The sequence below is a fragment of the Runella aurantiaca genome, from assembly GCF_003339505.1.
GTDB classification, from domain to species: domain Bacteria; phylum Bacteroidota; class Bacteroidia; order Cytophagales; family Spirosomataceae; genus Runella; species Runella aurantiaca.
In genome coordinates this window covers 1-57,671 of record NZ_QPIW01000003.1, presented here as the reverse complement: position 1 = coordinate 57,671, position 57,671 = coordinate 1, and the positions used below count along the sequence as shown (strand labels likewise).

At 45.1% G+C, this 57,671-nt stretch carries 53 protein-coding genes (1 of these 53 running past the window's edge); 23 read left to right on the top strand and 30 right to left on the bottom strand.

Annotation, left to right across the window (positions count from 1 at the left end; translation table 11 throughout):
• Positions 1-405: the 3' portion of a GLPGLI family protein gene (locus DVG78_RS05685; protein WP_114460103.1), read on the top strand. The gene continues 390 nt to the left of window position 1, outside the view; 405 of the gene's 795 nt are visible here — the last part of the coding sequence; its start codon lies off the left edge, out of view; its stop codon occupies positions 403-405.
• Positions 406-421: 16 nt separating this feature from the next.
• A complete protein-coding gene (locus DVG78_RS05680) occupies positions 422-1,516 on the top strand; it encodes a hypothetical protein (RefSeq protein WP_114460102.1) in 1,095 nt (364 codons plus the stop codon).
• A 10-nt stretch (positions 1,517-1,526) separates the two neighbouring features.
• Here the strand turns inward: DVG78_RS05680 and DVG78_RS05675 are convergent, their stop codons facing one another.
• From DVG78_RS05675 to DVG78_RS05655, 5 genes are all read right to left on the bottom strand, one after another.
• Positions 1,527-3,041, bottom strand: coding sequence for a DUF1593 domain-containing protein (locus DVG78_RS05675; RefSeq protein ID WP_229598144.1), 1,515 nt, complete (start codon positions 3,039-3,041; stop codon positions 1,527-1,529).
• Between the two features lie 332 nt (positions 3,042-3,373).
• Positions 3,374-4,150, bottom strand: a complete 777-nt coding sequence (locus tag DVG78_RS05670; RefSeq protein ID WP_114460100.1) for a 3-keto-disaccharide hydrolase — start codon at positions 4,148-4,150, stop codon at positions 3,374-3,376.
• Positions 4,151-4,242: 92 nt separating this feature from the next.
• Positions 4,243-4,833 carry a hypothetical protein gene (locus tag DVG78_RS05665; RefSeq protein WP_147277002.1) on the bottom strand — a complete coding sequence of 197 codons (591 nt, stop codon included), beginning with the start codon at positions 4,831-4,833 and terminating at the stop codon, positions 4,243-4,245.
• A gap of 19 nt (positions 4,834-4,852) precedes the next feature.
• Positions 4,853-5,575, bottom strand: coding sequence for a glutamine amidotransferase-related protein (locus DVG78_RS05660; RefSeq protein ID WP_229598143.1), 723 nt, complete (start codon positions 5,573-5,575; stop codon positions 4,853-4,855).
• Positions 5,576-5,706: 131 nt separating this feature from the next.
• Complete coding sequence (locus DVG78_RS05655; protein WP_114460098.1) at positions 5,707-7,101, bottom strand: aldehyde dehydrogenase family protein; 1,395 nt, start codon at positions 7,099-7,101, stop codon at positions 5,707-5,709.
• Between the two features lie 415 nt (positions 7,102-7,516).
• Between DVG78_RS05655 and DVG78_RS05650 the strand changes: the two genes are divergently transcribed.
• Positions 7,517-9,622, top strand: coding sequence for a S9 family peptidase (locus DVG78_RS05650; protein WP_114460097.1), 2,106 nt, complete (start codon positions 7,517-7,519; stop codon positions 9,620-9,622).
• A gap of 96 nt (positions 9,623-9,718) precedes the next feature.
• Here the strand turns inward: DVG78_RS05650 and DVG78_RS05645 are convergent, their stop codons facing one another.
• Together DVG78_RS05645 and DVG78_RS05640 are read right to left on the bottom strand one after the other, a co-directional pair.
• The gene (locus tag DVG78_RS05645) at positions 9,719-10,588 is read right to left on the bottom strand and encodes an SdiA-regulated domain-containing protein (protein ID WP_229598141.1); all 870 of its coding nucleotides are present in this window, start codon (positions 10,586-10,588) and stop codon (positions 9,719-9,721) included.
• A gap of 207 nt (positions 10,589-10,795) precedes the next feature.
• Complete coding sequence (locus DVG78_RS05640; protein WP_114460096.1) at positions 10,796-11,395, bottom strand: FMN-dependent NADH-azoreductase; 600 nt, start codon at positions 11,393-11,395, stop codon at positions 10,796-10,798.
• Between the two features lie 748 nt (positions 11,396-12,143).
• On the opposite strand from DVG78_RS05640, the gene DVG78_RS05635 reads away from it, so the two are divergent.
• The 4 genes from DVG78_RS05635 (at position 12,144) to DVG78_RS05620 (ending at position 16,379) form a co-directional block, all read left to right on the top strand.
• Entirely contained in the window at positions 12,144-13,079 is a 936-nt protein-coding gene (locus tag DVG78_RS05635) for an ABC transporter ATP-binding protein (RefSeq protein WP_114460095.1), read from the top strand.
• Positions 13,080-13,187: 108 nt separating this feature from the next.
• Positions 13,188-14,531 carry an ABC transporter permease gene (locus DVG78_RS05630; protein WP_114460094.1) on the top strand — a complete coding sequence of 448 codons (1,344 nt, stop codon included), beginning with the start codon at positions 13,188-13,190 and terminating at the stop codon, positions 14,529-14,531.
• Between the two features lie 45 nt (positions 14,532-14,576).
• A complete protein-coding gene (gene lepB / locus DVG78_RS05625) occupies positions 14,577-15,740 on the top strand; it encodes a signal peptidase I (RefSeq protein WP_114460093.1) in 1,164 nt (387 codons plus the stop codon).
• 63 nt (positions 15,741-15,803) lie between these two features.
• A complete protein-coding gene (locus DVG78_RS05620; RefSeq protein WP_114460092.1) occupies positions 15,804-16,379 on the top strand; it encodes a Uma2 family endonuclease in 576 nt (191 codons plus the stop codon).
• 11 nt (positions 16,380-16,390) lie between these two features.
• On the opposite strand, the gene DVG78_RS05615 is transcribed toward DVG78_RS05620, so the two are convergent.
• A complete protein-coding gene (locus tag DVG78_RS05615; RefSeq protein ID WP_114460091.1) occupies positions 16,391-16,945 on the bottom strand; it encodes an acyltransferase in 555 nt (184 codons plus the stop codon).
• Positions 16,946-17,010: 65 nt separating this feature from the next.
• On the opposite strand from DVG78_RS05615, the gene lhgD reads away from it, so the two are divergent.
• Positions 17,011-18,207 (top strand): L-2-hydroxyglutarate dehydrogenase, encoded by a 1,197-nt coding sequence (gene lhgD, locus DVG78_RS05610; protein WP_114460357.1) that lies wholly within the window; start codon positions 17,011-17,013, stop codon positions 18,205-18,207.
• A 61-nt stretch (positions 18,208-18,268) separates the two neighbouring features.
• On the opposite strand, the gene DVG78_RS05605 is transcribed toward lhgD, so the two are convergent.
• The gene (locus tag DVG78_RS05605; RefSeq protein WP_147277001.1) at positions 18,269-19,120 is read right to left on the bottom strand and encodes an FKBP-type peptidyl-prolyl cis-trans isomerase; all 852 of its coding nucleotides are present in this window, start codon (positions 19,118-19,120) and stop codon (positions 18,269-18,271) included.
• A 57-nt stretch (positions 19,121-19,177) separates the two neighbouring features.
• On the bottom strand, positions 19,178-20,518 hold the full coding sequence (locus tag DVG78_RS05600) for a M16 family metallopeptidase (RefSeq protein ID WP_310589115.1): 1,341 nt from the start codon (positions 20,516-20,518) through the stop codon (positions 19,178-19,180).
• 108 nt (positions 20,519-20,626) lie between these two features.
• On the opposite strand from DVG78_RS05600, the gene DVG78_RS05595 reads away from it, so the two are divergent.
• From DVG78_RS05595 to DVG78_RS05570, 6 genes are all read left to right on the top strand, one after another.
• A complete protein-coding gene (locus tag DVG78_RS05595) occupies positions 20,627-21,478 on the top strand; it encodes a hypothetical protein (RefSeq protein WP_229598140.1) in 852 nt (283 codons plus the stop codon).
• A 90-nt stretch (positions 21,479-21,568) separates the two neighbouring features.
• Positions 21,569-22,150: a glutathione peroxidase gene (locus DVG78_RS05590; RefSeq protein WP_114460088.1), complete on the top strand. Its 582-nt coding sequence runs from the start codon at positions 21,569-21,571 to the stop codon at positions 22,148-22,150.
• A gap of 166 nt (positions 22,151-22,316) precedes the next feature.
• Positions 22,317-23,267, top strand: coding sequence for an N-acetylornithine carbamoyltransferase (locus tag DVG78_RS05585; RefSeq protein WP_114460087.1), 951 nt, complete (start codon positions 22,317-22,319; stop codon positions 23,265-23,267).
• 248 nt (positions 23,268-23,515) lie between these two features.
• Positions 23,516-24,034: an RNA polymerase sigma factor gene (locus DVG78_RS05580; RefSeq protein WP_114068771.1), complete on the top strand. Its 519-nt coding sequence runs from the start codon at positions 23,516-23,518 to the stop codon at positions 24,032-24,034.
• A 69-nt stretch (positions 24,035-24,103) separates the two neighbouring features.
• Positions 24,104-25,012, top strand: a complete 909-nt coding sequence (locus DVG78_RS05575) for a HEAT repeat domain-containing protein (protein ID WP_114460086.1) — start codon at positions 24,104-24,106, stop codon at positions 25,010-25,012.
• A 72-nt stretch (positions 25,013-25,084) separates the two neighbouring features.
• Positions 25,085-26,149: a hypothetical protein gene (locus tag DVG78_RS05570; protein ID WP_147277000.1), complete on the top strand. Its 1,065-nt coding sequence runs from the start codon at positions 25,085-25,087 to the stop codon at positions 26,147-26,149.
• 78 nt (positions 26,150-26,227) lie between these two features.
• On the opposite strand, the gene DVG78_RS05565 is transcribed toward DVG78_RS05570, so the two are convergent.
• Positions 26,228-27,694: a Gfo/Idh/MocA family protein gene (locus DVG78_RS05565; RefSeq protein ID WP_114460084.1), complete on the bottom strand. Its 1,467-nt coding sequence runs from the start codon at positions 27,692-27,694 to the stop codon at positions 26,228-26,230.
• Positions 27,695-27,801: 107 nt separating this feature from the next.
• Between DVG78_RS05565 and DVG78_RS05560 the strand changes: the two genes are divergently transcribed.
• Both DVG78_RS05560 and DVG78_RS05555 read left to right on the top strand, forming a co-directional pair.
• Positions 27,802-28,599 (top strand): M15 family metallopeptidase, encoded by a 798-nt coding sequence (locus DVG78_RS05560; protein WP_229598139.1) that lies wholly within the window; start codon positions 27,802-27,804, stop codon positions 28,597-28,599.
• 3 nt (positions 28,600-28,602) lie between these two features.
• Positions 28,603-30,045 (top strand): BamA/TamA family outer membrane protein, encoded by a 1,443-nt coding sequence (locus tag DVG78_RS05555; protein ID WP_114460083.1) that lies wholly within the window; start codon positions 28,603-28,605, stop codon positions 30,043-30,045.
• Between the two features lie 16 nt (positions 30,046-30,061).
• Here DVG78_RS05555 and DVG78_RS05550 read toward each other — a convergent pair whose 3' ends face one another.
• The 3 genes from DVG78_RS05550 to DVG78_RS05540 form a co-directional block, all read right to left on the bottom strand.
• Entirely contained in the window at positions 30,062-31,351 is a 1,290-nt protein-coding gene (locus tag DVG78_RS05550; RefSeq protein WP_114460082.1) for a Kelch repeat-containing protein, read from the bottom strand.
• 13 nt (positions 31,352-31,364) lie between these two features.
• Entirely contained in the window at positions 31,365-32,414 is a 1,050-nt protein-coding gene (locus DVG78_RS05545) for a DUF4249 domain-containing protein (protein WP_114460081.1), read from the bottom strand.
• Positions 32,415-32,481: 67 nt separating this feature from the next.
• Entirely contained in the window at positions 32,482-34,833 is a 2,352-nt protein-coding gene (locus DVG78_RS05540; protein ID WP_114460080.1) for a TonB-dependent receptor, read from the bottom strand.
• A gap of 150 nt (positions 34,834-34,983) precedes the next feature.
• Between DVG78_RS05540 and DVG78_RS05535 the strand changes: the two genes are divergently transcribed.
• Both DVG78_RS05535 and DVG78_RS05530 read left to right on the top strand, forming a co-directional pair.
• The gene (locus DVG78_RS05535; RefSeq protein ID WP_114460079.1) at positions 34,984-35,583 is read left to right on the top strand and encodes a hypothetical protein; all 600 of its coding nucleotides are present in this window, start codon (positions 34,984-34,986) and stop codon (positions 35,581-35,583) included.
• Positions 35,584-35,631: 48 nt separating this feature from the next.
• Positions 35,632-36,978, top strand: a complete 1,347-nt coding sequence (locus tag DVG78_RS05530) for an NAD(P)/FAD-dependent oxidoreductase (RefSeq protein ID WP_114460078.1) — start codon at positions 35,632-35,634, stop codon at positions 36,976-36,978.
• A 70-nt stretch (positions 36,979-37,048) separates the two neighbouring features.
• Here DVG78_RS05530 and DVG78_RS05525 read toward each other — a convergent pair whose 3' ends face one another.
• The 8 genes from DVG78_RS05525 to DVG78_RS05490 form a co-directional block, all read right to left on the bottom strand.
• Positions 37,049-38,185 carry an aspartate aminotransferase family protein gene (locus DVG78_RS05525; protein WP_114460354.1) on the bottom strand — a complete coding sequence of 379 codons (1,137 nt, stop codon included), beginning with the start codon at positions 38,183-38,185 and terminating at the stop codon, positions 37,049-37,051.
• Between the two features lie 131 nt (positions 38,186-38,316).
• Positions 38,317-38,838, bottom strand: a complete 522-nt coding sequence (locus DVG78_RS05520; RefSeq protein WP_114460077.1) for a Riean_0653 family protein — start codon at positions 38,836-38,838, stop codon at positions 38,317-38,319.
• A 33-nt stretch (positions 38,839-38,871) separates the two neighbouring features.
• Complete coding sequence (locus tag DVG78_RS05515) at positions 38,872-40,239, bottom strand: alkaline phosphatase family protein (RefSeq protein ID WP_114460076.1); 1,368 nt, start codon at positions 40,237-40,239, stop codon at positions 38,872-38,874.
• A 19-nt stretch (positions 40,240-40,258) separates the two neighbouring features.
• Complete coding sequence (gene eboE, locus DVG78_RS05510; protein ID WP_114460075.1) at positions 40,259-41,452, bottom strand: metabolite traffic protein EboE; 1,194 nt, start codon at positions 41,450-41,452, stop codon at positions 40,259-40,261.
• 187 nt (positions 41,453-41,639) lie between these two features.
• Positions 41,640-42,806 (bottom strand): 3-dehydroquinate synthase, encoded by a 1,167-nt coding sequence (locus DVG78_RS05505; protein ID WP_114460074.1) that lies wholly within the window; start codon positions 42,804-42,806, stop codon positions 41,640-41,642.
• Positions 42,807-42,820: 14 nt separating this feature from the next.
• Positions 42,821-43,690: a UbiA-like protein EboC gene (eboC, locus tag DVG78_RS05500; RefSeq protein WP_114460073.1), complete on the bottom strand. Its 870-nt coding sequence runs from the start codon at positions 43,688-43,690 to the stop codon at positions 42,821-42,823.
• A gap of 1 nt (position 43,691) precedes the next feature.
• Positions 43,692-44,711 carry a TatD family hydrolase gene (locus tag DVG78_RS05495; protein WP_114460072.1) on the bottom strand — a complete coding sequence of 340 codons (1,020 nt, stop codon included), beginning with the start codon at positions 44,709-44,711 and terminating at the stop codon, positions 43,692-43,694.
• On the bottom strand, positions 44,695-45,573 hold the full coding sequence (locus DVG78_RS05490) for an EboA domain-containing protein (protein ID WP_114460071.1): 879 nt from the start codon (positions 45,571-45,573) through the stop codon (positions 44,695-44,697). The genes DVG78_RS05495 and DVG78_RS05490 overlap by 17 nt, the downstream gene beginning before the upstream one ends.
• A gap of 157 nt (positions 45,574-45,730) precedes the next feature.
• Here DVG78_RS05490 and moaC point away from each other — a divergent pair, with 157 nt between their 5' ends.
• Entirely contained in the window at positions 45,731-46,204 is a 474-nt protein-coding gene (moaC, locus tag DVG78_RS05485; RefSeq protein WP_114460070.1) for a cyclic pyranopterin monophosphate synthase MoaC, read from the top strand.
• A 26-nt stretch (positions 46,205-46,230) separates the two neighbouring features.
• On the opposite strand, the gene folB is transcribed toward moaC, so the two are convergent.
• The 7 genes from folB to DVG78_RS05450 all read right to left on the bottom strand — a co-directional run bounded on the left by folB (position 46,231) and on the right by DVG78_RS05450 (position 52,942).
• A complete protein-coding gene (gene folB, locus DVG78_RS05480) occupies positions 46,231-46,581 on the bottom strand; it encodes a dihydroneopterin aldolase (RefSeq protein ID WP_114460069.1) in 351 nt (116 codons plus the stop codon).
• Between the two features lie 57 nt (positions 46,582-46,638).
• Positions 46,639-47,493 carry a DivIVA domain-containing protein gene (locus DVG78_RS05475; protein WP_114460068.1) on the bottom strand — a complete coding sequence of 285 codons (855 nt, stop codon included), beginning with the start codon at positions 47,491-47,493 and terminating at the stop codon, positions 46,639-46,641.
• A gap of 75 nt (positions 47,494-47,568) precedes the next feature.
• Positions 47,569-49,035, bottom strand: a complete 1,467-nt coding sequence (locus DVG78_RS05470; protein WP_114460067.1) for a M61 family metallopeptidase — start codon at positions 49,033-49,035, stop codon at positions 47,569-47,571.
• Between the two features lie 215 nt (positions 49,036-49,250).
• Positions 49,251-49,832: an RdgB/HAM1 family non-canonical purine NTP pyrophosphatase gene (rdgB, locus tag DVG78_RS05465; RefSeq protein ID WP_114460353.1), complete on the bottom strand. Its 582-nt coding sequence runs from the start codon at positions 49,830-49,832 to the stop codon at positions 49,251-49,253.
• A 49-nt stretch (positions 49,833-49,881) separates the two neighbouring features.
• Positions 49,882-50,817 (bottom strand): FKBP-type peptidyl-prolyl cis-trans isomerase, encoded by a 936-nt coding sequence (locus tag DVG78_RS05460; RefSeq protein WP_114460066.1) that lies wholly within the window; start codon positions 50,815-50,817, stop codon positions 49,882-49,884.
• A gap of 117 nt (positions 50,818-50,934) precedes the next feature.
• Complete coding sequence (locus DVG78_RS05455) at positions 50,935-51,816, bottom strand: FKBP-type peptidyl-prolyl cis-trans isomerase (protein ID WP_114068748.1); 882 nt, start codon at positions 51,814-51,816, stop codon at positions 50,935-50,937.
• A gap of 97 nt (positions 51,817-51,913) precedes the next feature.
• A complete protein-coding gene (locus DVG78_RS05450) occupies positions 51,914-52,942 on the bottom strand; it encodes a DHH family phosphoesterase (protein ID WP_114460065.1) in 1,029 nt (342 codons plus the stop codon).
• Between the two features lie 191 nt (positions 52,943-53,133).
• On the opposite strand from DVG78_RS05450, the gene DVG78_RS05445 reads away from it, so the two are divergent.
• Together DVG78_RS05445 and DVG78_RS05440 are read left to right on the top strand one after the other, a co-directional pair.
• Positions 53,134-53,553, top strand: a complete 420-nt coding sequence (locus DVG78_RS05445; protein ID WP_114460352.1) for a nucleoside-diphosphate kinase — start codon at positions 53,134-53,136, stop codon at positions 53,551-53,553.
• A gap of 208 nt (positions 53,554-53,761) precedes the next feature.
• Positions 53,762-54,427: a response regulator transcription factor gene (locus DVG78_RS05440; RefSeq protein WP_158549976.1), complete on the top strand. Its 666-nt coding sequence runs from the start codon at positions 53,762-53,764 to the stop codon at positions 54,425-54,427.
• A gap of 9 nt (positions 54,428-54,436) precedes the next feature.
• On the opposite strand, the gene DVG78_RS05435 is transcribed toward DVG78_RS05440, so the two are convergent.
• Positions 54,437-55,144: a LytR/AlgR family response regulator transcription factor gene (locus DVG78_RS05435; RefSeq protein ID WP_158549975.1), complete on the bottom strand. Its 708-nt coding sequence runs from the start codon at positions 55,142-55,144 to the stop codon at positions 54,437-54,439.
• Positions 55,145-55,688: 544 nt separating this feature from the next.
• On the opposite strand from DVG78_RS05435, the gene DVG78_RS30015 reads away from it, so the two are divergent.
• A complete protein-coding gene (locus DVG78_RS30015; RefSeq protein ID WP_158549974.1) occupies positions 55,689-55,865 on the top strand; it encodes a hypothetical protein in 177 nt (58 codons plus the stop codon).
• A gap of 10 nt (positions 55,866-55,875) precedes the next feature.
• Positions 55,876-56,985 (top strand): LpxL/LpxP family acyltransferase, encoded by a 1,110-nt coding sequence (locus DVG78_RS05430; RefSeq protein ID WP_114460062.1) that lies wholly within the window; start codon positions 55,876-55,878, stop codon positions 56,983-56,985.
• Positions 56,986-57,671: the final 686 nt, after the last annotated feature.

Sequence of the window (57,671 nt, the reverse complement as noted above, 5' to 3'; positions counted from 1 at the left end):
ATGTTAGGCAAAACTTATCTGCTTGAAGATTCGTTGATGACCTACAATTGGCGTATTCAAAATCAAATCAAGGATGTTGCCGGCTACGTTTGTATGAAAGCCGAAACCTTTGACCCCATCAAAAATCATAAAATTACGGCGTGGTTTGCGCAAGATATTCCCGTACCAGCAGGCCCTGAGCGCTATTTTGGTTTACCCGGACTCATTTTAGAACTAGACATAAACGACGGCGATGTGATTGTAGCGGCCCAAAAAGTGGAATTAAAAAACGTGGATAAAGAGTTGGCTCTACCCAAAATGAAGGGTAAAAAAATCAAAAACAACGACTACGACCAGATGCTCAAAAAACACATTTTTGACAGTATAAAAGCCCAACGAAACCCTTATTGGTCAATCAGATACTAACCTCTGACCCAAAAATATGGCTTTTCTCCAACGGTTTGTGATTGTATTGTTTAGTATATTTTGGCTGGCAGCTACGGCCAAACCTCCCAAACGAAACACAAAAATCTCCATCGTTGGAGAACAGTTTTACATCAATGGCAAACCTACTTTTAAGGGGCGCGTCTGGAATGGTCATAAAATAGAAGGCTTGCTGCCCAACTCACGTATGGTGCAGGCCACGTTTGACGACCGCAACCCCACCACCCGCGCGCAGTGGGCATACCCTGACACAAAACAGTGGGACGCCGACCGCAATACCAACGAGTTTTTGGCCGCTATGCCCGTTTGGAAACAACACGGGCTGTTGGCGGTTACGCTCAACCTTCAGGGAGGCAGTCCGCAGGGGTATTCCAAAGACCAACCTTGGCATAATTCAGCGTTTAACGAGGATGGAAGTTGGAATCCCTATTATTGGAATCGGCTCAAAAAAATCCTTGACCGTGCCGACGAACTGGGCATGATTGCCATTGTAGGTTTCTTTTATTTCGGCCAAGATGAACGCCTGAAAGATGAAGCCGCCGTAATCAGAGCAGTAGACAATGCCACCCATTGGCTGTTGGAAGCAGGCTATCAAAATGTATTGATTGAGATTAACAATGAATGCAATATCCGCTACGACCACGCCATTTTGCAACCTGAGCGCGTACACGAACTGATGCAACGAGTGAAGCGCAAAAAGGTGAGAGGACGACGGTTATTGGTCAGTACGAGCTACGGCGGCGGGGCTATTCCGAAAGAAAATGTAGTACGCGAAGCGGATTTTTTACTGCTTCACGGCAATGGCGTCAGCGACCCCGCCAAGATTGTCGATATGGTCAACAAAACGCGCGCTGTTGCGGGTTATCGCCCCATGCCGATTGTGTTCAACGAAGACGACCACTTCAACTTTGATAAACCAATGAACAACTTCGTAGCCGCTACGAGCGCCTATGCCTCATGGGGATTTTTTGATTATCGAATGAAAGATGAAGGTTTCGATGAGGGCTATCAGTCGGTGCCCGTCAATTGGCAAATCAGCTCACCGCGCAAACGGGTTTTTTTTGAGAAGTTGAAAGAAATAACAGGGTTGTAGGGTTAAAAAATTACTTATTTCTGACCATTATAATCATCCGTTGATACCGGGTGAGTGATGGCGTACCGTTATCCGTTGCTTCAAGAATAAGATGAATTGTTTGTCCGCCTACTGCATCATTGGGGATTATAACTTCAGTTTGCGCCGAATTGGGTGTTGAAATCATCACTTTGCCGGGGTACGTTCCCACCTGAAACTGCCACCAGTTAATGGAAACCGCATTCCCATCCGGATCTGAAACGGCGCCGTTCACTCGTATTTTTTCTCCCGCAGAAGCCAATATTGTTAACGGTCCTTCTATTTTTACGGTAGGTTCATGATTGGCATCAGTGTATTTAGGGGTGACAGACCACTTAAGACGGGCTGAAAAATCATGCTGTGCCTGCGGAAAGAAGTTGGGGTAGGGTGCATTTTTTCCCGTTTTATTTAACTGATTGTTTAAGGTGCTTAGTGACATTGCCATTGCGTTGGCACTTGTGTCCTGTGATGTTGATAAAGAAAAGTCCATTCCATTCCCGCTGCCTATCTCACGGCCACCCCAGCCACCGTAGAAACCTCTTTCATAGGCACGCAATCCATTTCCCGTCATATTCATAAAAGTGTGGTTGTCACCTTCTCCCAGCCACGCCCCTTTGGGCTGTACAGGCATCCATACTACATACCCCATTTTCTTCAATTCTTCATTTGTGTAGCCTGCCAAGCCAAAATAGTCCATAATATCTCCTTTTACCATCTGTTTGCCATCTCCCCAAGTGCGGTATAAAGCGCCTAATGGCCCGCGATCCAATACATTTTCTTTCATCCAGGAGGCCGTTAAATACGGAGCATTCTCCGGCTTTGCTCCCAACTGCGCCCCATACGCGTAATTAGGGCCGTCTCTGAATTGTCGGTACTCAATCATGGGCCAATTAGGTTTGATATATGTTGCGTATGTATCATCTTGGTCGCCTGAAGGCAGCAATACTACTTTTCGCGCTATCTTCTTTTTAATGGCTTCCCATTCGGTACTGAATTCATATTGTTCCTGTATGGATTTGAGTGCTCGGGCAATTGTACTCTGCCCTCCCCAAGCTGTAATAAAGAGAGGGCCGGGTTTATCATCCAGTATTAATGATTTGATCAACGCTGAGCCCGGTGAATTTTTAGAAATATCACCGTCAAATTCAATGTTACCAAATCGAATTTTTGACTGAAGTACATTTGGGGCAGGGTAATTGGGGTTATGCACTTTTAAATTGGGATATACTTTTGCATACGCTTCGACAACATCATGAATGAAACGTTCATTTTTAGCCCAACGCCATGACTCACATGGGCACAGATTTAATCCAAAACGGTTGTATTCCCTTCCCGGAACAAACCATTTGGTTCCCTTTCCATCTCCTGACCAATGAAATTGACTGCTGGCATAAATAAGCCCTTCGATATTCAGGTCGCTGCTATAGAGCAGAAACCGAATAAGTGAGTTATTGTCGTCGAGTTCCGGATCAGCCGTGACAATAATGCGCGGTCGTTCCTGTTTCAAAGAAACCTGTGTTCTTGCAGGGTTTGTAAAGAGAAAAACAGTTAACAGTCCTATTATGCAAAGGCGAGTGTTTTTTTGTAAACTGCGTAGATGTAAACTCATTAATTTCAGGGTTTATGTAGTTTTTATCCAATAAATCGTCAAGCGGTGCAAGCAGATGGTGCCGAAAACAGTGTTTCTATTTATAGGGATGTTATGCTTTTGAGATTTAAAGTACTGATAGGCTACAAAGCTCTCTTTTGTAACAAAAATATCTTTAAATCAGAATAGGGCATAACAAACAAAAAGGGGCGAATATTCGTCCCTTTTTGTTTGCCTTGGTAAATCTAGAATTACAGTTTTCTCACCCAGATATTACGGAACTGCGTTTTGTTATTGTGATCCTGAAGGTGAATCACGTCGTCGCCGTGTGCTTCTGGATAATGGTGCAAACCAATGTAAAGCGTTAATCCGTTGATGGTTGTGTTGTTTTGAACAAGTACCCCATTCAAAAATACCGTGATGCGTGCAGGTGCATCAATACGGCCATCTGCTTTGAAGCGAGGCGCGGTATATACTACATCGTAGACGTTCCACTCAAGCGGCCCACGCATGGGGTTCACGAGCGGTGCGTGGTCTTTGTAGATACTTCCCGCCTGTCCGTTGCGGTACGAACGGTTTTGGTATGAATCCAAAATTTGGAGTTCGTAACGATCCTGAAAAAACACCCCACTGTTTCCACGACCTTGACTGGCGCCTTCCACCACATCGGGCGCGCTGAATTCGAGGTGAAGCTGGCAATCACCAAACTTCATTTTGGTTTTGATATCGCCACTTTTAGGAACTACTTCCAAGTAGTCATTATTTACAATTTTCCAAGGAGCTGGACCGCCGTCTTTGGCAGAAACCCACTGCGAAAGATCTTTACCGTTGAAAAGCACGATAGCGTCTGATGGAGGATCTCCCGCATTTTTACCAGGCGTTACGACCCCTACTTCAGGTTCCCAGATTTCGGTCATTTCGGGCTTCATCGGCATAGGCGAAACCGCTGGAGGCGTACCACCAGGGGTTTGGGCAAATCCAGCGGCGGCACAAGCCAGCAAAGAAAGGGTTATGAACGTTTTCTTCATCGTTGTTTTATGATTATTGATAATTTAGTTACTAAAAATACTTCTTATAGTACGAAAGAATCTCAAGCGTGTTTTTTAACGTACCAAAACCATTAATCGCACACAAAGATGCTTAAATAATTGGGAGAGGTCGAGGTAATTTGTTTGAGGTTTAGATTGAAATCCTGCGGAAGAATCTTGTCCAAACGTTTTTGAAGCTGATTAGCCGCCTCTTTTTCAACGAGTTCGTACCTTATCTGACTCCGGTTGATTTTGAGTTCTTTTTTTCGAGAAACCGTCAATGCCGTCATTTTGACGCTATAATCTTTGTAGGCTTGCAGTTCGTCAATGAGTTGCTGGGCGAGCGGTTTGGCCCCTGCTTCGTAAAACAGCTCAATGGTCCAAACAATACGAGGTTTTACTATCTTGCTTACCAACGATGCTTTTTTGACGGGTTTCTTGGCGGCTTCGGGGGCAGGGGCTTTGGGGTTCAGAATGGCGGCTACGCCCGAAACCAATCCCAAGACGAGTGTCAACCCCATAAACATCCGAATAGAGCGCAGCATCTCGGCCCGTGGCTTAGCCCGGCTGCTCTCGCGGCTCAACAGGTAAAACGACAAGATAAAAGCAATGGCACTTAATCCCGAAATGCCATATTTAAGAAACTCCGCTAACTCACTTACCTGAAATTGGGCAATCATCATTTGAATCATTGAAAGGACATCACAAAACAGACTTTACAAACGCCACCATCCACTGCCCCATCAAAGTACTGTGCAAAGGCTGGGTTAAACTTTCGAGTCCTTTGGCCGTTTTTTCGGCTCCTATTCGCTCCACCCGCGAGCGCATGAGGGCCTCTTCGTACAGAAGCGGAAACTCGGGATGCGCCTGCACGCCCAACATCCGCTCTCCTACGCGAAACATGGCTACGGGGCAATCATCTGCCGAGGCTAATATCGTGCTATCAGCTGGCAATTGGTGCACTTGGTCCTGACACATCATCAGCAGATTCAGGCTTTCCTTCGGCGGGTTCATCCAAGGGGTTCTTTCTCCGTCCAACATTTTAAATTCGTGAATTCCTACACACCAACCCACCGCCGATTTTTGCACTTTTCCGCCCAAGGCTTCGGCCAGCATCTGGTGTCCGAAACATACCCCTAAAAAGATTTTTTGTTGGGCATACATCTGACGAAAAAACGCTTTTAAGTCACGAATCCACGGCTCATCGTCATAGACCGAAGATTTAGAGCCCGTACATAGATACACGTCGCATTCATCAACGGACGCTGGAAAATGGCCATTGACAACGTCATAAAATACAAATTCCCATTCGGGAGCCAAAGGCATGAACAACGCGGGAAACATGTCGCGGTAGTCGCCCGCAATGTGCCGAAATTCATCCCGCACATGGTCACATTCTAATAGGCCTATTTTTATTTTTGTCACAGATTATTGATTTATTTATCCTGCTGAAAGCATCTAAAAAGTGGGTTTACACTTACAATAGACCCTTTCAGCAGAACAAAGCAGGCTTTTTTGTTTTTAATATCCGTTTATAATGAGCTTTTCTCAAAAGCTTAATATCCATCCACTCTCAAATGAAACGATTTCGGTCTGGTCAAGGCTTCATAGCCCAACGCTGATAAAGTACAACCACGTCCAGAGTCTTTCACGCCCGTCCAGGCAAGTTCGGGGTCGAGGTAATCGCAGCGGTTCATAAACCACGTTCCGGTTTCAATTTGGTTTCCAATGTGCAACGCAGCATCGGCATCACTCGTCCAAACCGACGCCGTGAGGCCGTAGTCACTGTCGTTCATGAGTCGAATAGCTTCTTCGTCGCTGCTTACTTTCATGATTCCGACGGCTGGCCCAAAGGTCTCTTCGTTCATGATACGCATGGAATGATTGACATTGACCAACAATTGCGGTGCCAAATAGGGCGTTCCGATTTGGTTCAATGGAAAGCCCGACGGGTCAATCAATGCATCTGCTCCCTGACTGACGGCTTCGCGTATTTGACCGCGTACAAACTCCGCCGCTGAGGTACGCACCATTGGCCCAAGATGTACACCCGCTTCCAACGGATTCCCCAAAACATACTGATTAACAAGAGCTACCGCACCCTCCACAAATTCATCATAGACTTTTTCGTGAACATAAATACGCTCAATACCGCAGCAAGATTGTCCTGAATTGAAGAGGGCCCCATCGACCAAGTTTTCCACGGCAAAAGCCAGAGGAGCATCTGCGCGTACGTAGGCGGGGTCTTTTCCGCCCAGTTCCAAACCCGTGGCAATAAAACGCTCCGCGGCCGCCCGCTGCACCGCATGGCCACCCGAAACAGAGCCCGTAAAGGCCACAAAGTCTACGCGAGGATCGGCAATCATTCGGGCCACGTAATCGTGGGTGGTGTGGAGATATTGAAAAACCCCTTCGGGCAAACCAGCCGCTTTAAACGCCGCCGCGTAGCGCTCAGCACAAAGCGGCGTTTGCTGCGCGTGTTTGAGTATCACGGTATTGCCAGCCAATAATGCAGGAATAACCACGTTGACCGATGTTAAATAGGGATAGTTCCACGGAGCCACCACAAACACCGTTCCGAGGGCTTCGCGACGGATAAAACGCTGAAAACCTTCTTTTTCTGAAACGGGCACATCCGACAATGCACCAATGGCGGCTTGTATCATGTAACGGGCGCGTTCCTGAAAGCCACGGCGGATTTCGTTGGGAGTGTACCCAATCGGGCGGCCCATTTGCCATGTGAGCTCTTCACCAATGGCATCGGCATGGGTTAAAAAATAATCTAAGGCCCTTTCGCAAATGGTAATTCGTTCGCGTAGCGGAACGTTTTTCCACATTTTCTGAGCCGCTTTGGCATTCGCCAAAATGCTTTCAATCTGAGTTGCAGTACTATATTCGCGCTCCACATACACGGAGCCATCAACGGGAGAAATGACTTGAAATGTTTTCATTTGTTCGGTAAAAAGTAGGGCCGAAAATTACGGCTAATTTTTAAAATATTTTAGTTTTCAGAAGCACGAAGCCGTTCTTTTAATACTACCACCGCAAGAAAAGATTAGGCTATCCCAAAAATGCCAAGTCTGATGAGCATTTTTAGGAATCTCATCCCACGGCCCTTGAAAAAATCATTCAGTTCCTTGTCAAATGTATAGCTCACTGGCACAAGAAATAGCTATTTGGGTAAGATTGTTACAAAATGTGCCTAGCGATAAAAAGCAAAGGGACGAAAAAGCGACGGCGCTTGTGTGATTACCTCTATGGTATTACGACCAAGCGCAACAGGATAATATTTCAGATAAAGGCCTAAATAAGCTCCTCAATGAGATTGATTTTTAGTAAGTTTGGGTTTCATCAACCCCTCACTTTATGAAACCTACGCTACTAATCTTCACACTCTTACACTGTCTTTTCAGCACTGTATCCCGAGCACAAAACGGTTTTTCAATGGAGGCCGTCAAATCCTATCCTTTTCCCAATGAATTGACCGCCTCAGCCACGGGTTCTCGCATCGCATGGGCATTCAACGAAGAGGGGAAACGGAATATTTACGTGGCGGAAGGGCCCGACTTCAACGCCCGACGGCTCACCAACTATTTACAGGACGATGGTCAGGAACTCAGTAGTGTAGCATTATCAGATGATGGAAAATGGGTGCTCTATGTACGCGGCGGCGACCATGGCTCCAATTGGGGCGATGAACTCCCCGTCAATCCTACCTTTAGTCCTGCCCCTCCCAAAGTGCAAATTTGGGCAGTACCATTTGCCGGTGGCGAGCCCAAGCTCTTGGGCGAAGGCGAAGGCCCTGTTATTTCGCCCAAAAGCGATAAAGTAGCTTTCTCCAAAGGAGGGCAAATATACACCATTCCTATTGATGGCTCGGCGGCGGCAACGATGCTCTTTTCGGCCCGTGGCACAAACGGCACGCCAGTTTGGTCGCCCGATGGCAGTCGATTGGCATTTCAATCCAATCGCGTTGACCACAGTTTTATCGGTGTATATACCGACGCCCAAACTCCTATTGTTTGGATAGACCCACAATACAAACGTGACAACACCCCGCGTTGGTCGCCTGATGGAAAGAAATTGGCCTTTATTCGTACCAATGGACTGGGTGGCAAGCCCGATTCTATCCTCGTAAGGAAGCATATCCCGTGGTCAATCATGATGGCCGATGTAAGTACGGGAGAAGCAAAAGCCCTTTGGACCGCGCCTAAACGATTGAATGGCTCAGTGCCCAACACCCACGGAGGCCCCAATTTGCACTGGGCGGCCAATCGTATCGTTTTTCTTTCTTACCAAGACGGATGGCCGCATTTATATTCGTTAGCGGAGCAGGGCGGTGCGCCGCTGTTGCTTACACCCGGCAATTTTATGTGTGAACATATTCAACTCAGTGCCGATGGGAAAACGCTCGTCTTTGCCGCCAATGCAGGTACTGACGCTTTGGACATTGACCGCCGTCACGTCGTTAAAGTATCCGTAGACCGCGCAGATATGCAGATAATGACGCCTGGAACGGGCCTAGAATGGTTCCCCGTTTTGACGGGCGACGGAAAAACAATGGCCTTTGTCAGTGCTACTGCTCAACGCCCTCCTCTCCCTTCCGTAATGCCTGCCAACGGTGGAGAAATGAAAATCCTGGCTACCGACCGTTTGCCTACAACCTACCCAAGTACGGATTTGGTGACGCCAAAACAAGTGGTCTTCAAAACGCCAGACGGCGTAACGGTTCATTGCCAACTCTTTGAAAAAGCAGGAGGACCCGCCAAAAAGCCCGCCATTGTTTACGTTCACGGCGGACCACCTCGGCAGATGTTATTGGGGTGGAATTATGGTGATTATTACGCCAATGCTTACGCCATGAATCAGTATTTGGCAAGCCTCGGTTACGCAGTTTTATCGGTCAATTACCGTTTGGGGATTGGTTACGGCTACGAGTTTCACAATGCTAAAAATGGCGGTACCAACGGTGCTTCCGAATATATCGACATCAAAGTCGCTGGTGAATGGCTCGCCAAACAACCGCAAATTAATCCCAAACGCATCGGCATATACGGAGGCTCGTACGGCGGATTTCTAACGGCGATGGCCTTGGGACGCGACTCTAAGCTATTTGCGGTAGGCGTCGACATCCACGGCGTACACGACCGCACCATCGAGCGCACCCGCAACATTCTGATGCCCGACCAATACGAACGCGCTCCCGATGCCACCCGCGCCTTGGAGGTAGCCTGGAAATCGTCCCCGATTGCGTATATAAATACGTGGACTTCTCCCGTACTTTTCATCCACGGCGATGATGACCGCAACGTGCGTTTTAGTCAAAGTACCGACTTGGTACGCCGCTTAGAAGAAACAAAAGTACCCATCGAAACAATGGTGATTGTGGATGATACCCACCATTTTATGATGCACGCCAATCAGGTGAAAGTCAACAAAGCCATTGCGGCATTTTTTCAAAAGAAGTTATAAATCTCTTGCTTTTTTAAACAATCAAACCCCCGACGCGGAGAAATGACCTTTCGACGTCGGGGGTTTGATAAATATCTTTTCCAGCACTTATTCCGCTCAATTATCCGCCTCCTTCAATGGATTAAACTTTAGAATATACCCATCTTTACCATCGCCTTCGCTTGATATGTAAAGGGTTCCTTCGGGGGTAAAGCAGATTCCTTCGGGCTGCCGAAATTGTTTGGGGTCAAGGTCAATATTTTTTAGTGGTACCCCTCCCGCCGAGAAAATAACCAACCGATGCCCCGCCGAACTGAGCAAATATAGTTCTCCCGTTTTGGGATGAGAAGCAATGTCAGAGGGTTTAAAATCCTTCCAGTTTTTGCCTTTCAATCCTACTTGGTCAAATTGCTTTGCTTTCAATTCACGCTCTGTAAACACCCTTCGGCTCTTCAGGTCAAAAGAAAAAATGACCTTATCATCATCTTTTGCGGCTTTTTTGGAAGCTTCTTTTACCGCCAACCACAGGCGTTTGGTACCAAAGTCATACGTCAGGCCTTCGACGTCATTTTTTCCGGGCAGGCTAGTTTCAATTTCGCGGGTTTCTTTGTTACCAAGTTTAAAATTAAAAAGGGTTCCGTTGCTTTGCAAGACGTAGATTTCGTCGCCGATTTTCTCAATTCCTTCATAATCGCCGCGGGGTCCGAAACGGTGACTTTCCGTAATTTTTTGTTGTACCAAATCATACACAAACACTTCACCGTCTTCATCTTGCACGCACAAAAGTTGGTTTTCTGCATAAAAAGCCACCCCCGAAATCTCTTTTAGCTCTTTGGGCAAAACGTAGGTTTCAGCAGGCTGAGTCAAGTCATAGACAAACGTGGTCATCGACTTTGCTTCTTCCTTTTTTTCTTCTGCACTTGGGTTGCAGGACAGGATGCCTTTCAATAAAAGCAGGAAAGCAAGCACTCTCGTCACAATATTCATGGTCTATTTTTTTGGTTATCAGATGCAAACTACTAAAAACAAACCATTGACCGTAGTTATTACCCGTTATTCTGCTTACGGTGTTGTAATTAGAAGTTAAAAAGGCGGTACCGAGTTATGACAATCGGCACCGCCATCAAGCAGAAGAAGGTTTATAAGGCTCCTAAAATCAGGTCGCCTGTGTTTTGAGCAAAATGGATTTGAGGATTAAGCAGTGATACTCTCTATTCCTTTTTGCAGCGCAGTGTCCTGCATTCCTGGAACCGCCATACCTTCGGCACGAAAAACCGAAACGTCAGTAATTCCAATAAAAGCCAAGATAGTTCTCAAGTAAGACTCGGTAAAATCGTAGGTTTTCATCGGGCCTTCCGAATAAATACCGCCTGTCGCAATCGCCAAGTACACTTTTTTGTTTTTTAGCAATCCTTCTGGACCTTTTTCGGTAAAGGTAAACGTTTGGCCTTGTCTAACAATATGGTCAATCCACGCCTTTAGGTTGGACGGAATACCGAAGTTGTACATAGGTACTCCTATCACAATAATATCGGCGTCCATTACTTCTTTAATCGCTTGGTCAGAATGGCGAAGTGCCGTATTTTGGGCTTCGGTTCGGTACTCTTCGGGCGTAAAAAAGGAGGTAATGTGCGATTCTTCCAGATGCGGAAACGGATTTAGGGCTAAATTCCGGGTTTGAACCGTACTGCCGGGATAAGCGGCCTGTAATTTGGACACTACAGCATTTGATAATCTGACGCTAAAAGAATTCTCTTTTCCCGGGCTGGAGACAATGTTTAATATTCTTTTCATTTTTTACAGTTTTTCACTTGGTAAAACGATAAGTTAAGAAGTACTAACAAGATGAACAGCGCCAGGGCTAAGGCCCACAATTGTGTGTGTTTTTCATTAGGGTAAAGATTTAGAGTGGTAGAAAGAAATATAAAAAAGGCAATTGATTCCGTAAAAACGCACGATTATGTACAATACAGACCTGATTATGATAAACTCTATCCGTCTATCTATTCGCTAGCTTAGCAAGCTAGATATGGCCCTCAAAAGAAGAATTTATATACAGGCACTGCGGGCATTTTATCGATTAGTGGTGTGACTGTAATTGTTTTATGGCAATTTATTGATTTAATTGACTATTTAGCATATTTATTGCAAAAAAATATCTTATAATAAACCATAATAGCCCAAATTTAATCTAGATAGCACTTTTTAATAAACCAAAAAAACTAATAAGTATATTTTTTAAAGAGATTATTTTTTATACAAACTTTACAAAATTGATTGGGGAACATTTTGGCGCACCGCCTAAAAAATTTGATTCCTACACCTCAATGTCCTCGCCCCCAAACGGTTCTCTCAAAAATGATTAAGCCCTAGAATCAACCGAAAGCGTATTTTCTTTTACCGCTTATCCTTCCAAATCCCCCAACTATCCGCATTCACTTGATAATAGCAGGTGTATGGTCTTAATTTTCGAACTCTTTTAAACAGAGAGGCATTCTTTCATGCTCTTTTACACAGCCTTTTCTTCTTAACTCTTAACTATATGCCCAACATTCTCGAAGTTCACGATGTAGTAAAACAGTACGCTTCGCATCGCGCCCTTGATGGGGTAAGCTTAAATGTTCCCAAAGGCAGTATTTTTGGATTACTTGGTCCAAACGGCGCGGGCAAAACCTCACTTATCCGGATTATCACCCAAATCACTGCCCCCGACGAAGGCTACGTTTTGCTCGATGGCGAACGCTTACGCCCCGAACATATCCAACACATCGGTTATTTGCCCGAAGAACGGGGCTTGTACAAAAAAATGAAGGTGGGCGAGCAGCTTCTCTATCTGGCCCAGCTCAAAGGGTTGTCGGAACGAGAGGCCATGGATAAACTAAAAATCTGGTTTAAGAAATTCGACATCAAAACGTGGTGGACCAAAAGCATCGAAGACCTTTCCAAGGGAATGCAGCAAAAAATTCAGTTTGTGGCCACTGTCATGCACGAACCTAAACTGATTATTTTGGATGAACCATTTTCGGGATTTGACCCGATTAACGCCAACCTTATTAAAGACGAAATTCTCGAACTGCGCGACAAAGGAACAACCATCATTTTCTCTACGCACCGCATGGAGTCGGTAGAAGAGCTTTGTGACCACATTGCGCTGATTCACAAATCGCAGGTGATTTTAAAGGGGAGCAAAAAAGAGGTAAAAGATCAATTCAAGGAGCACAGCTACTCGGTGCGTTATCACGGAACGCTGGAATCACTGCCCGCTGATTTTGAAATTATCTCCCACAAAATCGACGACGAGCAAGTTAACAAAGCAAACATTCGGTTGATAGGCAACGCCTCCGTCAACGCCTTGGTGGGCAACCTCATCAGTCAGGTGGAGTTGGTCTCTTTTCACGAAAACATTCCTTCTTTCAACGATATTTTCATCAAAGCCGTTGGCGGTGAAATACCCGAGGAAATAAGCAGTCTACGGTAGCTCACTACCCCGCACAATCAACGATTTTTATTAATAAGCACTATTCGTTTTTGTGCTTATACTGCCCAAAAAGCACCTAATGATATTTTATAACTCCTCCTCGAAGCTATGAGAAATATATTCCTTGTCCTCAAACGCGAATATTTGGTACGTGTACGCAAAAAGTCATTCATCGTAATGACCCTTTTGACACCGCTGCTGATTGCTGCTTTTTACGGCATCATCATCTGGGCCGCCGTGGGTTCGTTCAACAATGAACGCAAAACCATTCAGGTCATTGACGAAAGCGGCTTGTTTAAAAATAAGTTTAAAAGCGACGCCAACACAACGTTTGAATTTATCAGCGGGCCGATTGCTACAGCCCAAAAACAACTAAAAGACAAAGAGCAGAACCTTCTGGTATTTATCCCCGCCGATATCATGGACCGACCGAAGGGCGTGCAAATCTATGCCGCCAAAAACATCGGCCCTATGCAACAGAACCGCATTGAAAAAATCGTTCAGCAGGAGCTTCGCAACATCAAACTTTCTAAAGCGGGCATTACCCAACAGGTTATCGAAGAAGCCAACATGAACGTTGACGCCCAGACTTTTAGCCTCAATGATGAAGGAAAAACGCAGTCAAGTAGCACTATTGCTGCGTACGTGGCGGGCTACGCGGCGGCTTTTTTGCTTTACATTTTTATTCTTATTTACGGAGCAGGAGTGATGCAAGGGGTGATGGAAGAAAAATCTAACCGTATCATTGAAGTCATTATTTCTTCCGTCAAGCCTTTTCATTTGATGATGGGCAAGATTCTAGGCGTAGCCGCCGTGGGCCTGACACAGTTTTTACTTTGGGGTATTCTTACATTTGGGGTAACAACCGCAACCCAAACGCTGTTTGGATTCAATCGATTTACAGCAACCCAAGAGGTGCTCAATAAACAGGCTGAGCAAGCCGACCCCGAACTAAAGAAAGAGATGGAGAAGTCGCAAAGCAATACGCTCAATACCGTAAATACGTTTATGGAATCAGCACAGTCATTGCCGCTGGCGCAAATATTCATTTGCTTCATTTTTTACTTTTTGGGAGGGTACTTGTTGTACAGTTCTCTCTACGCCGCTATCGGCGCCTCGGTCGAAAACCAACAGGAAGCTGGACAGTTTACTTTTCCTATCATGCTTCCTATCATTGCCTCCATCTTTTTTGCTCAGTTGTCCATCAATCAACCCGACGGCTCCCTAGCATTTTGGACGTCAATGATTCCTTTCACCTCACCCGTGGTAATGATGGCTCGGATTCCGTTTGGCGTACCCGCGTGGGAAATTGCCCTTTCGATGGTTTTGCTGGTCGTGGGGTTTGTGGGAACCACTTGGCTCGCGGCGCGTATTTATCGGATTGGCATTTTGATGTACGGTAAAAAGGTAAATTACAAGGAGTTATCAAAATGGATTTTTTATAAAGGATAAACGCGTCTGCCCTCAGATTGTAATAAAACCAAAAACGGTGCCACCATGATAGAAGTAAAAGCCGCCGAAAGCAAATCACAAAAGCCCAAAAAATCAGCCTTTAGAGAGTGGGTTGACTCCATTGTTTTTGCCGTTGTGGCGGCCACGTTCATTCGGTGGTTGCTCTTTACTCCCTACGTTATTCCGTCGTCGTCGATGGAGAAAACGATTCTGATTGGTGATTTTATTTTTGTGAGCAACCTCCATTACGGCGCACGAACACCCGCAACACCTTTACAGATTCCGCTGACGCATCAAACCATTTGGGGTACAAAAATCCCCTCTTTTTCGACCTTAATTCAGCTTCCTGTGTTCCGTTTGCCAGGCTTTACCGACGTAAAACGCAACGACGTAGTGGTCTTCAACTATCCAGGCGACCCCGATGAGCCTTTTGAAGACGTGGCTCGCGGCGACGGTGGCTATAAACACTTTCCTGTTGACTTACGCAACAACTTCATCAAGCGATGCGTGGCCGTCAGCGGCGATGTAGTTGAAATAAAAAAGGCCGTGGTGTACATCAACGGCCAACCCGCCGCCGTGCCGCCGACGGCAGTATTTTATTACCGTTTGGAATCTGGCGATTTGTTGGACGACCGTTTTTTTGAAAATGAAGACATTCAGGATTACGGAAATTATCCCCCCGACTCTGCCAAGCCCAATACATTTGTTTATCAGATTCGAACAACGCCCCAAATTGTTGACAACCTGAAAAAACACTCGTTCGTTCGCAGTATTACGCACATCAGTCAGTATGCTTCCAACACCGCCGAGGCGGGTATTTTTCCAAAGGCCATTCCTCAAAATCAGGAGTTTTGGGGGCCGATTCAAGTGCCTAAGAAAGGATGGACGATTCAGTTGGACTCCGCCAACGTAGCAAAATATGCCAACGCCATTAAATTTTTTGACCACAATGACCCCGCCAAAGTAGTGGTAAAGGATGGTAAAATTAGCATTGACGGCAAGATACTAACGAGTTATACTTTCCAACAGGATTATTATTTTATGATGGGCGACAACCGCTACGAATCGGCTGATTCGCGCTTTTGGGGCTTTGTTCCCGCCGACCATGTGGTAGGAAAAGCGCTCTTTACGTGGATGTCCATCGACCCGAATCCTAAGTCCATTTTGAATAAAATTCGCTGGAATCGGTTGTTCAGAGGGATTGAATAAAATCAACAAAGCATGGTTTTATTCCCCGCGATTTTTCTTTAATTTTGAAGAAAGCGAACTACTATGGCGGCAGAAACCCTTGTAACGGTCGAAGAATATTTTGAGTTGTTGCAAAAATCGGACGTAAAACTGGAATACACGGGCGGTGAAATCATTGACATGGCAGGCGCACAACCTGCGCATAATATCATCAGTGTCAATATCTCAGCTGAATTATTAAACTGCCTTCGTTCCAAAGGTTGTCGGATACTTAGTAGCGACCAGTTAATCAGGGTCGAAAGCTGTGAAAAATACACCTTCCCCGACTTAGTCATTGTGTGTGAGCAGCCCATTTATGAAAAATCACCCAACGGTTTAGCCGCGCTGTTGAATCCTGAAATTATCGTAGAGGTACTTTCTGACTCTACCGAATCCTACGACCGAACCGAAAAATTTGATTGTTACAAAACGATTCCTTCGTTTAGAGAATATGTGCTCCTTTCCTCAAAAAAGAAGCGAATAGAAGTACATAAAAAACTCAACGAAGCCGAATGGCTAAGCCGCGTATATACCGACAAAGACGAAACAATCAAAATTGACGAATGTGAAATATTCCTCGCCAATATCTACTACGCCGTTGAATTCGAGCCCATATCATAGCCCGCCTCCTTTTATTTAAACCAAGGTTGCCAATCCAACCGATATTTTAACTCACTCTTTCTTTGGCCCACGACTTTGGCGGGGCTGCCCGCCACAATGGTCATCGGAGGTACATCTTTGGTCACGATACTACCCGCCGCCACTACGGCCCCACGCCCAATACGAACGCCTGGCATAATGGTAGCGCGGGAGGCAATCCACACATAATCCTCGATGAAAACATCCTTTCCCACCACGCCGTGAAAGTCATCATGCGGGTCGTGGGAAAGCGTCCAGATGTTTACTTCTTGGGCAATGTCGACGTTGTTTCCAACAATAAGTTTGCCACCACGCCCGTCCAAAAGGCAGTATTTGTTGATGAAACAATAATCACCGATTTCGATATTTTTCCCGTCTCGAAACTCCGCTTTCATCATCACAAATCCGCCTTTACCCAACCGCTTAACGGTTTGTTTGACGAAAAATCGTCGTATGGCATAAACCGGAATGTACATAATCCATTCCCTGAATACGTAGTCTTTGAAGGCAAAAAAAGCAGTATAGAGCTCGATTAAGGTTTTCTTCATGTGTCAAAATTAAGGAGTTTACCCTAACTTTGCACCATATAAAACGCAAAACGACCTTGAACAAAATATACGACATCACCGTCATAGGGGGAGGAATTGTGGGTCTTGCCACCGCCTTAAAAATAAAGGAACAAAGTCCGCACTTAAAGGTACTGGTCATTGAAAAAGAACACGAAGTGGCCGTTCACCAAACAGGACACAATAGCGGGGTGATTCACTCAGGCCTCTATTATAAACCCGGCAGCCTAAAAGCCACCAACTGCATCAAAGGCTACAGAATGCTGGTGGATTTTGCCGAGAAAGAAGGTATTCCTTATGACCTTTGTGGCAAAATCGTGGTCGCGACTCGCCCCGAACAAGTATCTATTTTGGACGGGCTATACGAGCGCGGCGCCCAAAACGGCCTGACGGGTTTTAAAATGCTGGACGCAGCGGGTTTGCGCGAATATGAGCCGCACGTAAAAGGAATCAAAGGTTTTTTTGTGCCGCAAACGGGCATTATCAACTATAAAGTAGTCTGTGAGAAATACGCCGAAAACTTCCAGAAATTAGGCGGGCAAATCAACTTTGGCCAGCGCGTGATTGAGATTCGCCAAAGCGACCACCTCTCGATGGTGATTACAGCCCAAAATTTTTACGAAACCAAATTGGTCATCAACTGCGCCGGATTGTATTCTGATAAGGTGGCCCAATTTACGCAACAAACCCCGATTGATTTACGCATTATTCCGTTTAGAGGTGAATATTTCGAAATCAAACCCGAAAAACAATACTTGGTTAAAAACCTGATTTACCCCGTTCCAGACCCAAATTTCCCCTTTTTGGGGGTGCATTTTACGCGCATGATTGGCGGGGGCGTAGAGGCGGGCCCCAATGCCGTGTTGGCTTTCCGACGCGAAGGATACAAAAAACTGGACATCCACGCCCGCGAATTGTGGAAAACCCTGACTTGGCCCGGATTCCAGAAAGTAGCCGCCAAATATTGGCAAACAGGACTGGGAGAAATGTATCGTTCGTTTTCAAAAGCGGCGTTCACCAAAGCCCTGCAAGAACTTATCCCCGAGATTCAGGAATCCGACCTCATTCCAGGTGGCGCGGGTGTCCGCGCTCAGGCCTGCGACCGCAACGGTGGCTTGTTGGATGACTTTAGCATTATTGAGCGCCCCAATGCCATCAATGTATGCAACGCCCCGTCGCCAGCGGCTACCTCCTCGCTTTCTATCGGTCTAACGGTAGCTGAGTTGGCCCTGAAAAGGTTTTAAAAACGTAGAGCCGCAATAAATTGCGGCTCTACACATACCATTAAAAATCATGGTTACGGTCTTACTTTAACACTTCTATTTCAAACAATAACGGTGAGTAAGGCATGATAACATTGCCAGAACCCTGCACGCCGTAGCCGAGTGAAGAAGGGAAAATTAAAGTCGCTTTTTCGTTATAACGCAACTTACTGATTCCTTCCTCAAAACCCTTTATCACGCTGCCCCCGCCAAGGCGTACCTGAATTTCGCCCGAATCAAATTGTTTGTCATTCAATAACTTACCCGTATATTTTACCCGAACTACATCGCCCGGAGCTACTTTGGCATCAGTGGTGGTGGTGGTCTGAATAAAACGTAACCCCGTAGAAGTCACTTCCGTCACGGTCAGTTTTTTCTCCGTTATGTAGTCGTCAATTTGCTGATTTTCATTACGTACTTTCACCAGTTCCACGTCGGCGCCAAGCGCTGAATAAGCAGGTAGAATATCATCTGACTGCGCCCCAAAAGCCAAAAAGTGATTCATAAGCAACAAAGCCCGGTCGCCAGTGCGCATGATGGAGAGGGCTTCGTCCATACCCGGAATGAGCGAATTGACGCCGTAAATGTACGTAAAAGGCTTATCCTTGAGGCGCTCGGTGCTATCAATTTTGGCACCAACTCCATTCAACTTAAACAAGGTATAATGAATCGAAATCTGATCACCGATGTTGGGTTTCAGTCCCGTAGGATTAGTAGCCGTAAACTTGTAATAAAGCCCCGTAGCACTTTTTTCCATCGTAAGATTATTGGCGCTGATATAGCTTTGAATCTCTTTTTCGTTCAATTCATAATTCTTTTCAGCCTCATTTTCCAGAACTTTCTGGCAAGACACCATACTCAATGCGGCCAAAACCGCCACTACTAATTGCTTCATTCGTTTGAAGTGCTTTTGCACGATTTATTAGTTATTCAGTTTAATTTTTGAGAAAAACTACCCAACAATAACGCGTTGCAACTCTTCCCATTTCCAGTATTGCTGCGCCATTGATTGGATATCCTCTGCCGTTACGACGCGCAAACGTTGGATATAGTTGGAATAAAAATCCACATCCAAACCTTCCAACACCATAAGCCGGACACGGTCTGCGATTTCAAAAGGGGTATTTAACGAGCCTGCAAACTCCCCAGCCAAGTAATTTTTAACCACTTCAAGCTCTTCGGCAGGAACAAACTCATTCTGCATGATACCAATCTCTCTTTGAATTTCATCCAAAGTGGCCTGCGCAAATTCTTTCTTTACGTCGGTTCCGACGACCCAGTATCCCTCCTGACGCATCGGCACAACGCTCGCCGAAATCCCGTATGTAAAGCCCTTTTCTTCCCGGATATTTTTCATTAACCGCGAACCAAAATAGCCTCCAAACACCTCATTAGCTACCACCATCCGATAAAAATCTGGATGCTGACGCTTAAAAAGTCTACGTCCTACCCGCACAGATGACTGAACTGCGTCCTCTTTGTCCAACCAATACGACTCCGTTTGGGAAACAATCTCGGGCGTTATAGTCGGCAGAAGTGGCTCGGAAACAGAATGTTGTCCTAAAAACCTATTCACAAGCGCAATTTCTGCCTCACCGACCTGCCCTGATAAGAATACGCGAAACGGCCGGGCTTTGATGCGTTGATGATAAAAATTTTCCAAATCAGACGTCAGTAGCGCCGTGATTCGTTCTTCTTTTTGCACTCTTCCGTACGGGTGCGCCGAACCAAAAAGCCGCTCCTTGAAAGTATTGGTCGCTACATAAGCGCTTTTTTCAAGATTAACCCGCAGATTTTGGAGCGTGATATTGCGTATATCATTAAACTCTTTTTCGGGAAATGTGGCCTCGTGCAGCATCTCCGACACCATTTCTAAGATCGTTTCTAAGTGCTTGGTCAAACCGTACACCATTACATTGGCGCGGTCGGGGGTATGGCTCAACTCCAAAAACGCACCTATTTGGTCAAAATGTCCGCTTATTTGGGCCGAAGTATGATTTTGGGTTCCTTCAGAAAGCATCTTTACCGTAAAAAACGATGCTCCTTCTACTTGTTCATGCCAGGTTCCTGCTTCAAACAACACCTCCAAACGAACCACGGGTTGTTCGCCGACATTGATGACGTAAAGCGGTTGGCCATTGTCCAGCACCACCGATTGGGGAGTAGGAAACTGTACCGTTTCAATGGTACGAAAATCAGGTGCCAATGTTCTATCTAATTGCATACTGCTTGGGTGTTCAGATTTTGAGAGTGCAATATTACGGACTGTTTTTGTTTCGATGAACGTTTTCATTAAAATCGCACTGTATAATACAAACCCGCTCGCCCTCCACTATTCACTTTACTTCCGATGATCAACTTTATTCTTGCTGTTGTTTTTACAGTTTCTCTGTACTTGATTATGCGGTCATTTACAAAATACCGCGTCAATCCTCTCCACGCGGTCATTTTCAATTATTACACCTGCGTAGCAATGGGGCTCGCGTTGATGCCCGACCGCAGTCATTATTTCAGTGCTGATTGGACCTCCACCCCTACTTTACTAACACTGGCACTCGGTACAATGTTCGTCATCGTATTTGTCCTTATTGGTTTTACCACTACCAAAGTGGGGGTAACAGCCGCATCGTTGGCGGGAAATATGTCGCTCGTCATTCCTGTATTGTTTGGACTGTTTGTCTTCAAAAACAACAACAAAGACTTTACTTTTCTGAACTACATGGGCTTATTGGTGGCCCTGTTAGCATTGGCGTTTAGCACCATAAAAAAAGAAGGCAGCAATCATTCAACCAAAACGGGCTGGGTGTTGTTTTTGCCAGTGTTATTGTTTTTGGGAAGTGGCACCAACAACACGCTTATCAACTATGTCAGCGCCACCTTTTATCGTCCTGAGCAATCGGCCCTTTTCACCGCGCTGGCTTGCACGGGAGCGATTTTGGTAGGCACCGTTTTTTTGATTTTTAAGGTACTAACAGCCAAGGAAAAAGTAAGCCTACGGAGCATTGTCGGAGGATTAATTCTGGGCGTTCCCAACTTTCTGTCTTTCTATTTTCTTTTGGGAGCTTTGAGTGATTTTGGCAATAGCGCGGCCTTTGTTTTTCCTATTTACAATGTACTGAGTATGCTTATGTCGGCCTTTTTGGCGTGGATTTTATTTACAGAAACCCTCCAGCCACTCAACAAATTGGGCTTGGTTCTGGCAGTAGCGGCTATCTTTTTGATTTCGTACCAAGAGATATTGGGCGCATTTTGATTTCTGCAGAATATATCCTTCGATTATCTGAACAATCTTCCCTAACGGTTGGTTATAACGCTGTAATACTCACCCAAAACCATGTAACCGATGGCAACCATTAAATTACTTTTTGTTATGCTTTTATCAATCATTACGGGCCTTTTTGCCGATAAAAAAGAAATCAAATCCAACACCGAAAACATTAAACCGACTGCCTCTGTGTACGATTACAAAATGAAAGCCCTGATGGGCAACGAAGACATTTCACTGAGCAAATACAAAGGCAAAAAAATCGTGTTGCTCAACGTAGCCTCTGCCTGCGGATACACTCCTCAGTACGCAGACTGGCAAAAATTCCATGAGCAATACGGCGACAAAATCGTGGTTCTGGGTTTTCCTGCCAACAACTTCGGGTCGCAAGAATCTGGCTCTAACTCAGAAATTGCCACTTTTTGTCAAAAAAACTACGGAGTTACATTCCAAATGTTCTCTAAAATTGACGTAACTGGCGAAAACCAACATCCGTTGTACCGCTGGTTGTCGACCAAATCACTTAATGGCTGGAACGACAAAGCCCCGTCTTGGAACTTTTGCAAGTATGTGGTAGACGAAAATGGAAAACTGACCCACTTCTTTGCTTCTAAAATCAAACCAACCGACGACGAATTCAAAAAAGCCGTAGGGATTTAATATCAATGTCATATTTCCGCAAAAGAGGGGAATTGAAAGTTAATATAACTTTCAATTCCCCTCTTTTTGTAGGTATTGTTTTAAAATAGGTCGGTATTGAAACAATTTTGCAATTTTGTTTCAGCATACTACTGCCGCTTAGGCAATCCACCTTCATTTTTTAACGATGCAACATTTCATTTCCGTTCACGATGTCACCGACATTGATGCCCTTGTGCAAGAAGGCCTTCGGCACAAACAATCTCCTTTTGCGTTTGAACACTTAGGTAAACACAAAACCATCGGTTTGTTGTTTTTCAACCAAAGTCTACGGACGCGCCTAAGCACCCAGCGCGCCGCCCAAAATCTGGGCATGAACACCATGGCGCTCAATGTAGGGCAGGACAGCTGGGGATTGGAATTGGAAGAAGGCGTAGTCATGGACGGCAACAACGCCGAGCACGTAAAAGAAGCAGCAGCAGTGATGGGAAAATACTGCGATATTTTGGCCGTGCGGGCATTTGCGGGCTTACAAGACCGCGAAAAAGACTATGCCGAAACGGTCATGACGCAGTTTAAAAAATACGCGGGTGTGCCCATTGTCAACTTGGAATCGGCCACACGGCATCCCTTGCAATCGTTGGCCGATTGTATCACCATCGAAGAATACAAAACTACGGCCCGCCCTAAAGTTGTTTTGACATGGGCCCCGCATTTTAAAGCATTGCCGCAGGCCGTCGCCAATTCGTTTTGTGAATGGATGAACCGCCGCGATGTAGAATTCATAGTAACGCACCCCGAAGGCTATGAATTATCTCCCAACTACGTGGGCAACGCTAAAGTGATTTACAATCAGGACGAAGCCTTTGCTGGCGCTGATTTTATTTACGCCAAAAACTGGTCTTCGTACCAAAACTACGGCCAAGTGCTTACAAGAGACCCGTCGTGGATGATTACAAAACAGAAAATGGAATTGACCAATAACGGCAGGTTCATGCACTGCTTGCCCGTAAGACGCAACATGAAAGTAACCGACGAAGTCCTTGATAGTGAACAATCTATCGTAATAGAACAAGCCGGCAATCGTGTATGGTCAGCGCAAGCAGTATTGAAGCGAATTTTGGAGGAATTGGGTTAAAAGTTAGAAAATAAAGAAGTAAGCGAAAAATTTAGCGCTTAATCACTCACCTACCATTGATTACCCGCTGTCGTATTATTTTCGGGAGCGGGTATTTTTATTTATATTTCAGAAAAAAAATACGCTTATAAACCACTGTATACCAACACTTTTGCACTTCACATCCTTCAGTTTATTATTTTTCTGTTCCCACAGTGTAACCTTTCCCCTCTCGTTCAGTAATCTCTCAATGAAAACCCAAACAGCCCATGACCGACGAACAGGCCATGTATGCCGTAAGCCAAGGAGATTTAGACAAGGCGGCCATCTTGTACGAACGCTACAAAAAGTCGTTGCTGAACTTCTTCCTTTACCGACAAAGCGACCGTGAAAATGCCCGGGATTTGACCCAACAGGTATTTCTGCGCATGTTGCGCTATCGGCATACGTATCGTGAAGGCGCCTCGTTTCGTACGTGGGTGTTGGAGATTGCCCGAAATGTTTTTTTTGATTACCTCAAACAAAACCCGACGTACTCCGACCTTGCCGATGTTCCGGACATGGGTGAGTCGTATGACGAAACAGAAGAGCAGCACCAGTATTTGCATAACGCATTGGCCCAGTTGCCCGACCAATACCGCGAAGTACTGTTGCTGAGCCGGTTTCAGAATATGAGTTACGAAGAAATCGGTCAAACGCTGGGTCTGTCGGTCGCCAATGTGAAAGTACGGGTGTTCAGGGCCATGCAGAAATTACGGGATTTATATTTTAACGTAAGTAGTGAATAGCAAAGAAGAGAGAAATAAAATCGGCCATTTCTCAAAACTTCTTCAACGATTAGCAAACGTAAAAAGACGATGTTAAACGAACAAATCATAACGGACTACCTGATGGGGCATCTTTCTGAGGCAGAACGGGTTGTGTTTGAGCAGCGGCTTACTTCCGACCCCGTTTTGCGGAAAGAAGTGGAAGAGTTGAGGCGCGTTTGGCAGGACCTCCAAAACGCCGAAGCAGAAACCGACGACGAAATGGATGCCGTGTTCTATCGTTCGCTGCAAGGTGAAAAAATGCTTGAAACTACGATTGTGGCACTCAAGCCTCAGCCGTGGCTTACGTACCTGAAGTATGCCGCTGCGGTAGCGGGTGTGGCTATTACGTTTTGGCTCGGCCGTCAAAGTGCGCCTACTCAAATTGAATACCGTACCATTACCGCCACGTCACCCGTTCCGAAATCCATTGACCGCCCACAATCATTACCCGAAACCGTAGCAGAGACGGTCAATTTAACCGACCCACCGAAGAAAAAGCCAAAAGAAGAAACGATTTCCCAGCAAATTGCGACGCTGCGACGGGAGATGAAAATGACGCAGGAATTGGTGATTTTAAGTCTTTTGAAAGACCAATCGGCTTCTGAACGACTCAAGGGGCTTAATTATGCAGCGGCGCTCAACAACCCTAAACCGGCCGTTATTCAGGCCTTATTAAAAACCCTGCGAGAAGATGAAAGTTTGAACGTGCGCCTCTCCACCATCGAAACACTGGAACGATTTAAACAAACCGACGAAGTCAAAAAAGTATTGGTCAATCAACTTACCCAAACATCCGAGCCTACCGAGCAAACAACACTCATCGAAACACTGGTGCGAATGCGCGTAAAAGAAAGTTTGCCCATCTTTGAACAACTTCAAAAAGACGAAAAAGTGGACAGGTCCGTGCGGCTTTTGGCCGGAAGCGGTATCGGAGAACTGGCCATGATTACTGATTAATGTACGCATACCTATTGCCCCAAAAGGGCCCAAAATCACTCAATTCAAAACTAAATAACTTCTCATAAAGCCATGCATAAATTCATGCTTTTCGTGTGTACGTTGGCCATTGCCAGCAGCACTTTTGCCCAAGACACCAAAACCTTCAAGACCAAGTTTAGCGGGGCCAATAAACGGGTAATTATGGACATCGACGCCAAACAACTTGACATTGAAGGATATAAAGGCGACGAAATCATTATCGAAGCCCAAAATGTACCCGATGTACCCAAAGAAGCCGACGGCCTCCGCCCGTTGTCGGCGGGAGGCGTAGACAATACAAACCTTGGTTTGACGGCCAATGCCAACGGCGATGTGCTTAAAATCAACGTGGTGATGAAAGGAAAAGCCACCTATAAAATTAAAATTCCGCAAGAATTATCATTGGTGGTGAAAAAGCGCAACTCTTGCTCTTGCAACGAATTGGGGATGTCTATCTCAGGCATGGAAGGGAGCATTGAGGTCAACACCAATTACGAAAATATTACGCTTACTGACGTCACTGGCCCAATTGTAGCCAACTCCAGCCAGGGCAAAATCAAAGTGATTTACGACGAAAAAATGCCCGAAAAGCCTTCTTCTATTGTCAGTTACGGCGATAATATCGACGTGACTGTTTCGGACAAAGCAAAGGTATTGTTCAGCATCAGTTCTTCCGAGGGCAACATGTTTACCGACTTGGATTTAAAACCCTACACCCCTGACCCCAAATCCTTAGAAGAAGAAAAGAAAACAGCCGAGAATGTGCGTGAAATCGCAAAAAAAGCCCAAATGGACCGCGAAATGGCCGCTAACGCGTGGAAGTCAAACGGTGAACCCACAGTAGTCGTTGGTCAACCAATACAGGGAACGACTAGCGGAGCCACAACCATTCGTGGTAGTGCTTCGGCGCCCAATGTGGTCGGAATCAGAGCGTACGGGGGAGATAACAATGTCGTTATAGCTGGTCAAAACGCCACCTACTATTCATTCTCGGATGGACAATATAAATTCTGGGACAGCGACCGCAACGCCCCTAAGTACGTCCTCAATGACCCACAAACCAAAATTTCGATTCGCACTACCCACGGCAATGTATATCTGCGCAAAAAGAAATAAACATCCTAACTTTTGAGAGCAAATACAAAAAAAGAGCCGCAAAGTGTTTGCGGCTCTTCTGGTTTATCACCCAATCGTTTAGACTAATTTCCAGCCGTCGCGGTAAGGACGTGACACAAATTGGTTGGCGTCTTCGAAGTTAGTAATCTTCATATCTGTGCCGTTCCACAATAGTTTCTTGCGTCCGTAATAATCAAAGCCATTGCCTTGCGCCTTGCGGAGCATGTAGCTACGGATGGCCAAGTTACCCATCAACACCGTTTCGGTCAATGGCCCAGAGTAATCAAAAGATGACATCAAACCTTTGTGCTTATCGCTGCCAAAACCTGCTTTACAAGCTTCTGTCCAGTGGATTTGATGGCCATACTCAGGCATATTGACCGGCGCAGCATATTTGCTGTCTTTCGCCATCACGATTTTATCCCCGTTTTTCATATAAATCTTAGGGTTATTACCGTACATATCGCAAGCAATAATACCCTTCGTTCCTATCATTAATACCCCGTTTGCACCGTTACCATCGGTGCTGAGCGGCTCACTTGCCGGAATCCAATCGGGGTGGAAAGGCCGCAAACCGCCATCCATCCAAATCATTTTCATTTCGGTTTTGTTCTTGGCCGTAGCGGGGAACTTAATCTCAACCGACGACGACGGCGGACAACCTTCTGGAATATATTCCGGCTGCCAGTCTTTGATAAACACTGAGCCTATACTGCATTCCACTTCGGTAGGATAATTAAGCCCTAATACCCGGAAAGGAGTATCAATGGTGTGGCAACCGATGTCACCCAACGCTCCTGTTCCAAAATTCCACCAGCCGCGCCATTTGAACGGATGATAGCCAGGGTGATAATCTACCCATTGGGCCGGACCTACCCATTGTTCCCAAGCAATGCCTTCGGGCATATCGGGCTTGCCCGAAGGTGTAGGGATTCCCTGTGGCCATACAGGGCGGTTCGTCCAAATCTGTACCGTATGTACAGGGCCTACCAAACCTTTGTTGAACCACTCAACCATTTGAAGCTGAGCAGGGTTTGATGCTCCTTGGTTTCCCATTTGTGAAACAACCTTGTACTTACGGGCTGCCTCGGTCATCATCCGTGCTTCGTAAATATTATGCGTAAGGGGTTTTTGTACATAAACGTGTTTGCCCAATTGCATGGCCGCCATTGCAATGACCGCGTGGTTGTGGTCGGGAGTTGAAATAGTGACCGCGTCAATATTTTTCCCTTCTTTCTCAAACATCACCCGCCAATCTTTGTATTTTGCGGCGTTTGGAAAGCGCTCGATAGACTTGGCGGCTTGCTTGTAGTCTACGTCACAAAGAGCCGTTACGTTATTAACGCCGTTGTTAGACGCATTAAAAATATCACTCGTTCCTTTTCCTCCCGCACCGATGGCGGCCAAATTCAATTTGTCTGAAGGAGCCGTAAAGCCCTTCCCTAATACGTGGCGAGGAACAATAAAAAAACTACCCACGGCCATCGCACTTTTCTGGACAAAGTCCCGGCGCGATACCGTCATGTCTTTTGGTTTGGATTTCATCTCTTGTTAAAGGTTTGTTTTAAACTACGAACAGACGAATACAAAAGCAGGCTCAGCTGAGTAGCTACCGTTGTATGAAATGGTTTTTTAAAAAATATGAATAAACAATGCTTATTTTTGACTTTCCGAAAAAAACCACCACAAAAGAAATACGCCGTTATAACACCGTTGGGCTATTGTTTGGCGTTAAAGATTCGTTCAGTGTAGTGATAAAAAAGTGTATGATACCTAAAACGATTATCGCCGGGGTCCTTATGACCCTGGGAGTGACTGGTTATGGTCAAACGAAAATAAGCCCTTTTGAACGAAAATTCATTGACCGTGGCTTGGTAGATGTTCAGAAATTGGACCCTACCCTCAAAGTAGAATTGAAGTATTCTACCACCGACAATTTTATCAAAGAAGATGTTTACGGCGATTTAGAGCGGGCGTACCTGCAACCCATGGCTGCCGAAAAACTGGTAAAAGCCAATAAATTTCTGAAACAAGAAAAACCCAGCTATACGCTTTTGGTCTACGACGGTGCCCGCCCTCGGAGTGTGACCAAGATTTTTTGGGCGCGCATGAGCCACTTACCTTACAACCGTCGCGAAGATTTTGTGGCCGACCCCGCTCGCGGCTCAATCCATAATTTTGGCTGCGCCGTCGACCTGACCATTGCCGATGAAAAAGGCCAACCGCTGGACATGGGCACCATTTTCGACTTTTTTGGGGAACTTGCCGAGCCACGCCGCGAAGCCGCTATGCTAAAAGCGGGCAAACTTACCAAGCAACAGTTAGAAAATCGTAAATTGCTCCGACGCGTAATGATAAAAGCGGGCTACACGTCTATTCAGACCGAATGGTGGCACTACAATGCCATGTCGAGAGAGAAAGCAAAAGTTAAATATGGGTTTATTGAGTAAACTATGCTTCTTCTCAACCTATTTCACGCTTTTTGGTTAACTATTTCGGGTATTTCTGCGGATACTACTGAAAAGATCATAGTGCGTCAAGTAAACTTTACGGGCAATTTCCGCACGCGTGAACGCATCATTCAACGTGAGATGGAGGTGCGGGCGGGCGATACGCTTACACGACAGAAGCTGGACTCGCTGCTCGAATACGACCGTCGTAAAATCCTGAATACCAACCTATTTGTCACGGTCGAATTAAAACAAAAACCCGTAGTCGACACCACCCAACTCGTATACATTACCGCCGATGGCAAGCGTATCGGCAATCTAAAAGAGATTGACCTTGACGTCATTGTAAAAGAGCAATGGTACATGCTGGCGTTTCCAGTATTTCAATTGGCCGACCGCAACTTTAATGAATGGTGGTACGAACGCGACCGGGATTTTAGCCGAACGATTTACGGCGTTTATGCCCTGCACCAAAACCTGACTGGCAATAACGACCGCCTACGGCTGCGGGCGGAGTTTGGTTTTATCCCCCGTTTAGACATTTATTATTCAACGCCTTATCTCGACAAAAAGCAAAGAATGGGCTTGACCATCGGCATCTTACGGATTACAAATCGCACCTTGGCTTACCGTACCAATCAGGATAAATTGATGTTTTTGGGCAGCGAAAGTCGCACCCGCGAGCGAATTGTACCGTACCTGACCATTACCCACCGGCCCAAATTTTACGGTCATCACTCGTTTAGCGCCCAATATTCCATTACTTCCGTCACCGACACCATCGCGCGCCTCAACCCGAATTATTTTCTCAATGGCATCAAACGTCAAAATTACCTTCAACTTTCCTATTCGCACTTTTATGACCGCCGCGACCGTGGACAATACGCCCTGAAAGGCTTTTATTACGGTTTTAATGTCAGTCAATCGGGCATTTTACCCAAGGATGACGTCCATTTATCCGAAGCTACGCTTAGCTTCGGGCACTACGTTCCTTTGGCCAAAAAGCTTTTTTTCAGTTACCAGACCAAAGCTAAATTTTCAACGCCAGGGAAGCAGCCATTTTTGCAGATTCGCGGCTTAGGTTACGGTGGTGATTTGGTGCGAGGATACGAACTGTACGTGGTTGACGGGCAGCATTTTGGCTATGTAAAAACCAATCTTCGGTATCAATTGCTTAACCGCACATTTAACCTGAGCAAGCTCATCAAATTTCGTCAGTTTAATACCTTTCCGCTCGCCATTTATCCCAATATTTACGCCGATTTTGGATATTCTCGTAACCAATACCCGGAGCTTAACAACAGCAAATTGGCCAATCGCCTTTTGGCAGGTGGAGGTATCGGCATCGACTTCGTATCGTGGTACAATTTTGTGGGGCACCTCAATTACTCCATCAATCACCTCGGAGAAGCACGGCCTTATTTTTCATTTGGTCGGGAGTTTTAACTCTTCTTTGAACTTCTCACTTTACCTCATACACCCACGCATCTTTCGCTACGCTGAATTCAGCCGTGCCGATAGCGGTGGTGGTGGCGCGGTAACCCATCATAAAACCAACGCGGTTGTTACGCCCCACGGCCGTTACGTTGGCACTTCCTTCGCCCGGATAGTCGGTCAGGTAGCTCCAAGTATCCGCTTTGTCGTCGTAGAGCCACAAATCTCGGTAGCCTTCACCCGTTTTCACGTCGATACCCAATCCATACACCCCGCCTTTGGTCATCGAAATCGCCGAGCCTCGCTGACGGCCTTTGAAGGGTGTATTTTTCCGGACGGTCCACTGATTCTTATTCGGGTCAAATGCCCACAGGCTTCCTTCCTCTTCGGAAAGAATAAACCCTTTTTCTCCCGCCGTAAAGGCCAACAACTTTTTTAGGGATTTTTGGGGAAATTCGGCGCCAGAGACCAAATCCCAGCCCGTTGGAGTCGTACGATTTTGGTACTTCCAGAGGCGGTATTGATTGCCCACTTCAAGCACATACAAATCGGGGAGATTGGCACCGATGGCAAATTGTACCGTAGGCACATCGCCGCCCGGATAGTCGAGGGCCGCACCGTCTCGGTAATCATCAAAAAACTTTTGGTACGTGTAGGTGGGGCTTGGTTCGGGCGAATAATAATAGCCACCACCAAAGAAATACGTAGTTTGGTCAGAATAAGGCAAATAAATGGGATTATAACGCGCCGGCAACGACGTTGTCCCGCTTCGATTGGCCTGCCATTCGCCACTCCCAAAATAATTCCACTGCTGCCCCGTGCTTTCGGAAGCGAGATTCGTGCGGGTAAATACGGAAATACCCAACCCTCCATACGACTCGCTCATCCAGCCGTAGGGCAGCGGTTGGCCGTCAAATTTGAGGGAAGCCAATTGTCGCCAACCTGTACTCAACACCACGCTACGTTCATTGCTGTACAGCACATCCGAACCTTTTTTGGAATACAACCGAAAATAATACCTCTGCCCAGCCTTCAGGTTGCTGATGGTTCCCGACAATGTTGTACCACTCGATTGAAGCGGCACCTGCTGACTCCCTACGGTGGGTTTCGCGGTGGTGCCGTACACTATCCCAAACTGAACGTCTGTATTGACCGAAATTTCGCCCTGAATGGTAACGGAATTTTTGGCAAAATCGGGCGTAACGGAGAGCAGTTTGAGGGTTTCGAGGGGGGCGGTTTCTTCGTTGATAAGCGCAGGCTCACACGCAAATGCCAGCCCCACTAGAATTGTCCAATAAAATAGCGAGAATGTTTTCATGGTGGAGGTGTTTTTACCAACCGCTTGGTTTGAAAGGAGTAGTACCAGGAAAAAGATTGGTGCATCCTCCCGTAGGAACAAAAGGCTGGGATGAGACTTCAATGCGTTGCCGTTTGGCCTCGTCGGTTTCAAAAACAATGAGGCGTTTTTTGGAAACAGCCGAAGCACCAAAATATCCTAACGCCAATTTGTTGGGGTTTGTTTTAAGCGAAATGTTGCCTTCTACGGGACTAGGCAGCGGGTCGAAAATGCTGCCCGTACGGGTCAATTGTTCGTTCATCCGTCGCCAAAATTGGTATACCTCGCGTGACAGCGACATCTGCGTCACTTCGATTAAATATTGCCCGTTGGAATAGGCTGGACTGTAAAGCATCAGCCTATTTTGAATGGTATTTCCGTCAAAATCAATGTCGGTTTCGATGTCTATCGTTTCTTTCTTAAAAGATTGCCAACACTGTTTGTTTTCCATCACCCCCGAAAAAGGATTAAGCACTCCCGTCGCCAAACGCATCCGGTAGCCGATGGCCTGCCAACGGTAATAATTGGAGACGTCTTTGGGGTCTTTAGCATCCAGAAATACGTTGTATCCCACGCGCTGGTCGCCGTTACCATTTTCGGTAAACTCACTGTACAATTTATCAATTTCGGGCACTGCCATTAATTTTTCAGAACTTGATTCATACACTTCGCCATTGGGAAGTTCTACCGTAAGCGTATACGAACGCCCCACCCGACCCCAGTATTGCGGGTCGTTCGTTTGGTACTTACCAGGCTCTTCCAGTACCTGCTCCAATTGCGTTTTCAGGCCTTGGTCATCTGTGATGCTAACACGAGCACCGCTGACGGCCTGATTTTCGTTGATGCGGTTAGAAGCTTCATATACGCCCGTGTAGGTGAGCTTGACGTTGTAAGGCGGTGCTTCATTCGTAATCATTCCATCTACGACCAAAACGGGATTTTCGACCCGCAGGGCAAGGTCAATTTCTCGAATACAGGAAACGAGCAACACGGAAAATACGCTTGCCAAAATGAATTTATTATATCTATTTCTGATGATTCTCATGCCAATGAATGTAATTGTGAAGTGAGATTTTGGGAGACAAGTTGGAGGCTTCGCTCGCCTGAAATCACTAAAAATTGTAGTTCCACGATAACGCAGGGACAACGCTGCCAAACACCGCCAATTGATAAGCCCGCGTTATGCGGTTAAACCGAGCAAAATAGACCGAGTAAGGATTCTCCCGTCCGTAAACATTGTACAACGAAAACACCCAAGTACTGTACCGCAATTGTTCTTTATTCTGCCGGGTATTCTTGGTAATGGCCCAGTCGAGGCGGTGATAATCAGGAATTCGGTCGGCGTTGCGACGCGAATAGTTAATCAACGGATAGCCCGCTACGCTGTAATTACCGTCGGGATAAATGGCAGGGCGGCCAGTATTGTACGTAAAATTGGACGACATCGACCAACCACGCCCCAACGTAAGGTTTGCTGCTACGTTGAGAATATGCGGTTTGTCATAATTGGCGGGAAACCAATTGCCCTGATTAATCTGCTCCAACGCAAACGTACTGAGCGATTGGATAAAGGTTCGGGCGTAGGTGTAATTGACCTGTCCCGTAAATTGACCTTTGTTCTTTTTGGCGCTCAATTCTACACCATAAGCCAGCCCACGGGCGGTGATAAGCGCCGTTTCGAGTTGGGGATTAAGCAACAAAATGGCCCCATTTTTAGCTTCCAACAGTAAGCTGATGTTTTTGTAATAGCCTTCTACCGAAAACTCGTACACATTGTCTTTCAGGTTGAGATAATAGCCCGCCGCATACTGGTCGGCTACCTGAGGCGGCAAATAATTGTCGCTCAATTTCCAAAAATCAGCGGGCGAAATAGCCGTTGTGTTGGTGATAAGGTGCAAATATTGACGCGTACGGTTGTAGCTCAGTTTGATAGAATGCATTTTACTCAATCCGATTCGCAACGAAACACGTGGCTCAAAGCCGCCGTAAGATTGAATTTTTTGTCCAGAACTGTACTGCGTACTTTCGGTAGCCGTTTCGGGTGTGCGCGGTACACCTGCTTCATAATTATACACCGTCTTGGGCCCCACCAACGCAAAGGCCGCGTAGCGCAACCCAGCCTGAACCGTAAGCCAGCGCGCGACGTTCCACTCCTCACTCACGTAAGCACTGTACTCGTAGGCTTGCTCGTTGGCAATGGCTTTGGGATTAATGTTGCTTTCATCATCAACGCGTGTGCGATACCCCGGGGCAACGTCGTAGCGTATCATGCTTGCGCCTACGTCGAGTCGGTGTGCTTCAGACGGCACAAAAATTAAGTTCGTTTTTAACTCCTTGTGCGTAATTCCCGACTGAAATCGAAACCGATAAAATTCTTTGATACCTTCCATCTGGAAGGCATAGTCGCTATAAACAGCGGCGGCATTGAGAGAAAGTCGGTCGTTTAATTGCGCATTCCACTGCAACGAAGCCGCTTTGGCATTCCAACTGTAGACTGTGTCGTCGGGAAACTTAAAATCATCGTGATTCAAGTACGTAGACAGCGTGAGTTGCTGATTTTTGCCGATTTGGTAGCGCAGTTTAGCATTCAAGTCGTAAAAGAAAGCTCGGCTATTGCGGATATTATCAGGAAATCTTTTAATCATCCAATTGGGATAAGCTATGCGTCCTCCAAGGATAAATGTAAGTTTTTTGCCCAACGGCCCTTCAGCCACCAATCGTGCGCTGACGTTACCTGCACCTGCCTGATAATTGATTTTATTGGGATTGCCGTTTTTGAGATTTATGTTCATCATTGACGAAAGTCGCCCGCCGTACTGGGCGGGAATCCCCGCTTTATAAAGCGTAACATCCTGCACAACATCAGGATTTACGTTCGTGAAAAACCCCAACAAGTGCGATGTACTAAACAGCGGCATTTCGTCCAAAAGCACCAAATTTTGGTCGGTACGCCCACCGCGCACGTTGAAACCTGCCGCCCCCTCACCCACCGTTGATACCCCTGGCTGAAGCAAAAGCGCTTTGATAATATCCGCTTCGCCAAATACCACAGGGATGCGCCGTAGGCTCTTGGTATCCAGTTTCAGCGTGCTCATTTCGATGCTTGAAACATTGGCGTCTTCTCGATTGGTTTTGACCGTTACTTCGTCTAACTGCTTAAATTCTTCGGCCAATTCAAACACATAACGGGTATCTTTTTTGGGTTCAAAATAACGCATTTTGGGATAATAACCCACGGCCGTAGCCCGTAGATTGAAGCCCGTAGAAGGCACCGTCAGGGTATAATTTCCGCTGCTGTCGGAGGTGGTACCGACGTTGGAATTAAGCATTTGGACAGAAGCCCCACTGATGGGTTTTTGGGTTGTTTTGTTAATTATTTGTCCAAATAATCGAATTTGACCCTTCACTTCGTAGACACATAACAAAGAAGCAATCAGAAAGAAAGCAGTAAAATGGTGTTTCATAGGTTAAGAGAATCGCTTATGGGGGCGTTCTTCTCCTCCAAAAATAGAATATTTTATAAAAAACTTTTCATTTTAGTTTTTAAAAAAACCATTAATTGCGACGAACTCCGTAAATATGTTACTTTCGCACTAGTATCATATCTCTAACCAATGAAAGTGAATTTTACAAAACAAATTTGTTTTACATTTTTGATAGCCATCAGTGCTATTTGGATATGCTCATGCGATACAAAGACTCAGCAGGCAGGCGAGGCCGAAAAACCAGCCGTAGATTCTTTGTCTGGCCCAACAACGAATGTTCCCAATACCAGCCAGTCAGAGTTGCTACGGACGGTTTTGGGGAAACCGGGAGGCGATTTTCGAGGGGTAAAGTTTGGCGACCCTATCAGTAAAATCAAGGAATTGGAGTCATTTGAATTATTTGAAGACAGCACAGACCACGTCGGATTCACGTACGAAACCGAAAATTTTGAGGCGATTGATGTGATGTATTATCTCGATAAAAATCAATTGCTCAACGGCATTCGCGTCGATGTTTACCTCAACGATGCCCCTTCCGTTGCGGGGCTTTGGACGCAGTTTGAGACTTATTTATCTGGCAAATATGCCATTGATAAAAAACAAGGCAAGGTTGCTTTCTGGAAAGACAAAGGCGGCAGAATGGTAAAGTTGGAAGATGTGAGTAAAGGAAAGGATTTTGGATTGAGATTGAGCATCGGAACGAAAGGGATGAAAACAATGCCGATGTGATTTTTGCTTTTCATACCCTCAGGTGGCCGTTTTTTAAATTCTACATTTATGCACATCATCATCATCGGCAACGGTATTGCGGGAATTACGGCAGCGCGGCATATTCGCAAAAACAGCAACGCCCGAATTACGGTCATTTCAAAAGAAACTGATCATTTTTTTTCCCGTACGGCGCTGATGTACGTGTACATGGGGCACCAAAAATACGAGCACCTCAAACCCTACGAAGATTGGTTTTGGGCTAAAAATCGCATTGAGTTAGTGCGCGGCACCGTTGAAAACATTGATTTTGAGAAAAAATCAATCCACCTTTCTCCCCATAGTTACCAAGTCAACTACAAACCTTCTCTGTGGGAACGGCTGACAAAAGTGGCGCCCAAACAACCTACCCACCAAGTCATCACTTCTGCTGAAATGACCTACGATAAACTCATTTTAGCCACGGGTTCGGTGCCGAGAATGGGCGATTGGAAAGGCCGCGACTTGGATGGTGTTCAGGGTTTGTACAGTTATCAGGATTTAGAATTATTGGAAAAAAATACGCCCAACCTCACAAAAGCGGTGATTGCGGGCGGTGGATTGATTGGGGTTGAGTTGGCCGAAATGCTGCACACGCGCCACATTCCCGTCACGCTATTGGTACGTGAAAAAAGCTATTGGAACGGCGTTCTGCCCGACGAAGAGTCGGCGCTGGTGACACAACATTTGCAAAAACACGGCCTTGACTTGCGCTTCAATACCGAAATAAAGGAAATCAAAGGACAAAAACGGGTTGAAGGAGTAGAAACCAACAAAGGCGAAATTATTGAATGTCAATTGGTTGGGCTTACGATTGGGGTAACACCCAATGTTTCATTCCTTGCTTCGGAGTCTTCTCCGCTGAAAATTAACCGGGGGATTGTGGTCAATGAATACCTTGAAACAAATCTGCCCGACGTGTACGCCATCGGCGATTGCGTAGAGCACCAAACACCGATGGAAGGCCGAAAACCAATTGAACAAATCTGGTATACGGGGCGCATCATGGGCGAAACCGTAGCGCAAACGATTTGCGGCAAACGCACCGCTTACCAGCCGGGCGTATTTTTCAACTCAGCCAAATTTTTTGACCTTGAATACCAAACCTATGGGGATGTACCGTCGAAATTGCCCGAAGGAATCAACACTTTTTATTGGCAACATCCCGACAAAGAAGTAGCAATACGCATCAACTATCGCACCGAAGGCGAGGCGGTCACGGGTTTCAACGCCTTAGGCACCCGACTCCGCCATGCCGTGTGTGAGGCTTGGATTAAAGAAAATAAAACGATTGACTACGTTCTCAAGAACTTCCAACAGGCCAACTTCGACCCTGAGTTTTTTGAAAAGTATACGTTACCATCGCTTTCTGTATAGCCACTCAGCAACCGCACAAAAAAAGTGCAGGATTGGAAAATCCTGCACTGCGTATCATTCTAGCAAAGGTCTACGCCGTTACCCGTACTTCTTTGCTCAATGCTTCTAAAAATAAATCTACTTCTGCTTTTGTGACGGCTAGCGAAGGCAGCAAACGAATGGTGTTTTTGCCAGCCACGCCCGTAAATAGCTTATAATCAAAGAGTAACTTGTTCCGTAAATCTTCTACTGGAAAGTCATATTCAATTCCAATCATCAATCCACGACCGCGCAATTCTTTGTATCCACCGATTTCGGTCAGGCTTTTCATTAAATATTCTCCTACTTCCGTGGCATTGTTCATCAGATTTTCATCCTTCATAATGTCCAATACCGCGATTCCGGCGGCGCACGCGAGGTGGTTTCCGCCAAACGTTGTGCCGAGCATCCCGTATTTGGCCTGAAACTTGGGCGAAATCAACACGCCCGCAATCGGGAAACCATTGCCCATGCCTTTGGCCGTCGTGTAAAGGTCAGCTTGGAGATTTGGGTAATGTTGATTGGAGAAAAATTTACCCGAACGTCCGTATCCGCACTGCACACTGTCTAGGATAAACGTGGTGTTGGTCTCATCGCATTTTTCACGAATGGCGCGCAAAAACTCTTCCGACGCCACCTGAATCCCACCCACTCCTTGAATACCCTCCACAATCACCGCACAGACATCCGTCATATCGTGTTGACGAACGGCCTCAACGTCGTTGAAAGGTAAAAAAGTAACGTGCGCATTATAGTTTACGGGCGCCACAATAGAAGGGTTGTCGGTAATGGCTACCGCACCCGCCGTACGTCCGTGGAATGCTTTTGTAAACGCCACTACTTTTTTGCCACCATTGTAAAACGAGGCCAATTTGAGCGCATTTTCGTTGGCTTCAGCCCCTGAATTGCACAAAAAGAGTGTATAATCTGGGCAGCCCGACAATTCTCCGAGTTTTTGGGCGAGTTCATCCTGTAACGGTATCCTGACGGAGTTGGAGTAAAAGTTAATTCGTCGCAACTGTTCCGTCATTTTTTCGACGTAATGCGGGTGGCAATGACCCACAGAAATCACGGCGTGGCCGCCGTAAAGGTCGAGATACTTCTCGCCTTTGCTGTCCCATAGCCAGGAGCCTTGCGCCCGGACGGGTTCGATGTCGTAAATCGGATAAACGTTAAACAGATTCATGATACTAAAACGAAAAAAATTTCGCAAAGATACCTAATCTAGAGGAGAATGCGGTGGATTAGGTGATTTGATTTGTGGGGGCTTAATCCTTGACCCGCTAAGAGCCTTAGCTTACCCTTTAAGAAAAGACTTGATTACAGCTTATTCATATTGATGTCGAACCGCCCTTCGGTAATCTTCACTTTTTCTTTGGTAACAATGTATTCCCCTTCAAATTCGAACGTTCCTGACACAATCTGATTGATCGTATCCAATCGAGTGATGACTACTTTTCCCGATTTTGATGTAAAAAGTCTAAAACTCTTATCATAATAAATGGCAAAAGGCTCGTCATATCGATATTCCAATAGATTGGTGCCCAACACACCTTTGGGAAGCGATAGTTGAACACGGTCTTTGGTATTTGCATTGGTGTGAATGACCAAATAAAAAGTAGTAGCACTCAGTTGCCTGAATTCTACATCTATGGCCTTGGCAGCGGGGCCTTGGTCATTACGAATGCCGTTGGCTATCCAAACCTTGCTATTGATTTTACAACCAAATGTATTGAGCCCTTCTGTAGTGGGTGCAGGCAGTAGATCTTCTTTTGGTTTACAGCTATTGGCAATAAACAATCCTCCTACAATCAGTAGCAGAGATTTGAGGAAATGCTTCATAGGGGTAGTGGATAAAAGTTGATGCACTACTTTTCAGGAAATCAAATGCTCCCAAATCACATCATACACCTCCACCGCTTCCAATTCTTTTTTGGGTAACGGCTGGTCAGTGACACAAATCGGGTAAAACTCTTTGGGTGCGCTGATGCCCCCGTGCGAGCCTTTGACCAAGGTAGCATCTAAGGGAATCACATCCATTAAGTATCTAAAACCCATCAGTTTACGACCCAATTTGTAACCTGCCCGCAGTTTGATAAATGGATTTTTAGGGTCCATAAACATCTCGACGGGGTCATAGCCGGGCTTGCGGTGAATATCAACCAAATGCGCGTAATCGGGTGCTTTGGCGTCGTCGAACCAGTAATAATAAGTAAACCAACTGTCAGGAGCGGCTACCGCAACCAAATCGCCCGAGCGCTCGTGGTCGAGGTGATGGGCCTTTTTGCCTGCTTCGTCCAACACCATTTCGATACCCGGCGTCTGTTCTAGCCGCTTTTTCACTTGCTCTTTTACCGACGGGTCGTTGAGGTAAATGTGCGCAATCTGATGGTCGGCGGTGGCAAAGGCTTGGGAAGCGCCCGCATCCAAGAGCTCGTACCAACGTTCGGTACGAACCGCAATCAACCCTTCTTCGCGCAAAATCCGATTGATGTGAACGGGCCGATTAACGGCGTTGATACCATATTCCGAAAGTAAGATAATTTTGGTGTTTTTGGCTTCGTAAAACCGCACCAACTCCTCCACAATCTGGTCTATTTCGTTTAATTCTTTACTGATTTTAGAGAAATCAGGGCCAAATTTTTGTAAACAATAATCCAAATGCGGCAAATAGATGAGCGTAAGCGTAGGGTTATGTTTGTTGTCCACCCACATCGACGCATCAGCAATCCACTTCGTTGATTTGATGTTGGCGTTGGGGCCCCAAAAGTTAAACAACGGAAATTGTCCTAAATCTGTCTGCAATTCATCGCGCAGACTCGCGGGATAGGCGTAGCAATCAGGGGCTTTCACGCCATCGGCGTGGTATTGGGGACGAGGCGTAACGGAATAATCGGCGGTAGAATACATGTTGTACCACCAAAACATTTTGGAGCATGTAAACAATGGGTCTTGGCGCTTAGCCGCGTCCCAAATCTTGTCGGCTTTCACGAGTTTATTGGACTGCTTCCAAAATTTCACTTCGGCATCGTCGCGGTCGTACCAGCCGTTGGCCACAATACCGTGTTCCGAAGGCCATTTTCCCGTTACGTAGCAACTTTGAGACGTGGTAGTAACGGCGGGTAAAACGGGTTTAATGGGCGTAATATGACGCGCCTTAACGTAGTTACTCAAAAAAGGAGTATGTTCTCCCAACAGGTTGGCACTCAACCCTACAATATCTATGACGACGGTTTTTTGCATGTTGTTAAAATATAATAGACTACAATTGCCCACGCACCCATTCCAACTCCCGTACAATCGACTCACCGATTGGCTTTTGCATATCGGCGGGCAATACACCCCACGTGTAGGTTTCTACTTCCAAATGCTGCGTAAAAGGCGTGGCTTTTTGTACGTTGAGGGTATTTACGATGTCACCTTGGGTAGAATCAAGTAAGCCATAAGACTCAATAAATAGCGGTACGTGAAAGTGAATACGCCACTCTGTTTGTTGGTCGGTATCTGCCGCTAAAGCTTCTGGTAAATCACGGTATTTCTGAAAAGTGCCATCCATGTTTTTAGCAACAACTTGATGCAAATACACTGGCTCGTCAAAAGACTGAATCGCTTTTAGTTTTTCTTCCCTGTTTTCTCGTAAATCAATCTTAATGGCCGAGCTGATTTGGATTTTTCCGACGCGGATACCCAACTCATTCAATTGATTAACAATGACTTGTGGTTCTTCATAGCTCACCGCAAAATGGCACACATCGTAGCACAGTTGAATGTGCGTCAGCAGCGCTTCTTTGGCGTCTTCGGGCGAAAAATTGTGGGTTTCTTGTAAATGTGCAATGCCCTTCGGTAAAAAATAATCGGCGTACCAGTCGATAAATTCCTGCCCGTTTTCCAAGATTCCATCAGGCTCTGGCTCAATGTCGAGGTGCATTACTTTACCCGTAGTACGACGAAGCTCTATCAATGTTTCGGCCACTTGAAGAATATTTTCGGTGGCGATTTTGATGGCTTGCTGGGTCTCTTCTTCGCCCTGCCACCAATAGCGGTACGACAACGGAGAGGTAGAAACACCACCCTCCATGCCTTCGGGAAGCAGTTGCGCTAAGATTTTGAAGAGGCGTTTGGTATATTCGGTGCGGTCTGTGGTCGTCCAGTCGGGCGTATGTACATCGTCTTTGACGCGTGTGGCATGGAAGCCGCCGTAGGGAAACCCGTTCATCGTGAACACGTAAATATCGTTAGCAGCCAACCATGTTTTGAATTCTGCCAGTCGCTCGGGATTGGAGAGTTCAATAGACGCATCATTGGCCAGACGCAAACCTAACGCAAAAGGCCCATTGGATGAAAGTTGATTTTTTATAAACGGGAGATTGTCCTGTAAAGTCTTAAAATGCTCATCCCAACGTTCGCCAGGGTGAATATTGCTGCAATAAGTGAGGTGTCCGTGTGGAGTTTGCATTGTCGCTAGGGGGAAGAAATGGTTTGGTTTTGGAATACCAGTTTTTGATTAACAAAAGCAGTAGGTGGCCCAAAATTACTTTGTCACCCACGTAAGGCTTTTTGGCTTTTACAGGGTGACAAAGTAATTTTTTAGCAATAAAAATAGACAGGGAGTTTCTCTAAAAACGCCGTTTTTCATTCATCTTTTAACTCATCAACAAACTCGAATAATGCCCTTCTAAATAATCTACGGCTTCGGCTATGAGGTCTGCGTCCATTTCGTGGACTTCCACACCTTTGCCGATTCGGTCGAGCAGCATGATGGTCAGGCGGCCGCCCAAATGTTCCCGAAACTCCCGCAGGCCATTACGTAGGTTGATTTTATCATTTTCGGCTAGTTTGGGGTGGTACAAATCAAAACCGAGTTTTTGAATAACGTTCAAAATTCGTTGCAATTCGTCGTGGCTCAATCTCCCCACTTTGACTGAATACACGCTGTCTAAGGCAATTCCAATGGCAACGGCCTCACCGTGGCGAATCTGAAAATCAGTGAGATATTCCAATTTATGCGCCGCCCAGTGCCCAAAATCCAAGGGACGCGACGAGCCAAACTCAAACGGATCACCGCTGCGAATATGCTCAACGTGCATTTCGGCACAACGGTGAATCTGGTAGGCCATCACCTCTTCATTGCGGTGGGCGAGGGCTTCGGCATTGGCCTCAATCCACTCAAAAAAGGCTTTATCTTTGATTAAAGCCACTTTTATAGCTTCGGCAATACCCGAGCGCCAATCACGGTCGTCGAGGCTTTGTAAAAAAGAAAGGTCATTAAAGACCGCTACGGGTGGTGCAAACGTCCCCAAAAAGTTTTTCTTTCCTTGATAATTAATTCCGTTTTTAACCCCAACCCCCGAATCATTTTGCGAAAGAACGGTGGTCGGAATACGAATGTGCTTCACTCCACGGTGCGATACGGCAGCGGCGTAGCCCACTAAATCCAACATAGCACCTCCGCCGACGCCAACAACAAACGAATGACGGTCAATGCCGTATTCGTCAATGGCTTCCACAATCTTATCAAACAAGGCAGGGTCATTTTTGGCAGCTTCTCCACCGGGCAGCACGATGATGTCAGGTACTAATTTTACCGCATCTTCCAAGGTCGCGAAATAAGCAATAATCTCTTTTTCAAGCGTTGGGTAGTGCGCCAAAAAGCCACCGTCAATCACAAAAAGTGCTTTACGTTGAAAACCAGCCTCACCAAAGGAATTAAAAAAGCTCCTTATCGTATTGTTTTGTGGGTCAAACAGTCCTTTGGTAAAAAAAATGGAATAGGTATAAGGAACCTGAAATGATTGTTGTAGGGTCTGCATAAGTTTAAAATTCGCTAGGTTACCGCAAATATACGGGCTAACAGTATGGATAATGGAAGTAATAAAAGAACACCAAGTGCTACGGGCCAGTTCCCAAAGGCAATGCACCAAGCAGCATTCATTATAATAAGAGAAAGTACACCTGCTTTTACCGCTTTTCCAATGTTGGGGCCAATCGGATTTTGGAACGCATTCCACAAAGGACGCCCTACCATTAGGGCGTGCAACACAATAAGCAGCAACGCCATTGCGCCGTTTCCTTCATTGACCGCCACCAAAAACTGAATGGCATGAACTGTGGTATAAAGCGAGGCCGCAATGTAAAGCGAGCGGCGCTTGCCGCCGTGGACTTCGTCCTGACTGATGAGCGTAATGGCACCAATGTAGGCAATCGGCACCATCGCCAACCACCCCCATTCGGACAATGACGAACTAACGGCACTCATGCCCAAAAGTAGATTTCCACCCCGACAAAACCCCATTGTCAATGGCCCAAAGACCGCGCTGTGCTTGGCGTAACGGTCATATAAAATGGCCAATAGCGCCACTACAAGGGCAATTATGCCGCTCAATACGCTGAAAAGTGCCGCCGAAACTACCCCTAAAATCAGCAACGAAAGGCCCATAAAAGCCGCCGACCGGATAGGTACTCTCCCACTCGGAATGGGGCGCTCTGGGCGCTCAATGGCATCCAGTTGAGCATCAAATACATCATTCATCACCACTCCACCACCGTATAGGCCCACCGTAGAAAGTACCAACCAATACGCTGGACTCGCTCCAAACGTAAATTGGGCAATGGCCATTCCAGCCAATATATCAGCAATGGCCGTGACAATATTGGCCGGACGGGTAAGTTGCAGGTATGGTTTTATGACGCTCACGTTATCGAATTACTAAAGAATCTTTGGCAACGCGGGGTTGCTGGCCGCCCCGTAAAATGGTATTTCCGTTAAACTTCTCACTTTGGTCTACATTGAGGCCATTTTCAAAATCACTGACGTCAATTTGACCACTTTTTGCAAAAGCATCAATGGCATTTTGGTAGGTCACGAGTCGAATGGTTTCGTCTGGAATGCCGCGCATTTTCATCAAAGCGGCGGTTTTAGGAATCGCCAGCGGGTCAGAAATCCCCCAATCAGCGGCCGAATTAACCATGATTTGATTAGGTCCATAATGTTCCACTACTTTTACCATGCGTTCATTGCCCATTTTGGTAAAAGGATAAATGGTAAACGCCGCCCAAAAGCCTTGGTCTAATACGCTCTTGACAGTTTCTTCGTTGTTGTGATCCACAATCACCCACGACGGGTCAAGGCCGTGTTCGAGGGCAATGGCCATGCTTCGCTCCGTTCCTTTTTTCTTGTCGCGGTGCGGGGTATGGATTTGTACGGGCAGTTTTGCTTTTTTTGCCAACTCCAACTGAAGACGATAGTATTTTTCTTCGGCGGCGGTTTGGTCGTCAAAACCAATTTCTCCCACGCCCACAACGCCTTCTTTATATAAGTACAGTGGCAAAATCTCCATCACTTGCTCAGCCAGCGGTTCGTTGTTGGCTTCGCGCGAGTTGAGACCAATGGTACAATAATGCTTAATCCCAAACTGCGACGATCTAAAACGCTCCCAGCCCACCAAACTGCTATAATAGTCCTTAAAGGTAGAAAGTCCAGTACGCGGTTGGCCTACCCAAAAAGCAGGCTCAATCAGTCCTACGATGCCAGCATCACGCATGGCTTCGTAGTCGTCGGTGGTCCGGGACACCATGTGAATATGCGGGTCAAAAAAGCGCATTCCACGAATCAATTCCCGGTAATCGTCCCAGCCCATATCGCGATGGGTGACAATCTCTTCGGTCTCCTCAAAATGGGAGGGGTTCTGCGTTAAATCTTTATCGGTTAGGCACATAAGTATTAAGATCAATAAATTCAAGGTGGGTCCAAGTCAATTGGTTATGGTGGACATTTTTTTCCAAATCAGGGTAGTTGGCAAGCAATTGCTTCGCGGGTTCATACTCTGAATGATGACAAGTAAGGGCCGCCGCCTGTTGGTCGTGGATGGAAGGTGACTTAAACAGCTGCTCCATATCGGGGAGAAGTTCTTCATTCAAAAATTTACTCACCAATCGCCACACCTGCGGTGCCACCATCCTACCCGCCGCCCAGCGTTCGTGGGCAAAATCAGAAAGCGTAAGGGCCAAATTTTTGTTGGCTCGTTCGTCCAACCCTACGATAAAATGAATAGGTTTATCGTTGAATATGGTTTTGAGCACGAGCTGATTCCAAGCCAGTTCGGTAAAGTGTTTTGTCGGATACGGATTTCGCAAGGCAATGGCATCAAACACCACTCCCATGTTGGAACGTACGGCATCAGTGGCCCTAAAAAGCCATTTTTCGGGGTAGTTCAACACGGGAAGCGCCGAGTAAAGCGCCACTAGCTCGTTCATTTCGGCGGTATCAAACAGGGTTTCAATGTGGCGACAATATTCTTCTTTATCAGCAGCCTCCAAACAACTCAACAACCACACACGGCTCAGCCGTACAATGCCCCAATCTTCCACCGAAAATCCAGGTAGAATCTCGTTTAACTCTATGGTCTGCTGCACCGTTGGCTTTACCGTGCGTTTGGCCAAAAAACGGGGCGCCGCCACAAAAGCCGTCATCAATTCCAACGGTTCAGCTTCTCCCTTCGCTGATAGCCAATCGGCTTCTGAGGTCGTAAGCTGCGCGCTGAGGAGTTCCCAAAGAAGACTGTTTATCTGAGTTAACATACTGATTTTTGCGTTACTTTACTTTTAACTTTCGTTACAAAGGTACAATGGTACTAAACGGTGGGCAATCATAAAATGATTAAAATTAGATAACGATAAAGTAATAGTCACTGTTAACGTATTCTTTACGTATTTTGTATTTAAAACAAACGAACGAATGTCTCTTACTCATTTAAATTCCGAAGGAAATCCAAGTATGGTGGATGTATCGGAAAAAGCCGTCACCAAACGTGTTGCAAAAGCCCGCAGTATTGTGGTGCTGGGCGACGAAATCATGGATTTGCTACAAAACGACGAAATTCACACAAAAAAAGGCCCTGTTTTTCAAACGGCCGTCATTGCGGGCGTGATGGCCGCCAAACGCACGGGCGAACTCATACCACTATGCCACCCGTTGGGATTAGAAAATTGCCAAGTGGATATTATGGTAAATGAGGCGCGTGAAGTAGAGATTATCTGCACCGCAAGTGTAACGGGCAAAACGGGCATTGAAATGGAAGCCCTCACGGGTGCAAGCGTAGCGGCGTTGACTATTTATGACATGTGCAAAGCCATGAGCCAACACATTATCATAAAAGAAACCCGTCTTGTTGCCAAGACGGGTGGTAAAAAAGATTTCTTTTTGACGTAGAGACGCAAAAGTTGCGCCTCTACTTTTTATCCTTTCAGCGTAATCCGTGACCGGGCGCAGACTCCTCCCACGGGAGGGTTAAACTTCGAAACACTCACTTCTATTGTTTCTACCGACGGGTACGCCTTTCGTATTTCATCAATAATATTGTAGGCGATGTGCTCCAAAAGTCGACTGGATTTTTGCATTACCTGCGCCACGACCCGATATATAACCTCATAATTTACGGTACCTTTCAGGCGGTCATAACGGGCTGCTTCACTAAAGTCGGTCGTGATGGTTACGTCTATTGAAAATTTATTTCCTATTTTTTGCTCTTCTTCCGAAGTGCCGTGATAAGCGAAGAATTCGATTCCTTCGAGCGAAACTGTCCCCAAAGTATGGTTAAAAGTTAAAGGTTAGAAAAACGTAACCCGTTTTTTTTCTGTATTTAATTACCCAATCTGGTCAAAAAACGACCCTTCTTCCTTCGTTTTTTTATCTTTTTCGGCTTGTTTTTCTTCTTCCGACGGTTCTTCTGGGGCTTCCTCTTCCTTGATTTCTTCCACTGCCGCCACTTCGGCCGCGTCGGTTACTTCTTCCGTCGCTTCGGCCATTACTTCATTTTCTACTTCATCCGCGCCTTCTTCCGCCCCTTGCGTTTCCCCTTCCACAACCTCTTCTACTGCTTTTTCCAATTCCAATCGTGCTTTTTGGCCTTCTTCTCCGACTTTAAGAGAATCACTCACCTGAATTCGTAAATCCTCAAATTTTTCCTGAACGGTAGCCTGAGAAAATTTCTTTTCAAAACGCTCGATGCTATCAACGGTATTGTTGGCAAGGGCTTTTAACTGAACAATTAAATTGTCGCGGTATTTTTCCATGGCTTTGAAATCCCGCTCGTGGTTTTTAAACTCCCCAAGGATTTCTTCGCGCACGTATTTGGATTGACTTTCAGCATCAACGACCAACATATTCGCCTTTTTGCGGGCATCGTTTACCAGTTCTTCTCCTTTTTGACGGGCATCTTCAATGTATTGCTCGGCGGCCACTTTGGCCTGTTCGGTCATTTGAGCACTGGTATCTTCTGCCGTTTTGAGCATCCTGAACATCGTCAATTCCACTTCACGAAGCTTATTCAAGTCTTTTTCCGCAATCTCCAATTGCATTTTCAGCAGCTTGTTTTCGTTCAATACTCGCTCCCATTCATTGGACAGGGACGTCAAGAATGCCCCAACCTCCTCCATGTCATATCCACGTAAGACTCTTTGAAACGTATGCTGGCGAATCTCAATCGGCGTTATTTTCATTTGTGTACTTGATTTTATATCCCAATGAATAAGTGATAAATATATAAAAAACAAACTAATATGCTGATATTTTGGCTAAACATCGCTATTCAGCCATTTATTTCTTTGTAAAATAGCCCTTTCGTTCTCCAATTCTTGCAAATGTACCGTTCCGTCACTAAACGTAACCATTTGGAGACCTACCCACGAAAGAGCATGATTAAGGTGATTTTCAAGAGGGATGTTACTCAAAATACAATCTTTCCAATACCAATCCAAAGACTCCCCTGCCACTTCTTCCACCACAGATTGATAATCTTCAAACGAGTATCCTACAAATGGTATGCCAAAACGTTGCCACATCAACCGCATTACATCATCTAAAGATTTTTTATGCTGATGATTTTTGCGAATCGTAATGTCCAATATTAACGCTACCAAAGCACCTTTATGATACACCGACACTTTGCGCTTAGGAATTCCTTTTTCGTATCCATCCAACCACAAATCCCACGACGACTCCGCCAAGGATTGCTGCGCATCACGGTTGTTTTCAAAATGTCGCTTCATATATACCTGAAGTTCACGGTAATAGGCCACATCATCAAACACGCCCGAACGTCGCAAAAACAAATCTCCGTAATAGGTGGTCACCCCTTCGGCTACAAAACAGGTGGTAAAGTAATTTTCTTTCGTAAAATCGTACGGCAAGAGTTCTTGTGGCCGTATCCTGATAATGTTCCAGGCATGAAACAGCTCGTGTGAGCTTACCCCTAGCAAGTCGGTATACAAGCCTTCTCCCTCATCATCAGGGCCTAAGACAATCATGGTCGAATGCCGATGCTCTACGCCATGGTAAAAAGGAGTGGAAAGAATCAGGTTTAAAAAGTGGTATTCAGATTCTGGAAAATCGCCCATCGTGCTGACTTGGGCAGCGGTAAATTTTTCAAAATCAATTAAGATTTGGTGCCAATTGGGCTTTATGTTTCCCTGCATCCAAACATAAAACGTGGTCGTATTGATTTTATAAGACCGACTTTGAATGGTGGGCGACGCCAACAAAGGGCTGTCCACCAACTCATAATAATCCTTCGCCAGCAGCGTTTTTCCCTCAATTTGGGTAGTTTCTGAAATCTGCTTTAGACCACAGGCCACCACAAAATCATCGGGAATGACCAATTCCAATGTACAGGGCTCGTGGAGATTTTGGTCGGTATAAAGACACAGATTAACAGGATTGACGTACCAAAATTCTTCGCTCACATAGCTACTTCCAGCGTTTAGAACGGCGCTGTAATAGTTGTACCGTATTACAATCTCCGTTTCTCCCTGGGTCTGAATCCGCCAGCGGTCTTTGGTTATTTTTTTGAACAGAAGCGGATTTCCGACGTTATTAAAAACCCCGAATCGTTGAATATTCTTGGCAAAATTCTGTAATTCATACCTTCCCGGCCGCCACGCGGGCAGCTGAACCTCAAGGGTGCTGGTTTCCTCCGTTTTGATACGACACTCTACTTCAATATAACGGCTTTCGGGATTGTCGGAGTAGAGACGATAATGCATACGTGGAGTGGCAAAAAGCGACAGGCGCTGTTAGAGGTATAATAATTCAAGGAAAAGTAAAAATACTAAAAAGACGTAATCAATAGCAGTGATTTTACGGAAAGAATGTTTCTCAATCTATGCGCACACGTAAAATAGCCTATCTCAACCAATCATCATAAGGTGATGCAGTTGAGCTGGAAAAGAAAATACAAAATACTTTTACTTCTTATAATTTAGTCTTCAGAATAAGACTTTAAGAAATCGACCAATTGGGCAAAAGCTCGAGAACGATGGCTGATTTTGCCTTTTTCCTCAATCGACATTTCTGCAAACGTTCGTTCGTGGCCATCTGGAACAAAAATAGGGTCATACCCAAATCCTTGACTTCCGCGTTGTTCTTTCAGCAACTGACCAGTGATAACCCCTTCAAATTGATAGACCTTGCCCTGAACAACCAACGTAATAACGGTTTTGAACCGTGCGCTTCGGTCATGCTCCGATTTCAGTTCTTCCAATACCCGCGCGATATTGCCCTGAAAATCCCTTGAACCACCATAATAGGCCGAATGTACGCCCGGCGCGCCGTTGAGGGCGGCAATTTCGAGTCCTGAATCATCGGCAAAGCAATCGACGCCAAAATGTTCCCAAACGTATTCGGCTTTTTGGCGAGAGTTACCTTCAATGGTATCGGTTGTTTCGGGGAGTTCTTCCTCACAGCCAATTTCTTTCAATGTTTTGAGCGCAAAAGTTTCCCCTAAAAGCGCCTTAATTTCTGCCAGCTTATGGGCATTGTTGGTGGCAAAACAGAGTTGCATAAAATTGAACATAAAAAAAGCGACGCTAACGCCGCTTTCAGTAAAGTAATTATTTTCGTTTGGCTTCTATTTCAAAATAAAGCGGCGAATACGCAGGAATTTTTCCAGCACTGCCTTGTACTGAGTAGCCAAGTGCCGATGGAAAAATGACAATTGCCTTTTCACCGAATCGGAGCTTTGCCACTCCGTCGTTGAAGCCTTTTACTACTCCTCCAGAGGCATTACCCGTGGGGTCCACCACACTTACGTCGATCGTTCCAGCATCAAATTGTACTCCATTCCTAATCAATTTTCCCGTATAAGTCACACTGACGGTGGTATTAACGGCAATCAGTGCAGAATCAGGATACGCTTTGGTTTTAACAAATCGAAGGCCATTCGTTGGATTTTTTTCCAATCCCTGAATTTTGTTCAACGCCACAAAATCATCAATTTGCTCCTCTTCAGTTCTCACTTTAAGAATATCCAAATCGTATCGAATTGGAATATATAAAGGTGCCAACAACGATACATCACCCGTTCCTCTCAACGACCACGGAACAAACAGTGAGACTTTGTCTCCCTCCCTTACTTTTTCCTGTGGTGCCGCTAAAAGCTCTTCAAACGAAGGTACTGCATTGAAGCGGTAAGTCATTGCATACCCCGCCGCCGTAATATCGTTAGAATTAAAAGACCGAATATATACATCATTTATTCCTACTTGACTACTATCAACGATAGTACCATCTAGGCGTCGGGCAATGTAACGAAACGTAATCTCATCGCCTACCTGGGGTTTTTGAGCATTCGCATTTGCATTCAGGATACTGAAATGCAATCCATTCCGAAGACTGTCTGCCTGTATGTTGTTAGCGAGCAGATAGCTCCGTATTTCCGCTTTATTGTCGCGTGTTTTACGGTCTTGAAAGGCTTCTTCGGTTTGCTCGCAAGCTACAATTGTAACAGCTAAGCTTACTGCTAACCCTAAAATTAACGTCCCCTTCATTCTGGTTTATTAGATAATTTGTAATTAAGTAATTATATAAAAGTGATTAGGGAGAGGTGGTTTGTGGGTGCTGCCATTCAAAAAACGACTCACTAATCACTGTTCACTAACAACTATTTATTGCTGCTTGGGCGCATTCTTAACATCTACAAGCTCAACATCAAACACTAATACGGAGTTTGGTGGAATAGTACCCGGAGAACCAGCCTCACCATAAGCCAAGCTTGATGGGATAATAAACGTGCTTTTGCCGCCTTTTTTCATGTTCATGATTCCTTCTTCCCAGCCTGGAATAACCATTCCCTGGCCAATTGGAAAATCAACGGGTTTGCCACCACTCTGCGGATTTTTGTAAGAACTGTCAAATTCTTTGCCATCCAACAACTTTCCAACGTAATGAACAGATACCATATTGCCTGCCACAGGCTTAACTCCATCGCCTTCTTTTACGATTACGTAGTTTAACCCCGATGGCGTTTCAACGGTTTTCAAAGAATTTTTGGCTACATAGGCATCAATGATTTTGGCATCGACCTTTACCTGTCCTTCACGAGCGGCGGCTTGTCCTTTTTGGAATTCCTGCTCGTTCTGAACTTCAATGACTTTTACCGTAAACTGAATGTCTGTGCCTTTAGCAATGCCTGGAGGCAAAGGCTGCATCATGCGCGTAAAGAGAGAGTCCGCACTTACAAAAAAGGAAGCGCTGTCGCCTTTGGCAAGCATAGCCAAGCCTTCTTCAAAAGAGCCTTTGAACGGAGGCGTTTGGAGCATCACCTGAAGGGGGCGGCCTTCTTTATAGGTATCCCGCAACACCGAGTCACGGCTGTTTTTCAGTACCAATTGTACTGTCAATATATCACCGATTTTGGGTTTGCGGCCATCACCTTTTTGGTCATGAATTTGGTATTTTAAGCCTGTATCGCTTACACTGACGCGATTGTTACACGCAGCAAGCAAGGCTCCCGCCGCAAACAAAGAAAGTATTGATTTAAATTTCATGAAATGAGTGCTCTTGCACAGTTAATTGTTATGCGTTATTTGTGATTGATTTTATTAATATTTAATGCTTAATTTAGGTAAGGTATTGACAACCAAACTATTTCTCAACGTTTAAAAGTTGGGTTTGGTATTCGGGCAAGATGGATAAAAGCAAATTTACCGTTTCGGGTAAGCTCGTGCTCGTACGTCCGCCCGAAGCATTTTTGTGCCCTCCTCCTGAAAAGTATTTGTTGGCAAGTTCGCGAACCGAAAAATCTTGTACCGAACGAAACGACAGTTTTATTTCATCCCGGCGCTCAATGAGCAATACAGCCATGACAACGTTTTCGAGCGAAAGGCCAAAATTGACAATTCCCTCTGTATCTCCAATTTCGGAATTAAACCGTTTGAGCTCCTCCAGTGAAAGGGTCATATAAACGGTGCGATATTCGGGCAGCCAAGTAAGTTTTTCCGACAATACGTACCCCAGCAGTCGGGTTCTCCCCAATGAGTTATTATCAAAAATTGCCCGATGAACATAATTAGTATTCAAGCCCGTCCTCATCAAATCGGCCACCGCTAAGTGTACTTCGGGCGTAGTGTTACCATGTCTGAAAGAACCAGTATCGGTCATGATACCAGCATATAAGCATTCTGCCATGGGTTTATCTACCAATTCGGCATCACCCATCTGTTTAATAATTTCCCAAATATACTGAGCAGTCGCGGCCTTGGTGGTGTCTGAAAACGCAAAATCAGCAAACGGTTCTGGCTCCAAATGATGGTCAATCAATATTTTAGTTGCCTCCGAGCTTTGCGCCAAACTCCCCAAGCCTTTGATTCGATGCAATGCATTAAAATCTAAACAACAGATGACATCAGCTTCTTGGAGAAGTTTTTTGGATTGAGCAACCGTCTGTGCATTTTGATCAAATGTAATCACCTCGGCATAATCGGGCATCCAACGCAAATTTGATGGGCATTCATTAGGAACAATAACCGTAGCGGTGTGTCCTTTTTTCTGAAGGTACAATTTCCACCCCAACGACGACCCAATCGCATCTGCGTCGGGATTTTGGTGGGTAAGAATCACAAAACGTTTTGAATCCGAATTAATAAGCTCGTAAAAGGCGTTCCACTGTTGCATAGCCTGCAAAGTTAGTAACTTTCATTGAAATGTTTCCGAAAGCCGCATAGACTTCCTAATTTTGGGGCGTTTTTTAGAAGGACAGCTACGTTATTTTGTCCCATGTTATGTACCTAACCAATAGTGTTCTGGTATGAGGCAGTCATTATCCGCTGCTCAAAAATTGTTTTTAACTACAAATGAACCAACAAATGACGACTAACCGAACATTTACGATGATTAAGCCAGACGCCGTTGCGGATGGTAACTCAGGGGCTATTCTCAAATTAATTGAAGAAGCAGGATTCCGAATTGTAGCGTTGAAAAAGACGTTGTTGACCAAAGAGCGGGCTGGTGAGTTTTATGCCGTACACGCCGAGCGGCCTTTTTACAATGATCTTTGCAGCTATATGTCCTCAGGTCCGATTTATGCGGCCATCTTGGAGAAAGAAAACGCAGTCGCTGACTTTCGCACTTTGATTGGAGCAACCAACCCAGCCCAAGCAGCCGAAGGAACCATCCGAAAATTGTTTGCAAAGTCTATCGAAGCAAACGCCGTTCACGGCTCTGACTCCGACGAAAATGCCGCTCTTGAAGGTAGCTTTTACTTCTCAAAAACAGAACAGTTTTAATGTTTTTTAAGCTAAATTATATCCCAAAAAGCCTCATTTACTATGAGGCTTTTTTATTATAGTATCCGTGAAACATTAAATTCATAGTCATTTCACGGATAAAAAGGTAGGCTTCACGGAAAAAACTTGTGTTTTGGGTATACCTTAATGTATCTTCATACCAAACCGCTTGAACTATCCTCAAAAAACGACTATGAAAAACAATGAAATGAGAATTCGCAAACTTGACTCTTCTGTATTGGTAGCAAAAGAGGAACCGTTTTCATGCGAAGTATTAAGCAAACTTCTGGAGCGAGAAGGATTTGATGTAGTTGGACGTGCCAATGAACTCGATGACCTAATCCAAAAAATCCACACCAAAAAGCCCAAGTGCGTTATTGTTGAAGCAAATTTAATTGGCAAAGAAACCAATCATTTGTTAAAAGAACTTTCGGAATCGTCAAGTCCGCCCAAACTGGTTCTTTACTTCAACAACTCTAATTCAAAAGAATTAACCAAAGCTCTCGACGCCAATTTTCAGGGATATTTGTACTCGGAAGACCGTTTGGAGGAACTCTACAAATGCCTCATTTACATCCAGACGCAATCAAAATATTACAGCGACGGATTCAAAGACTTAATAAAGAAACAGGGCCTTAATGAGATTGACAGCGATACGCAGCAAAAACTGAAAACATTAACCAATCGAGAGAAGCAGATTCTTTATTTAGTAACGGAAGGATTAACGGGTTATGAAATCTCTGATTCACTTTGTATTAGCTACCGAACATTAGCCAATCACAAACAGAACTTAATCCACAAGCTAGGACTTTCGAGTAACCGACAATTGCTGAAATTTGGTTTACAAATCAAATCTCACATCAATACGTTATAAAAAAGGGCATTACCTGCTCCGGTTGGCAGCAAGAGCATCTTTGAAGGCGGGGAAACGTTGGCGAGACATCATCATCTCTTTAATCTCGGCAGCCGTTTTGATATAAACTATATATTTACCTTTTTCCCAATAAATATAGCTATCAAGATGGTCCAAGTTAATGATGTAGCTACGGTGAACCCTGAAGAAATGTAATGGGTCTAACTCTTCTTCTAAAACAGATAAGGGTTTCATGACCCGGAAACGTCCCTTTGGATGTATGACATAATACCGCTCCTCATCTGTCTCAAAGTAGTAGCATTCCTCTAGTTTCAGATAAACATCTCCCGTACCCGTCTTGGCTTCAATGACTCGCGGGTACGCTTCTTTCTTTTCAACTCCTCCTTCTTGTACCGTAGGGGTTGGGGGCTCTATTGGTATAAAAACGGTAGTAGTGGGGATAATCGGAGTAATTTTTACTTGGGAAGAATTCCCACTTTCTAAAAAATCCTTGACCAATGATGCATTTACTAATATATATCCTAACAACACCACAAACGGCAGATACATCAGATAGGTTTGGAGAGTAAACCCTTGAAAAACGTACAATTCAATGTAGCGATGTAAAGAATAGTTAGGAAACTCTCTCAGTAAAAAGCGAACGTGTAAGGTAATCGGGAAGAATAAAAAGAAAGAGATAAAAAACAAAGGCAGAAATGCCGCCTCGTATTTAATCATGGATGAGAAATTGATATTTACCTTCCTAATTCCGAGAAAACGGTGGAATACATCAATTAAAAACACCATTATATAGAGCGTACAAAATTCAGGTGCAAGTAAACCCAAGAATAAATTCTTTAAGTAAGAGAAGAGCGTTTGGTAGGAGCTGTAGGTATATAGCTTATTGGCTGGTGAAATAGCCCATCCTATGATCTCAAAGAAGAGGACTATCACCAGCAAGAAAATCAATCCATTTTGTGGGCTCCGGTAAAGAGACCGAGTCAGAGTCAGTGAACTCATAATAACAAAAAACGCTCTACACTACCTGATAACAACTTCAACTTTCACACTTTGACTACTGCATAAGTACACAAAATAGTCAATAATGACTATAAAGCACTACAAATATAGCAATTAGTACGGATAGGCTGCAACTTAGATGTACTCTACCTTTGCATTGTCGAAAGATTAGAACGATAAATATAGCAAAATCTTTTAACACAAGGAATTGTAAATCAATATTTTAAAATCATTATTTCACTTAATTCAAAACACAACAATTATGAAAAAGTCATTCAGCATCCAACCAAAAAAAGCTTTGAACTCATTCATCAAAGAAGGCAAATTCTATGCTAAAAACGAATCAAGCCGCCTCCTAAATTTCGGTGATAAAGATCCAATGGCTTCTTGCTACGGTATCTCACTTGAGAAGCAGGCAGAACAATCATTAGCTCTTTAATTATAATCGCATGAGAACCTCGGATTTGGCCAATTATAAACGTGCACTTCTTGACTGTGAAGACGCGCTCAACCGAGTGAATTTACACGAAGAGGAAGGTTATACGGTAAGGTTTGCTATTTTTTCGGCCAACCTTACCAACTTTCTCCCAGAAATCCCCCCATCAGAACATGCCGAACTTTTCAAAAGTCTACTGACTAATTTAGCCTTTGAAAGTTTCGAACGCAATTTACTGCAAATTGGTGATTTCTGCGATGTCAAAGGCAATATAAAATCGCTTAAATCCAACAAAACGCCTCAGATTTTCTGTACGTTTCACTTAGGTTCTTATAGAATCATTGCAAACCTGCTTATCCGGATGGGGCACAACTTCTCTACCATCGTCAGGCAGGACGTTTATAGTAAACAAATCGAATCCATGATGAGCTATACCGCTCGCATGAAAGAGAAATATGATACCACCAGTGAGGTAAGTGTATTAAATGCAGAAGACCCTCAAATTTTACTAAAGTTGGTCCGTGAGCTTAAATCTGGCAGATCACTGTTAGTATACTTAGATGGCAACACTGGTACAGGAGATGAAAAACTTGACCCAGTAGACTTTCTAAGTCAAAAAATTAACGCACGCAAAGGGATGACCTATCTTAGTTACATCACTGGCGTGCCACTCGTCCCCGTTGTTTCGTACCGCAAGCCCGACCGCACCAATATGCTTTATGCGGGTGAGGCCATAAAAGCGGAGCCGGGTACTTCCAGAGAAGAGTTTTCAACCAAGACATTACAGTATCTTTTCGATTTTTTTGCCAAATATGTGGCCTCCTATCCAGAACAATGGGAAGGATGGAACTACATCCACAACGCACTAATCAACCGGGAAGATTCATTACAGTCACCGCCAAATTCGGCATACAAGAGAATTCATTACGAATTCAACTTTAGTAGGTACAGTATTTTTGAACTACAAGACGCTCCAGTATTGTTTGACAAGATACTTTATTCAACCTACGAAATTTCTGACGGTCTAAAAAATTACCTTTTAAAGCCTCCTTTCGTCAATCCAAAACAAGCGCTTGGGAAATTTATTTTCAAAGAGTTGGTTCGACAAGGAATCCTTATCTAGTCCAAAAAATCAGTTTTAAGAACTCCAAAAATCCTCGTCCAATCGAGGATTTTTTATTTTGTTTTCAAAATTTATGCCTAAAAGATAAAAACAGGCCTACAAATTCACCCATCAATACAGTCATTTCACCGGCTTTTATAGTCATTTCACCGGCCAATAGTTAGGTTTCACGGTTTTTTGAGCTAAAACAACGCCGTCCGTGTTCAAATTCATACTAATTTAGTGGTCGAAATAACAGTCGAAAAAACTCTTCAAAGAGCAATTCATACTGACTGTACTCAATGTTATGGAAAAGCAACAAACGAGCTATTCGATAGCTTTAAAATAATTTTCAAAGTAGGGTAAAGTGTGTAGCATTGACCCCGTCTCCTTGAGACGGGGTCATGTCGTTTAGAGACGTGCCTACTTTTTTATCACTTCGGTTGTAAACCTTACATCCGGGTAACTTCAATCGCCACTTCGCAAAATATCCCTCAAAACACAAATAAAAACATCCCAATTGGCTATTTTTCTGTAAGAGAAATTATCACAAATTATGCTTTTGGTACAATCTATGATAAGAGCATGTTTAAATTTTGGAAAAAGGCACCGGAATCATATCTTATGAGCGACCAAACTTATAATCTATGCAAACCTGTTATGAGGTTTTATCCGATGCCCGTTGGCAAGTTATCGAAGAAATTTTG

Coding starts and splice junctions, on each gene's coding strand:
- DVG78_RS05600 (WP_310589115.1), bottom strand. CDS start 20,518: ATGAAAACGTTCATCGAAACAAAAACAGTCCGTAATATTGCACTCTCA.
- DVG78_RS05440 (WP_158549976.1), top strand. CDS start 53,762: ATGAGAATTCGCAAACTTGACTCTTCTGTATTGGTAGCAAAAGAGGAA.
- DVG78_RS05560 (WP_229598139.1), top strand. CDS start 27,802: ATGCTTATTTTTGACTTTCCGAAAAAAACCACCACAAAAGAAATACGC.
- DVG78_RS05540 (WP_114460080.1), bottom strand. CDS start 34,833: ATGAAACACCATTTTACTGCTTTCTTTCTGATTGCTTCTTTGTTATGT.
- DVG78_RS05680 (WP_114460102.1), top strand. CDS start 422: ATGGCTTTTCTCCAACGGTTTGTGATTGTATTGTTTAGTATATTTTGG.
- DVG78_RS05545 (WP_114460081.1), bottom strand. CDS start 32,414: ATGAGAATCATCAGAAATAGATATAATAAATTCATTTTGGCAAGCGTA.
- eboE (WP_114460075.1), bottom strand. CDS start 41,452: ATGCAAACTCCACACGGACACCTCACTTATTGCAGCAATATTCACCCT.
- DVG78_RS05450 (WP_114460065.1), bottom strand. CDS start 52,942: ATGCAACAGTGGAACGCCTTTTACGAGCTTATTAATTCGGATTCAAAA.
- DVG78_RS05595 (WP_229598140.1), top strand. CDS start 20,627: ATGCGGTCATTTACAAAATACCGCGTCAATCCTCTCCACGCGGTCATT.
- DVG78_RS05565 (WP_114460084.1), bottom strand. CDS start 27,694: ATGAAATCCAAACCAAAAGACATGACGGTATCGCGCCGGGACTTTGTC.
- rdgB (WP_114460353.1), bottom strand. CDS start 49,832: ATGCAACTCTGTTTTGCCACCAACAATGCCCATAAGCTGGCAGAAATT.
- DVG78_RS05585 (WP_114460087.1), top strand. CDS start 22,317: ATGCAACATTTCATTTCCGTTCACGATGTCACCGACATTGATGCCCTT.
- DVG78_RS05620 (WP_114460092.1), top strand. CDS start 15,804: ATGGCGGCAGAAACCCTTGTAACGGTCGAAGAATATTTTGAGTTGTTG.
- DVG78_RS05605 (WP_147277001.1), bottom strand. CDS start 19,120: ATGAAGCAATTAGTAGTGGCGGTTTTGGCCGCATTGAGTATGGTGTCT.
- DVG78_RS05515 (WP_114460076.1), bottom strand. CDS start 40,239: ATGCAAAAAACCGTCGTCATAGATATTGTAGGGTTGAGTGCCAACCTG.
- DVG78_RS05475 (WP_114460068.1), bottom strand. CDS start 47,493: ATGAAAATAACGCCGATTGAGATTCGCCAGCATACGTTTCAAAGAGTC.
- moaC (WP_114460070.1), top strand. CDS start 45,731: ATGTCTCTTACTCATTTAAATTCCGAAGGAAATCCAAGTATGGTGGAT.
- DVG78_RS05435 (WP_158549975.1), bottom strand. CDS start 55,144: ATGATTAAATACGAGGCGGCATTTCTGCCTTTGTTTTTTATCTCTTTC.
- lepB (WP_114460093.1), top strand. CDS start 14,577: ATGATAGAAGTAAAAGCCGCCGAAAGCAAATCACAAAAGCCCAAAAAA.
- DVG78_RS05555 (WP_114460083.1), top strand. CDS start 28,603: ATGCTTCTTCTCAACCTATTTCACGCTTTTTGGTTAACTATTTCGGGT.
- DVG78_RS05550 (WP_114460082.1), bottom strand. CDS start 31,351: ATGAAAACATTCTCGCTATTTTATTGGACAATTCTAGTGGGGCTGGCA.
- DVG78_RS05520 (WP_114460077.1), bottom strand. CDS start 38,838: ATGAAGCATTTCCTCAAATCTCTGCTACTGATTGTAGGAGGATTGTTT.
- DVG78_RS05630 (WP_114460094.1), top strand. CDS start 13,188: ATGAGAAATATATTCCTTGTCCTCAAACGCGAATATTTGGTACGTGTA.
- DVG78_RS05445 (WP_114460352.1), top strand. CDS start 53,134: ATGACGACTAACCGAACATTTACGATGATTAAGCCAGACGCCGTTGCG.
- DVG78_RS05430 (WP_114460062.1), top strand. CDS start 55,876: ATGAGAACCTCGGATTTGGCCAATTATAAACGTGCACTTCTTGACTGT.
- DVG78_RS05575 (WP_114460086.1), top strand. CDS start 24,104: ATGTTAAACGAACAAATCATAACGGACTACCTGATGGGGCATCTTTCT.
- DVG78_RS05650 (WP_114460097.1), top strand. CDS start 7,517: ATGAAACCTACGCTACTAATCTTCACACTCTTACACTGTCTTTTCAGC.
- DVG78_RS05640 (WP_114460096.1), bottom strand. CDS start 11,395: ATGAAAAGAATATTAAACATTGTCTCCAGCCCGGGAAAAGAGAATTCT.
- DVG78_RS05530 (WP_114460078.1), top strand. CDS start 35,632: ATGCACATCATCATCATCGGCAACGGTATTGCGGGAATTACGGCAGCG.
- DVG78_RS05635 (WP_114460095.1), top strand. CDS start 12,144: ATGCCCAACATTCTCGAAGTTCACGATGTAGTAAAACAGTACGCTTCG.
- DVG78_RS05665 (WP_147277002.1), bottom strand. CDS start 4,833: ATGATGATTGCCCAATTTCAGGTAAGTGAGTTAGCGGAGTTTCTTAAA.
- DVG78_RS05590 (WP_114460088.1), top strand. CDS start 21,569: ATGGCAACCATTAAATTACTTTTTGTTATGCTTTTATCAATCATTACG.
- DVG78_RS05580 (WP_114068771.1), top strand. CDS start 23,516: ATGACCGACGAACAGGCCATGTATGCCGTAAGCCAAGGAGATTTAGAC.
- DVG78_RS05645 (WP_229598141.1), bottom strand. CDS start 10,588: ATGAATATTGTGACGAGAGTGCTTGCTTTCCTGCTTTTATTGAAAGGC.
- DVG78_RS05535 (WP_114460079.1), top strand. CDS start 34,984: ATGAAAGTGAATTTTACAAAACAAATTTGTTTTACATTTTTGATAGCC.
- DVG78_RS30015 (WP_158549974.1), top strand. CDS start 55,689: ATGAAAAAGTCATTCAGCATCCAACCAAAAAAAGCTTTGAACTCATTC.
- DVG78_RS05670 (WP_114460100.1), bottom strand. CDS start 4,150: ATGAAGAAAACGTTCATAACCCTTTCTTTGCTGGCTTGTGCCGCCGCT.
- DVG78_RS05505 (WP_114460074.1), bottom strand. CDS start 42,806: ATGCAGACCCTACAACAATCATTTCAGGTTCCTTATACCTATTCCATT.
- DVG78_RS05460 (WP_114460066.1), bottom strand. CDS start 50,817: ATGAAGGGGACGTTAATTTTAGGGTTAGCAGTAAGCTTAGCTGTTACA.
- DVG78_RS05655 (WP_114460098.1), bottom strand. CDS start 7,101: ATGAAAACATTTCAAGTCATTTCTCCCGTTGATGGCTCCGTGTATGTG.
- DVG78_RS05495 (WP_114460072.1), bottom strand. CDS start 44,711: ATGTGCCTAACCGATAAAGATTTAACGCAGAACCCCTCCCATTTTGAG.
- DVG78_RS05490 (WP_114460071.1), bottom strand. CDS start 45,573: ATGTTAACTCAGATAAACAGTCTTCTTTGGGAACTCCTCAGCGCGCAG.
- DVG78_RS05615 (WP_114460091.1), bottom strand. CDS start 16,945: ATGAAGAAAACCTTAATCGAGCTCTATACTGCTTTTTTTGCCTTCAAA.
- DVG78_RS05570 (WP_147277000.1), top strand. CDS start 25,085: ATGCATAAATTCATGCTTTTCGTGTGTACGTTGGCCATTGCCAGCAGC.
- DVG78_RS05470 (WP_114460067.1), bottom strand. CDS start 49,035: ATGCATTATCGTCTCTACTCCGACAATCCCGAAAGCCGTTATATTGAA.
- DVG78_RS05455 (WP_114068748.1), bottom strand. CDS start 51,816: ATGAAATTTAAATCAATACTTTCTTTGTTTGCGGCGGGAGCCTTGCTT.